Here is a 57,169-nt window from a genome sequence, read left to right as displayed (position 1 = left end):
CCCGGTGGTGGGCCGGATCGCAGCGGGCGGGCCGATCCTGGCCGAGGAGTCGGTGGAGGACGTCTTCCCGCTGCCGAAGGAGATCGTCGGCGAAGGAGCGTTGTTCCTGCTGCAGGTCGTCGGCGACTCCATGGTCGACCTGGCCATAACCGACGGGGACTGGGTAGCGGTCCGGCAGCAGCCGGACGCGGACAACGGTGACGTCGTCGCGGCGATGATCGAAGGCGAGGCGACGGTGAAGACCTTCAAGCGCACCGACGAGCACGTCTGGTTGATGCCGCACAACGAGGCTTACCAGCCCATCCTGGGTGACGACGCGACGGTGTTGGGGAAGGTGGTCGCCGTGCTGCGCCGACTCTGAGAACCGCTTGCGGGCTTGATCCGTGCATCGGCACCGCATGAACCGTGCGCGGCGGGCACGTCCGTTCTCGGTGTGCGGCGGTAGCAACCCGGTCTTGGAAACAGCGGCGATTCATCGGCGGCGAAGCCGGCTCAGGAAGAACAGCAAAAGCGCCGCCAGGCCGAGGGCCACGACCACAGCAGGTGCTATCGGGACTCCGCTGTTCTTCTCGGGCCCGCTCGGCTCTTCCGATGCAGTGGTTCCACCGTTCTCGGAGTCGGTTCCGCCGGCGTCGGGACGCCCCGGCGAGGGCGCGGGCTCGGGGCGCAGCAACGCTGCCGCACCGGACAACGCCCGCACAGGTTGCTGACCTTCGGATGCCGACAGCAATGTGCCATCCGGTTCCCAGGCGATGGCTTCACCCTGCACCTCGTTCGGCAGCGGAATACGGATCGGTGGCCGCCGCAAAGCCGCAACCACGTCGCCGTCCGGGGCCTCGAACAAGTACGCCTCGGTGTAGGTCCGCAACGCGACCATCGTGCCGTCCGGGCTGACCGAACCACCGGTCACCAATCTGGTGCCGACTCCCGCTATCGGGCCGCCGGGTGTGTCGGTGGTGGGCAGCGTGACGGTGCCGACGGGCGCCCATGGAACGGTTTTCCCCTCTTGCAGGGGAGCGGCAGGGCGGTAGATCTGCGCCATGCCGAGCGGCTCTTTGGTAACTACATAGGGAATTCCGGACTTGTCCAGCAGCAGCGCCTCGGCGTCGTGCGGTCCGTCGGGATAGGAGAGCCGGTAGAGCGCCGAGTTGCCGTTCCCCGTCAGCACGTGCAGCGCGACCGTTTCGCGGCGGCGTTGGTTGTCGCCGGTATCTGCGAGCCAGACCGCACCGCCCGGAGCGAGCGCCAAGTCCTCGACGTCGTACGGGTCGGTGGCGGACGTCCACACGTCCCGCACGGAGCAATCGGCGGGGTTGAGCACCGGCACGCGCAGCGAACTGCCGCTGTCGGCGACCGCGTACCAGCTGCGCCCGTCCGAAGCCAGGCCGGAGAGTTCGGCCAGGCCGGGATCGGTGATCCGGCAACGCTCAGCCTGCGAAGACGACTGCGCGTGGTGCTGCGACGCATCGGCGGCAGCGGGCGGCACGGCCAGCATCGCCCCTACCACCAGCGCCGGGTATAGCGGACAGAAGCGGGGCCACCGCAGGAAGAATCCCAGCAGCGACGTTCCGGGGCGCGAATCGCCGGGCGGCCTCCCTGACGTTTCTCCAGCCCTGTGAGGGCCGATCATCGGCCGGTTCGCGATTCGCGGCCCGCACGACGGCTTCGTGGTCACCGTCAGCGGGCCGCCCTACCCGGAACACCGGTCCGGCGGCTCATCCCGCGCCTGCGAAAGGTTGCAGCGCACCGGCGAGGTCGGAACGGACCTTGGCCCGCACCCTGGTGCCTTCGGCGGTGTGCTCCTCGTCGACGAGCTCCCCTTCGGCGTGCACCCGGGAAACGAGCTCGCCCCGGGTGTAGGGCACCAAGGCGTCGACGAACACGCCGGGGCGCGGCAGCCGGTCCGCGATGAGCTCGCGCAGCGCGGCGGTTCCCGCACCGGTGTGCGCGGAGACGAACATCGCGCCGGGCAGCAGCCTGCGCAGCTCGGCGATCCGGGTGGCGTCGACCTGGTCGGTCTTGTTCACCACCAGGAGTTCCTCCGGAACCGGCGCGCCGTGCTCCGCGGCGATGTCGGAGACCACCTGGCGCACCGCGGCGACCTGGTCGTGCGGTTCGGGCTCCGAACCGTCCACCACGTGCACCAGCAGGTCAGCGCCGGTGACCTCCTCCAGCGTGGAGCGGAACGCCTCCACGAGCTGGTGCGGCAGGTGCCGGACGAAGCCGACGGTGTCGGTGAGCGTGTAAGCCCGTCCGTCCGGGGTCTCCGCGCGGCGGGTGGTCGGGTCCAAGGTGGCGAACAACGCGTCCTCCACCAGCACGCCTGCGTCGGTGAGCGCATTGAGCAGGCTGGACTTGCCCGCGTTGGTGTAGCCGGCGATGGCCACTCCGGCGACCTGCCTGGCCTCGCGCCTGCCGCGCTTGGTGTTGCGGACGGTGCGCATCGCGGCCAGTTCCTTGCGGAGCTTGCTGATCCGCTTGTGGATCCGCCTGCGGTCGGTCTCCAGCTTGGTCTCACCGGGACCGCGGGTGCCGACGCCGCCGGTGGCGCCACCGGCCTGCCGGGACATCTTCTCGCCCCAGCCGCGCAGGCGGGTGATGTAGTACTGCAGCTGGGCAAGCTCGATCTGCGCCTTGCCCTCCTTGGAGCTGGCGTGCTGGGCGAAGATGTCCAGGATCAACGCGGTCCGGTCGATGACCTTGACCTTGAGCTTGTCCTCGAGCTGCCGGAGTTGGCCGGGCGCCAGCTCGCCGTCGCAGACGACGGTGTCCGCGCCGGTAGCGACCACGACGTCGCGCAGTTCCTTGACCTTGCCCGCACCGACATAGGTCGCCGGGTCGGGCCGCTGCCTGCGCTGCACGAGTCCCTCGAGCACCTCGGAACCGGCTGTTTCGGCGAGCCGGGCCAGCTCGGCCAGCGAGGCTTCGGCGTGCACCGCGTCACCCTCGGTCCAGACCCCGACGAGCACGACGCGCTCCAGCCGCAACTGCCGGTACTCGACTTCGGTGATGTCGGAGAGCTCGGTGGACAGCCCCGCCACGCGGCGCAGCGAGGCGCGTTCGTCCCGCTGCATCTCACCGCTTGAAGGGGCGGTGTCCGCGGCTCTGGAGGCGGCGAAGTCAAGGGCCGGATCATGAACGGAAAACTCGTCGGCGTCGAGCGGCTGACCGCCGGGCTCGTCCGTGCCGGCTGCTGCGCGGGCGACCTCCGGGTCGAGGCTCGCCTCGGATGACCACAGTGCGGATTTCTTCATATCGGTTCCATTGTCCCACGCTTCGCGACCGGTTTTCACCCTCGAAAATCGGCCCGGGCCGGGCACTCCGCGCGGTCAGCCGATCTCGGCTTGACGCCACCACTCCACGCCGAGCCTGCCCCCGCCGACGAGAACCGCCGGGCCGGTGAGCAGCGTGGTCCGCTCCGTGACCTCGACCTGAACGCTGCCGCCCAGGACCTCGACGAGGCGTTGCCCGGTTCGTGCGCCGTCGGCGTGCAACGCGGCGACCGCGGCCGCGACCGTGCCCGTTCCGCACGAGCGGGTTTCGCCGACGCCGCGCTCGTGCACCCGCATCCGGATGCGATCGGCCCCGCCCACCGCGTCCGGGCCGAGGCGGCGGACGAACTCGACGTTCACGCCGGCCGGGAAGAGTTCGGGGTCGTGCGGCGGGACCTCGGTCAGGTCCAGCCCGGCTATGTCCTGGTCGGTGACGCAGGCGAGATGCGGGTTGCCCAGGTCCACCGCGAGTCCCCGGAATCGCTGCTGCCCGACGGTGGTCCCGGATTCGCCGAAGATGCGTGCCGGTCCCATTTCCACCGTGCTGCTGCCGTCCGGGTGCGTCACGACGGGTTTGGTGCCGCCCCGGGTTCCGACGTCGAAGGCGCCTTCGGCGGCCAGACCGGCCTCGACGAGGTAACGGGCGAAAACGCGGACGCCGTTGCCGCACATCTCCGCGAGGGAGCCGTCGGCATTGCGGTAATCCATGAACCAGACGTCCGGAGAAACCGACGCCGGCGCATCGGGCACCGCGGCGGCGGGCACGACGCGGAGAACACCGTCCGCGCCGAGTCCGCGCTGCCGGTCGCAAAGCGCGCGCACGTGGGCCTCGGTCAGCTTCAGCTCGCCTTCCGGGTCGGGCAGCACGACGAAATCGTTCTGCGTGCCGTGGCCTTTGACGAACTCTGGTCCTTCGGAAAACCGCACCCGGCAAGTCTACGTGCGCAGCAGCGCCCGGAGGCGGTCCGGCGTCGCCTGCTCAGCTGTTGCGTCGAGCCAGTTGACGCGCTTGTCGCGGCGGAACCACGAACGCTGTTTGCGCACGAACCGGCGAGTGAACCGGGCGGTCTCGGCGGCCGCGGCGGCCATGTCGCCCGAACCGTCGAGTTCGTCGAGGACCTGCTGGTAGCCCAGTGCGCGCGAGGCGGTGCGGCCGTGCCGCAGACCGTGGTGCACCAGCTCACGCACCTCGGCGACCAAGCCCGCGTCGAACATGCTGGTGACACGCAGGTCCACCCGGTCGTCGAGTTCCGCGACCGGCCGGTCCAGGCCGAACAGCACCGCGTCGTAACGCGGCGGGCCCGGCTTGGGCAGGTTCGCGGAGAACGGGGCCCCGGTGATCTCGACGACCTCGAGAGCGCGCACGAGCCTGCGACCATTGCTGGGCAGAATCGACTCCGCGGCGGTCGGGTCCACCTCCGAGAGCTGCCGGTGCAGATCGGCGGCGCCGCGCTGCCGGAGCTGCTCGTCCCAGCGGGCGCGCACTTGCGGATCGGTTCCCGGGAACCGCAGATCGTCGAGCACCGCTTGCACGTAGAGCCCGGAGCCGCCGACCAGCAGCGGCGTCCGGCCACGCGCCAGGACATCTTCGACGGCGGCGCGCGCGTCGCGCTGGTAGGCCGCCACCGACGCCGTCTCGGTCACATCCAGCACGTCGAGCAGGTGGTGCGGGACGCCGCGGCGCTGCTCGGTGGTGAGCTTGGCGGTGCCTACGTCCATCCCCCGGTAGAGCTGCATGGCGTCGGCGTTGATCACTTCTCCGCCGAGTTCGTCGGCGAGCTCGACTGCGAGGTCGGACTTGCCGGTCGCGGTCGGGCCGACGATCGCCACGAGTCGTTGCGCAGGTGCAGCGGACACCCGGCCACCCTAAATCCCGCGAACAACCGCACGAGCGTGCGGATCCCCGCAGTGCGGGCACTGAAAGGGCAGGTCAAGCGGCGCGCGACCAGGTTCCGACGTGGTAGGTCACGCCGTGCGGGGTGTCCGAGTACACCAGCCGCCCGGCCCAGTTCCCGGTGCCTGCCGCACCCGCCGCGCACTGCCAGGCGGCACGAGAGGCAACACCGAGTTCGGCGCAGAGCTGCGGATCGAGGTCGAGCAGCTCCCGCCGGTCGACATCACGCACGGCCGACCGCAGTCGCTCGTCCAGCCGGCGCGCCCGGGGGTCCGGCGGGTGCGGCGAGCGCTCGTCTTGCCGGTTGGTGCCCTCGGCGAGCACCAGCAGGCCGAACTCCGCCGCAGCGGACCCGAGCTGCCGGCCCAGCTCGGCCGCCTGCTCGGTCGGAGTGTCGGCGGCCAGCAATCGCACGGTCACGCGCTCGGCTCCCGCCTGCTGCCGCAACCAACCCGCGACCAGGGCGGGCAACGGCAGCTCCGGGTCCCACGCCGGCCGATCGCCGCCCAGGCTCACCGGCACATCAACTCCGTACCCTGCGAAAGTCCCGGCGGTGTCCGGTTCCAGCACGGTCGGCCCGCGACGATCTACGCCGACGGCGACCCATTCGGCGGCCGAGTCCGTCAAACTGGTGGTGGCGCGCAGGCACGCGCCCCGCACCGGCTCGGTCCGCGGACCGGTCCGCACGGTCAGTTCGGGGACGAGCAGCGGCGGGTACGGCACCACAGCGATGCGGATGAGCACACCCGTGCACGGTAGAGGTCACGGTCGGCGGTGAACGGAGCAGGGACCCGATCGCCGCGCGCGGCGGCACCCGCCCGCGCGGCCCGTTCGCATGACCCGCACCGGACCGCCGACGCCTCCGGAGGGCGCGCCGGAATACCGGGGCCGGGGCGGACCTGTTTGAATGCGCCAGCGGAGATCGGACTCGACCTGCGGGTCCGGATCGCCGCGCACCGGCTCCGCCACGGCGGGGCGCCCGTGCCCGGCACGGGCATCGAAGCGGGTACGCGAGGAGGATTCCGGTCATGACGCACCAGGACACGACCCCCGAAACCGCCGCGAGAACAGCACCGGGCACGACTGCGGCGAACGCTGCAACCGGGGCTCACCTTTCCGCGCCCGCGGTGCCTGCCGCCTCCACCGACCCGGATCGCTGGGGCCGGGTGGCCGACGACGGCACGGTTTACGTGCGCACCTCCGGCGGCGAGCGGGCGGTCGGATCGTGGCAGGCGGGCGCCGCGGCCGAGGGGCTGGCGCACTACGCGCGGAAGTTCGACGACGTGCGCACCGAGGTCGAGCTGCTGGAGACCCGGATCAGCGGGCACTCCGGCGATCCGAAGCAAGCGCTGACCAGCGCACGCCATCTGCGCGACGGGCTGGCCGAGGCGGCCGTCGTGGGCGACCTGGATTCGCTGCGCGCTCGTGTCGAGCACCTCGTGGCACGCGCCGAACAGGCCGTGCAGGACGCGAAGGCGCACAAGGACCAGGTCCGGGCGGACGCGGTGGCGCGCAAGGAAGCGCTGGCAGCCGAGGCGGAGCAGATCGCCGCGGAGGCCACGCATTGGAAGTCGGCGGGCGACCGGCTCCGGGCGATCCTGGACGAGTGGAAGACCGTCCGGGGCGTGGACCGCAAGACCGATGAGCAGCTCTGGCGCCGGTTCTCCAAGGCCCGGGACGCGTTCAACCGCAGGCGCGGCTCGCACTTCGCCGAACTGGACCGCCAGCGCGCGACGTCCAAGGCGCACAAGCAGGAGCTGGTGGAGGAGGCCGAGTCGCTGACCGAGTCCACCGACTGGGGCGCCACCGCCACCCGCTACAAGCAGTTGATGGCGGATTGGAAGGCGACCGGGCGCGCCCCGAAGGACAGCGATGAGGCGCTGTGGCGGCGGTTCCGGGCCGCGCAGGACACGTTCTTCGCACGGCGCTCCGCGGCGTTCTCGGAGCGCGACGCGGAATTCGCGCAGAACGCGACGGCGAAGGAGGAGCTGCTGGCCGAGGCCGAGACGATCGACCCGAAGGCGGACCTGCAAGCCGCGCAGCAGCACCTGCACCGCATCCAGCAACGCTGGGACGAGATCGGCAAGGTGCCGCGCGAGCGGATGCGGGAGCTGGAGGGCAGGCTGCGGACGGTTGCCGACCGGGTACGCACGGCTTCGGAGACGCAGTGGCGGCGCACCGACCCGGAGGCGCAGGCGCGCGTCGAGCAGTTCCGGGAGCGCGTCGAGCAGTTCGAGGCGCAGGCGGAGAAGGCGCGGGCCGCCGGGGACGCGAAGCGGGCCAAACAGGCCGATGAGCAGGCCGAGCAGTGGCGGGTCTGGCTGTCGGCGGCGGAGCAGGCACTCGAAGACCGCTGAGCGGGCATCCCAGGCCGCCGCGTTGACGACCGCTTGAGGCGACGCCTCGCCGAGTTCCACGGGGTTTGCGCCTCGATGCGTGCCGCAGTCCGCGACTGCTGTTCAACCAGCCTCAACAGGCTTCGCTGGGCGCTCAGCACCACGTCAGGGCCGCCTGAGCACCACCCGAAGCCACTGCACGGCCAGCACCACGATGCACACCACGGCCAGCACCAGTCCCAGCGACGGCCCGCCTTCGGGCACCGTCTGCCGGGACCAGATCGCGGTGACCCCCTCGAACGACACGATGATGCAGGCCATTCCGGCGACCCACGCCAGCGCCCAGCGCCGGGTGGCCAGCGCGAGCGCGCTGAGCAGGACCCCCGCGATGGTGGAGTTGATCGCGAACAGCCGCGGCAGCAGCGTGATCTTCAGCGCGGGATCGGCCTGGCCGAACAGCACCTGCCACCCGGTGGCGTCGCCGATCCACGGCAGGATCGAGCACAACACCAGCACGAGCATCACCCCGGCGATGGTCAGCGCCGTGGTGCCGGGATCGATGCGGCGCAGCAGGTCGCGCTCGGCCTTGGAGAGTTCTTTGCGACCCTGCTCGTCCGCGGCTGCGGCCGGATTCGCACCTGCCACCGGCTCGTCCCGCTGCCCGCCGTCGTGCTTCGGTTCCTTGGCATCGTCGCTCAACACGCACATCCCTGTTCGGCGGCCGGCTGCGGTTGTGGTGCGCCGAAGGACGGGAGTCCGAGGCTGACCCCGGAGGTCTTGGGCCGTTCGCCCACCTCCCAGTGGTCCCCGGCGCGGGTTCGGCGGTGCGCGGTGATCTCCCCGTCGGCGACCAGGTGGTGCGGCGCGGCGCGGGTGACCGCGGTGTGCACGACGTCGCCGGGGCGGATCTCCCGGTCGATGGCTCCGTCCGGGGCGAAGTGCACCAGCCGTCCGTCGCGGGCGCGGCCGGACAGCCTGCGGGTCTCGCTGTCCTTGCGGCCTTCGCCTTCGGCGACGAGCAGTTCGACCTCCGTGCCGACGAGTTCCTTGTTCAGTTCCCAGGACATCTCGTTCTGCAGCGCGACCAGCCGTTCGTAGCGCTGCTGCACGACCTCCTTCGGCAGCTGGCCCGGCAGGTCGGCGGCGGGCGTGCCGGGCCGCTTGGAGTACTGGAAGGTGAACGCGCTGCTGAACCGGGCTTCGCGCACGACTTCCAGGGTCTGCTCGAAGTCCTCTTCGGTCTCACCGGGGAAACCGACGATGATGTCGGTGGTGATCGCCGCGTCCGGCATCGCTTCCCGGACCTTGCGCAGAATGTTCAGGTACCGCTCGGAGCGGTAGGAGCGGCGCATCGCCTTGAGCACCCGGTCGGAGCCGGATTGCAGCGGCATGTGCAGCTGGTGGCAGACGTTGGGGGTCTCGGCCATCGCCTCGATCACGTCGTCGGTGAAGTCCCTCGGGTGCGGCGAGGTGAACCGCACCCGCTCCAGCCCGTCGATCTCCCCGCAGGAGCGCAGCAACTTGCCGAACGCGAGCCGGTCGCCGAATTCGACGCCGTAGGCGTTGACGTTCTGCCCGAGCAACGTCACTTCGAGCACGCCCTCGTCGACCAGGGCCTGGACTTCGGCCAGCACGTCGCCGGGGCGGCGGTCCTTCTCCTTGCCGCGCAGCGCGGGCACGATGCAGAAGGTGCAGGTGTTGTTGCAGCCCACCGAGACGGACACCCAGCCGGAATAGGCGGATTCGCGGCGCGCGGGCAGCGTGGAGGGGAACACGTCGAGGGATTCGAGGATCTCGACCTCGGCCTCCTCGTTGTGCCGGGCGCGCTCCAGCAGCGTCGGCAGCGAACCGAGGTTGTGCGTGCCGAACACGACGTCCACCCAGGGCGCGCGGCGCACGATCTCGCTGCGGTCCTTCTGCGCCAGGCAGCCGCCGACGGCGATCTGCATACCGGGGTGGTTCTGCTTCACCGGACGCAGGTGGCCGAGGTTGCCGTAGAGCCGGTTGTCGGCGTTCTCGCGGACCGCGCAGGTGTTGAACACGACCACGTCCGCCTCGGTGTCCTTGGGCGCGCGCACGTACCCGGCTTCTTCCAGCATCCCGGAGAGCCGTTCGGAGTCGTGCACGTTCATCTGACATCCGTACGTGCGCACCTCGAAGGATCGCGCGGCGTCCCGCTCAGCCATGCCTCAACGGTATCTCCTGGTCAGAGGCCGAATGGAAGCACCCTGCCCAGCATCGCGGGCAGCGGCCCACAACGATTCGACGAGTTCGGTTCGTGCACGCATGGAATGCGATCCCGGTGGATGCGCGGGAACCGCCGCACCGGAGCCATTCCGTTCGTTTCGCCTTTCGGGCACGAAGCGAGCAGAATTGCTCCATCCGGAGCATCCGCACCATATGGACTAACCGGCCTGGTCGGCCTAGGTTTTCGCCAGCAGAACCGGATTCTTCGGCAAGGAGCGCGCATGACCCCGGAATCGCCGATGATCCGCATGTCCGCGGTCGACAAGCACTTCGGACCGGTGCACGTGCTGCGGGACATCGAGCTGACCGTGCCCCGCGGTCAGGTCGTGGTCGTGCTCGGCCCGTCCGGTTCCGGCAAGTCCACGCTGTGCCGCGCGATCAACCGCCTGGAACCCGTCGACTCCGGGACGATCGAGATCGACGGCACGCCGCTGCCCGCGGAGGGCCGCGCGCTGGCCGGGGTGCGCGCCGACGTCGGCATGGTCTTCCAGCAGTTCAACCTGTTCGCGCACAAGACGATCCTGGACAACGTCACCCTCGGGCCGATCAAGGTGCGGCGCTCGGACAAGGCCACCGCCGAGCAGGAGGCGACCGCGCTGCTGGACCGGGTCGGGATCGCGGATCAGGCGGCCAAGCATCCCGCGCAGCTGTCCGGCGGGCAGCAGCAGCGCGCCGCGATCGCCCGCGCGCTGGCGATGAAGCCGAAAGTGATGATGTTCGACGAGCCGACCTCCGCGCTGGACCCGGAAATGGTCAACGAGGTGCTCGACGTCATGGCGGGGCTGGCCGCCGAGGGCATGACGATGCTGGTGGTCACGCACGAGATGGGTTTCGCGCGCCGCGCCGCGCACCGCGTGTTGTTCATGGACGACGGGCGGATCGTCGAGGATTCCACTCCGGACCGCTTCTTCCAGGGCGCCGAGAGTCCGCGGGCGCAGGACTTCCTGAGCAAGATCCTCACCCACTGACGGCGGCTCCGGCCGCGAAAATCCGGTTCACCGCAGAGAGGGGATTGCCGAGATGAAAGCGCGGAACGTGCGCTGGGGCGTGCTGGTGGCGTCGCTGGCGCTGGCCCTGACCGCCTGTGGCGGCGGAGGGGGCAATCAACTCGCCGGGGGTGGCAACGAGGTCGCCGTGGACCGCGGCGCCAAGTTCGAGCCGGGCAGCACGATGGCGAACCTGCAGCAGGCGGGCAAGATCCGCATCGGCGCCAAGTTCGACCAGCCGCTGTTCGGCCTGCAGGGACTCGACGGCAAACCGCAGGGTTTCGACGTGCAGATCGCCAAGATCGTCGCGGCGAAGATGGGCCTGTCGCCGGAGCAGATCGAGTGGGTGGAGACCCCGAGCAAGACCCGCGAAGAGGTCATCGAGCAGCAGAAGGTCGACATGGTCGTGGCGACCTACACGATCAACGACAACCGCAAGGAGCGGATCAGTTTCGCCGGCCCGTACTACCAGGCCGGTCAGGACCTGATGGTGGCCCGCGACAACACCGGCATCACCGGCCCGGAGTCGCTGCGCCCGACCGGGGCGAAGGTCTGCTCGGTCACCGGTTCCACCCCGGCCGAGGAGATCAAGAAGTACGTCGATCCGCAGAACCTGGTGCTCTTCGACGTCTACTCGAAGTGCTCCGACGCGCTGCGCACCGGGCAGGTGCAGGCGGTGACCACGGACAACGTGATCCTGATGGGCCTGGTGGAGAACGGCGGCGGCCGGTTCAAGCTGGTCGGCAAGCCGTTCACCGCGGAGCCCTACGGCATCGGGATCAAGAAGGGCGACGTGGCGTTCTGCCGGTTCATCGACGACGCGCTGACCGAGGCTCAGGCCGATGGCAGCTACCAGAAGGCGTGGCAGACCACCGCGGGCAAGGTCTCACCGCAGGTGCCGCCGCTTCCGCAGTTCGACGCCTGCGGCTGATCGGAATCCGGGAGGGGCGTGCGTCCCTCCGCCACGCACTCTGCGCCGGAGGGCCTCGTGCACGTCCTCATCGACAACCTGCCCCTCTACCTCAGCGGCCTGCTGCGCACCCTGCAGATCTGCGCGTACGCGGGCGTGCTGGCGCTCGTGCTGGGCACCGTGATCGCCGGTTTCCGGGTCGCACCGCTGCCGCCGCTGCGCGCCGCCGGGACCTCGTGGGTCAACGTGTTCCGCAACTGCCCGCTGACCGTGGTGCTGTTTTTCATGGCGTTCGGGCTGCCCGAGCTGGGGTTGAACGGCTCGTACTTCTGGTTCGGCACCGCCGGGCTGGCGCTGTACACCTCGGCGTTCGTGTGCGAGGCGATCCGCAGCGGCATCAACGCGGTGCCGCCGGGGCAGGCGGAAGCCGCGCGAGCGGTCGGGCTCGGGTTCGGACAGGTGCTGCAGCTGGTGGTGCTGCCGCAGGCGGTGCGCACCGTGGTGCCGCCGCTGGGCAACGTGCTCATCGCGATGATCAAGAACTCGGCGATCGTGGGTGCTTTCGGCGTCGGCGGCGACCTGTTCGCGGTCGGCGACACCCTGACCTCCGCGCGGGGTGAGGCGGCGCTGCCGGTGCTGACCGGTGTCGTCATCGGCTACCTGGTGATCACGATCCCGGCCGGGCTGCTGCTGGGTGCCCTGGAGCGGAAGGTGGCGATCGCGCGATGACGAACTCCGTGCTCTACGAGGCACCGGGCCCGGTGGCGCGGCGGCGGAGCATGCTGGCCAGCGCAGGAGTCGGCGTGCTGCTGCTGGCGGTGCTGGTCTGGGTGCTGGTGGCGCTGGGCACGCGCGGGCAGTTGACCGTGCAGAAGTGGGGTCCGCTGATCGACCCCACGAACGACACGTTCGCGCCGTTGTGGAGCCTGCTCGGCGCGGGACTGGCCAACACCTTGCTGGCCGCGGTGCTGGCCATGCTGTTCGCACTGATCATCGGGACGCTGCTGGCCGTGACGCGGTTGACCGCGGCGGCTTGGTACCGGTGGGCCGTGGTCGGCGTGGTGGAACTGCTGCGCGGCGTTCCGGTGGTCATCGCGATCTACTACGCCAGCCGCGTGCTGCCTTCGCTCGGCGTGGACCTGCCGCTGCTGTGGTACCTGGTGATCGGGTTGACCGCGTACAACTCGGTGATCATCGCCGAGATCGTGCGGGCCGGGATCCTCGCGCTGCCGCGCGGGCAGAGCGAAGCCGCTTATGCGATCGGACTGCGGAGATCGCAGGTGCTCACCACGGTGCTGCTGCCGCAAGCTTTCCGGGCGATGCTTCCGGCGCTGATCAGCCAGCTGGTGGTGATCCTGAAGGACACCTCGCTGGGCTTCATCATCTCCTACGTCGATCTGGTGCGGCAGGGCCAGATCGTGATCCAGAACCTGAACAATCCGATCCAGACCTACTTCGTGATCGGAGTGGTGTTCGTGCTGATCAACTACGCGCTGAGCCGAGTCGCGGTGGCCACCGAGCGACGCGTCGGCCGCGGCCGCAAGGGCGCCCCGGTGGTCGAAGGCGTCGAGTGAGCCGGCTCAGCCCGGAGTCGCCTGCACCCCTTCGGGCGCGAGCGTCGCGTCGTAGGCGCGCTGCCAGCTGCCGTCCGCTACCGCGGTGCGCAGGGCCGCGTCGATCTGGTCGCGCAGCACGTCGTCGCCGGACTTGAGGCCGACGAACTGCTGTCCGCCGTCGGTGACCGCGTACGGACCGACCGCGGAGACGCCCTGCCGGGCCGGGTCGACGCCGCCGATCTGCAGGTCCACGCTGCCGCCTGCGAGCGCCTCGGATTGCAGGGTGGCCGGCAGCATGCGGAAGGAGACCTGGGTGGCGGGGTCCAGTCCGAGCTCTTGTGCGATGCGGCGCGCGATCTCCACGTCGAAGCCGCGGTATCCGCCCGCACCGTCGCGCGCGGCGAACTGCCGAGCGTCCGCGCGCAGGCCCACGAGGAGTTTGCCGCGCGTCCGGATCTGCTCCAGCGTCGGCGAGGTGTCCAGCTGGACGCCGCCGGGCGAAGGGACGGGGGCGGGGGCTTGCGGCGACGGACGCGCCGCCGGGGGCGGTGCACTCGCCTGACCGGTTTCGCCCTGATCGTGCCCAGTTCCCTGATTGACGCCGCCGCCTTGCCCGGAGCATCCGGCGAGCATTCCGATCGCCAACACCAACACCGCCACACCCGTGCGCATGCGCCCCATCCTGCCAGCACGCCCCGGCGGTTCGGTCAGGCGCGGTTCACCGGCCGTCGCGGAATGGGCGAAAAACTGCCTCTCGACGGTTTCCTGTCAGCATCAAGAATTGGCGATGCCGAACGTCTCGCGGAACATGTCCAAGTGGTTCCCGAGACCACTGGGACCGTCTCAGCGCGGTCAGGGTCAACCGGCGGCAACCGTTCGACGTCCGCGGCCGTTGCCGCGCGCCGCGGCCTTCGGCTGCGAACACGAGCAACGGTCTGCCGACTCCGCTGATCCGCACACGACGTCCGGACACTCCCCACCGCCATCCGGTCTTCGCTGGTCAGGCCATTGGCCGCGCACCGTACGGCGGCACGTCATCGGCCGTACATCCGCCGTTAACACTCGCAATCGGGTTCTGTATCGGTTTTGATTTCCGCGTCACAGCCGCTACTGTGGCTGCCGTCACGGAGATCAGAGGCGCCAGCGTCGTCGCCCTCGTGCGCAGCCAGCACCATTTGCGTCAGGAGGCGAGGAATGGCGACGCGAACGCCCATCCATCCCGTCGTGCGGCAGGTGACCGAACGCATCGCGAACCGCAGCGAGACCACCCGCCGCGCCTACCTCGAACGCATCGGCAACGCCGCCGCCGACGGGCCGGTGCGCGCCGGAATGCCGTGCAGCAACCTCGCGCACGGTTTCGCAGGCTGCAGCGGCGCCGACCGCATCGCCGTGCGCGGCGAGCGCAAACCCGGCGTGGCGATCGTGTCCGCCTACAACGACATGCTCTCCGCGCACCAGCCGTACGCGGAGTTCCCGGAGTGGATCAAGGACGCGGTGCGGCAGGCGGGCGGCGTCGCGCAGTTCGCCGGTGGCGTGCCCGCGATGTGCGACGGGATCACCCAGGGCCGCACCGGCATGGAGCTGTCGCTGTTCTCCCGCGACGTGATCGCGATGGCCACCGGCGTCGCGCTCTCGCACGAGATGTTCGACGGCGCGCTGCTGCTCGGGGTGTGCGACAAGATCGTGCCCGGGCTGCTGATCGGAGCGTTGGCCTTCGGCCACCTGCCCACGATCCTGGTGCCCGCGGGCCCGATGCCGTCCGGTCTGCCGAACGCCGAGAAGAGCCGCATCCGCCAGCTGTTCGCCGAGGGCAAGGCCACCCGCGAGGACCTGCTGGAAGCCGAGTCGGCCTCGTACCACTCCCCCGGCACCTGCACCTTCTACGGCACCGCCAACTCGAACCAGCTGGTCGTCGAGGTGATGGGCCTGCACCTGCCGGGTTCCAGCTTCGTCGCACCCGGCACACCGCTGCGGCAGGCCCTAACCGAAAAGGCTTCGCAGCGGGTCGTGGAGATTTCGAGTGGTCCCGAACGCACCGCGATCGGCGAACTGCTCGACGAGAAAGCACTGGTCAACGGAGTCATCGCGCTGCTGGCCACGGGCGGTTCGACGAACCACACGCTGCACCTGGTGGCCATCGCCGCGGCCGCGGGCATCGAACTGACCTGGGACGACTTCGCCGAGCTGTCCGCGGTGGTGCCCTCGCTGTCGAAGGTCTACCCGAACGGTTCGGCGGACATCAACCACTTCGCCGCCGCCGGAGGCGTGCAGACCCTGGTCGGCCAGCTGCTCGACGCGGGCTTGCTGCACCCGGACGTGCGCACCGTCGCCGGGTTCGGCTTGGACCGCTACCGGCAGCAGCCGTTCCTCGAAGACGGTGAACTGGTGTGGCGCGACGCCCCGGTCGAAAGCCTCGACCCCGAGGTGCTGCGCGGCGTGCACGAACCGTTCGCGCCGGACGGCGGGCTGCGGGTGCTGGACGGCAACCTCGGCCGCTCGGTCATCAAGGTCTCCGCGGTGAAGCCCGAGCACCGCGTGGTCACCGCACCCGCGCGGGTCTTCGACGACCAGCACGATTTCACCGCGCTGTTCAAATCCGGCGAGCTGGACCAGGACGTCGTGGTCGTCATCCGCAACCAGGGACCGCAGGCCAACGGGATGCCCGAGCTGCACGGGCTCACCCCCTCGCTTGGCGTGCTGATGGACCGCGGGCACCAGGTCGCGCTGGTCACCGACGGGCGGATGTCGGGAGCCTCCGGCAAGATCCCCGCGGCCATCCAGCTCACCCCGGAAGCCACCGCGGGCGGGCCGCTCGCCCGGGTGCGCGACGGCGACATGGTCCGGCTCGATGCCGAGCACGGAACCTTGGAAGTGCTGGTTCCCGACGCCGAGCTCGCCGCCCGCGAACCCGCGGCCGGGGTGCCTGCGATGCAGCACGGCACGGGTCGCGAGTTGTTCACGGCGTTCCGCGGCTCGGTCGGCCGCGCCGACCAGGGCGCTAGCGTGTTCGGGTCGCACCGCCGCACGGCGCCCAGCGATCTGCACGCCTGAACGGAAGTGATCCCGTTGAACCCGAGCGGAAGTGATCCCGTGAACACCGCCTCCGAGGTGCTCGACCTCAGCCCCGTGGTCCCCGTCGTTGCGCTGGACGACGCCGCGCACGCGGCGCCGCTGGGCCAAGCGTTGCTGCGCGGCGGCATCAAAACCATCGAAATCACCCTGCGCACCCCCGCCGGGTTGCCCGCCATCGAACGGCTCGCGGCGGAAGTCCCGGAGATCGTCATCGGCGCGGGCACCATCACCGAACCCGGGCAGGCCGACAAGGCGCGCCAAGCCGGGGCCCGCTACATCGTCACTCCCGGGGCGACCGACGAACTGCTCGACGACATCGAAGCCACCGGCCTGCCCTACCTCGCCGGGATCAGCACCGTGTCCGAGGCGATGCGGCTGGCCGCACGGGGTGCGACGGCGATGAAGTTCTTCCCCGCAGAACCCAGCGGCGGCGTGCCATACCTGAAGTCCATCGCCGGACCGCTGCCGCACCTGCGGTTCTGCCCCACCGGCGGGATCGACGCCGACAACGCCGCGCGCTACCTCGCACTGCCCAACGTCGGCTGCGTCGGCGGATCGTGGCTCGCCCCGAAATCACTGCTGGCCGCGGGCCAGTGGGGCCAGGTCGAGGCGCTGGCGCGGCAGGCGGCCGCGCTGGGACCGGCCTGACAGGGACAGTGCACAGCGTGGTGCACGGGGCTCAGCGGCGGACGGCGCTCCGCCGCTGAGCCGTTCCGGATTGTGCGAGCACGTACCGGCGATTGCGGGTCGCTGCTCTACGCCGTGACCTGCTCATCCGGCGTCGGCCGAGTGCTCAACCGCAAGATCCGTCAGGTGGTTCGTCTCGGCGGTGATGCGGGCGACGGCTTCGGCGATGTCCGCGGCGACCGGGACTCCGGCCGTCTCGAGGGAACGGCGGCTCATGACGCCGGTCGCGACCAGCACGCAGCCGGTGCCGGCTTCCGCGGCGGCCTGAGCATCGTCGAGCACGTCGCCGACGAGCACCACTTCCGCCGGGTCACGGGCGAGTTCGGCGAGGTGGCGCTTCAGATGAGCGGCCTTGGCGCCGCCGCCGACCTCGTCGCGCAGCCCGTCCACGCGCTCGAACAGCGAGTGCAGGTCGAGTTCGGTGACCAGCGCGACGAGCTCGTCGTGGAACCACATCGACAGCAAGGACTGGGTACGTCCGGCTTCGCCCCACTCCGCGAGGACGTCCGGCACGCCGGAAGCGAGTCGAGCGGTGTGCAGCAGCTCCCGATAGGACCCGTGGTAAAGCTCCTCGAGATGCGTCCATTCGGCATCGGTGAGCGTGCGATCGAGCAGCCGCTCGTAGCAGTGCACCAGCGGGCGGCTGAAGATGGACCGCCAGTGCTCCAGATCGATGCGCTCCCGGCCGAACGCCGTGCACACCTCGTTCACCGCCGCTACCACGGCGTCGTTGTCGTCGAGCAGCGTGCCGTTCCAGTCCCACACGATGTGCGGCGCCGACTGCGCGCGCATAGCTCCCCCGTAAAGATCGACCGGCAACGTTCGTGCACCCTACCGAAGGACCGCGATCCGCCAGCGGTACCGAGACCAGCCACACCGGACAAGCCACGGACCGGGCGAGCCACGGACTGGGCGAGCCACGGACTGGGCGAGCGCGGACAGGAGCCGATCGTTGAGCTACGGACACCGCCTGGCGACCCGTGACGATCTACCGGCGATCGTCGACATCTACAACAGCTCGATCCCGGACAAGACCAGCACGTGCGATTTGGAGCCGGTCACGGTCGCCGACCGGACCCCGTGGTTCGACGCCTCGGACCCGCGAATCCGGCCGATCTGGGTCGGCTACGAATCGGACGCACCGCAGGTGGTGACCGGTTACCTGTCTTTCGACCGGTTCTTGAACGGTCGGCCCGGGTACGACGTGACCGCAGACATCGCGGTGTACCTGCATCCGGAACACCGCAGCGGCGGGCAGGGCAGCCACCTGCTGGGCGAAGCGGTCCAGCACGCGCCCGAGCTCGGCGTGCGGAACCTGGCCGCGAGCATCTTCGCCAGCAACGAGGCCAGCATCCGGCTCTTCCTACGGCACGGCTTTCAGCGATGGGGATTGCTGCCGGAAGTGGCCGATCTGGGCGGCGTGGTGCGGGATCTGGTTTTCATGGGACGGCCGGTGGGTGCGCCTCGGTCGTGACGTCCGGGCGAGGCGGGAGCGCCCGGACGGTCAGGGTGTGTCGAGCTCGCCGGAACCGCCGTTCAACCCGGCATTTTCGAGTTCTTCCTTGCACACCCGGAAAGCCAGGCCCTCCGGGTATCCCTTGCGGGCGAGCATGGCGACCATGCGGCGCAGCAGTTTCGTCGAATCGTCGGCGCGGGAGGTGCGCAGCTTGCGGCGGACCAGCTCACGCGCACGTTCCTCCTCCGCTTCGGAGTCCACACTGGACAGAGCTTCGTTCACCAGCTCCTCGCCGACGCCCTTGCGGCGCAGTTCGTAGCCGAGAGCCTTGCGCCCCAGACCTTGGTTGCGCTGGCGTTCCTGCACCCACGCTGCGGCGAACTCCGCGTCGTCGACCAAGCCGGCGTCGATGAACTTCTGCAGCACCGCATCGGCGATGTCTTCGTCGATCTCCTTGCGCAGCAATGCCTGCCGGAGTTCGGAACGGCTGCGGGCACGCACCGCCAGCAGGCGATAGACGACGTCCCTGGCCTGCGCCTCCGGGGACTGCTCTTCCTCCGCGGGCGCTGCCTTCTTGCCGGTGCGCTCCCGCCGCGAGGATCGTTCCTCCTGCGCGGGCCGGTGCGCACGCTCATTCCGCTTGTTTTTTCGCGAGCTGCCGCTCCCCGTGGACGCACGGTCCGGCGGGTGCTCCGCGGATGCGTCGGGCTCGGGCGATCGGTCGCCGGAATCGGGATCGCCGGAATCGGGGTCGCCGCCGGAGGTGCCGCGACCTCCGCCAGTGCGGCCTCGCCGCGATTCCCGCTGCTCGCGCGGCAACGTTTCCCCTGACGAGGAGACCGAATCGCGACGGGAGCGGGCACCGGCCAGCCGGTCGGCGCCCGCCAGCTCATCGCGTGCGGCGACTCCCGGGTGCCGTTCCGCCGGATCGCTCGCCTCGGTGGAAGTCGACGGCGACGCGTCCGGCTCCGTGCTCCGCCACACGCCACCGGACGGCGTGCCGCGCCGCGGTCGCGGGCCCGGCCTGGTGCGTGGCGGCTCCTCCGACCCGGCCGGGAAGTCCGGCCACGGCGAAGGTTCCGGCCACGACCAGGACTCGGCGCCTTCGCCGTCCGGGGACTCGGGCTCGGGTTGAGCGAAATCCTGCTCGCGCATGATCCGCGCGATCAGAACTCGACGGGAGCGGGGTCGCCTTCTTCCTCGTCCACCTTGGCCCCGATGCCCAGCTTCTCCTTGATCCGCTTCTCGATCTCGTTGGCCACGTCCGGGTTGTCCCGCATGAACTTGCGGGCGTTCTCCTTGCCCTGGCCGAGCTGATCGCCTTCGTAGGTGTACCAGGCACCGGACTTGCGGATGATGCCCTGCTCCACGCCCATGTCGATCAGCGAGCCCTCCCGGCTGATCCCGACGCCGTAAATGATGTCGAACTCGGCCTGCTTGAACGGCGGCGCGGTCTTGTTCTTCACCACCTTCACCCGCGTCCGGTTGCCCACCGCGTCCGAACCGTCCTTCAACGTCTCGATCCGCCGCACGTCCAACCGCACCGACGAGTAGAACTTCAACGCCTTGCCACCGGTCGTGGTCTCCGGCGAGTTGTGCACCATGACGCCGTCGACGAAGTAGTTGTGGTTGCCCTCGACCTCGATGTCGAACCGATGCGTGCTCCGCGTCTGCGGTTTGACGTGGACGTCGAGCACCCGGGACGGGACCAGCCGCTGCTCGGGCTCGCCGAACTGCGGCGTCACCGAGAACTTGCCCTGGTAGCGCGGCAGCAGCTTGTACTGCATGGACGGGTGCACGTACGGCGCGATCAGCTCCTGGAACTCGGCGGTGGCCGCCGTGGAGAACTGCAACACCGCGATCCGGCGCTGGCCGCGGCTGGTCAGCTTCACGTTCAAGCCGTACGTGTCGTGCAGGTACGCGACCAGCCGCTCGCGGCTGCCCGGGCTCATCGCCTCGACGCAGATCTCGGCACGGCCACTGCCACCCTGGGTGCGCTGTTGCACTCCCTTGGAACGGAGCGTGAAGCAGCCGTCGTCCATGTACCAGACCGCCAGGGCCAGCGGGGTCAATGCCTTGAGGTAGTCCCAGGACAGGTGCTTCTTGCCATCGCCGAAGTACACCGCCTCGTGCAGTTCGCGCAGCTCCGGAAGCGGGCGGAAGTCGGCGAACGCGGCGCCCCGGGAATCTTCGGTCCGGCTGTGCCCGACGTTGCCCAGTAGCTCGGCCTTCCAGTCCAGGTAGGCCGCCTGCGCTGCGCCGTGGCCCATGCGGAACCGCACGCCGTTGCGGTCCCTGCGGTTCGGCGAGAGGTTGCCATCACCCATCACCGCACCGAGCACCATCTGCAGCTGCTGATCGCTGAGCAAGTGTTCTTCGGAGGTCAGCACGCGGTCGCCCGCGATCAGTTCGCCCGCCTCGCGCCATCCGCCGGGGGTGCGGATCAGGTGATTCGCGGTCGCGGCGAACTGGGAACGACCGTTGCCGCCGGAGCGCTCCACCGTGAACTGGAGGAATTCGTCCGTCGGCCCGTTGTCGAACCAGTTCACGATCCGGCGCGGCACGACCTGGTTCTTCTCCGGGTCGTAGGAGAGCACCTCGACGTCGAGCCGCTGGTTGACGATCTTGCCGATCTTCTCCTGCGACCCGTCCGCCAGCGTCACGCGCGTCGAATAGTGCATGCAGCCGAACATGACGCCGACTTTTTCGCGGAGCTGGTTGATGAAGATGGCGGTGGTCTTGGCGTTGTAGAGGGCCGAGGTGAGCTTGCGCAGGGCCTGGCTCATCAGGCGGGCCTGCAGGCCGACGTGGCTGTCGCCCATTTCGCCCTCGATCTCGGCGCGCGGCACCAGCGCGGCGACCGAGTCGATGACGATGCAGTCCAGCGCGCCGGAGCGGATCAGCATGTCCGCGATCTCCAGCGCCTGCTCCCCGGTGTCCGGCTGGGCCACCAGCAGCGCGTCGGTGTCCACGCCGATCGCCTTGGCGTACTCGGGATCCAGCGCGTGCTCGGCATCGATGAACGCCGCGGTGCCGCCGAGTTGCTGGGCGCCCGCCACCGCGTGCAGCGCGACCGAGGTCTTACCGCTGCTCTCCGGGCCGTAGACCTCGACGATGCGCCCACGCGGCAGACCGCCGATACCCAGTGCCACGTCTAGCGAGATGGATCCGGTCGGGATGACCTCGACCGGTGCCCGCGACTCCTCGCCGAGCCGCATCACCGATCCCTTGCCGTACTGCTTGTCGATCTGGGCCAGGGCGAGTTCGAGCGCCTTGCCCTTGTCCTGGCCCTTGTCCGGTGTCGATGCCATCGGGGTCCACCTTGGTCACGTCGAACTTCGTCGGATCGGAACCGACGCTACGGGGTGGGACCGACACTCCGGCCGCCTGGCCGACCTACCGCGCGACGAGCACCGGGCGGCCGGGAGGCGGCGAACATCGGGGTTCGATCCGCACTTGCGATCTTAGACGAACGGATGTTCGATCATCGAGCCGACACGCCGGTTCCGCCACCCGGGCGTGTGAAGAATCAGCGCCGGACGAGATCAACGCCGTGCCGGGCACCCGGTCAGCGCCGTGCCGGAGGCACCGATCCAGCGCCGTGCCGGAGGCACCGATCCAACGCCGCGCCGGAGGCACCGGTTCAACGCCGCGCCGCGGGCACCTCGAAGACCTCGCACAACGTCTCCCACACCTGCTTCGGCGACATCCCGGACTCCAGCGCCTCATCGGCCGTGCGCCCGCCGAGCTGGGACATCACGTGGTCCTGGGCGAGCATTTCGGCGCGGATCCGGCCGAACTCCTCGGCCATGCGCCGACGGAAATCGGTGTGTCGCATCGCCGGCCAGCCTACTGGCGCCCGCCGGCGGCGTACGGTCGTGGTGTGCTGCTGCAAGCCGACCCGACCGGCCTGTCCGGCCCGCTCGGGCAGTTGGTGATCGCGGCGATGCTGCTGGTCGCGATCATCGTCGCGCTGCGCTGGTTCTGGGACCGGCGCAACCGCTGAGCCCCGCTCCCGCCCGCCGCACGACGGCGCCTTCGAGACCATCCGGCCCGCGCCCGCCGGGAATCGCCGGACTGTCGGTCCCGTGGTCCAGCATGGAGGGGTGAGCGACGTGCTGGACGGATTCTCCCCCGAAACCCGCGAATGGTTCCGGGGCGCGTTCCACGCGCCGACGCAGGCCCAGGCCGGTGCGTGGCAGGCGATCAACGAGGGCGAGCACGCCCTGGTGGTGGCGCCGACCGGTTCGGGCAAGACGCTGGCGGCGTTCCTGTCCGCGCTGGACGGGTTGGCCGCCGCGGGGCCGCCGCAGGACCCGAAGCAGCGGTGCCGGGTGCTGTACGTCTCGCCGCTGAAAGCGCTGGCGGTGGACGTGGAGCGGAACCTGCGGGCGCCGCTGACCGGCATCCGGCAGGCGACGCAGCGCCGTGGCGGCGCGATGCCCGAGATCCGCGTGGGGATGCGCACCGGCGACACTCCGGCCGATCAGCGGCGCGCGTTCGCGCGGACGCCGCCGGACGTGCTGGTGACCACTCCGGAGTCACTGTTCTTGCTGCTCACCTCGGCCGCGCGGGACTCGCTGCGCGGGGTGGAGACGGTGATCGTGGACGAGGTGCACGCCGTGGCGGGCACCAAGCGCGGGGCGCACCTGGCGTTGTCCCTGGAGCGGCTGGACGAGCTGCTGGCCACCCCGGCGCAGCGCATCGGGCTCTCGGCGACGGTGCGGCCGGTGGACGAGGTGGGCACCTACCTCACCGGTGGGCGCCCGGTGCGCGTGGTGCAGCCAGAGCATCCCAAGCAGGTGCAGGTCAGCGTCGAGGTGCCGGTGCCGGACATGGCCGAACTCGGGCAGCCGACCGGCGAGGTGGAGGGCCCGGCGGCGGGCGCCGAGCAGCACACCTCCATCTGGCCGTCGGTGCAGCAACGGGTGCTGGAGCTGATCGAGGCGCACCGCTCGACGATCGTGTTCGCGAACTCGCGGCGGCTGGCCGAGCGGCTGACCGCGGGGATCAACGAGCTGGCCACCGAGCGCGCGGGCGAGTCGGCCGAGCCCGAGCGGTTCCCCGCGGAGGCGGTCGGCGGTTCGGGGATCACCACCGGTGCGGCGGTGACGGTGGCCCGGGCGCACCACGGCTCGATGTCGAAGGAGCAGCGCTCCTCGGTGGAGGAGGAGCTCAAGTCCGGCGAGCTGCCGTGCGTGGTGGCGACCTCCTCGCTGGAGCTGGGCATCGACATGGGCGCGGTGGACCTGGTGGTGCAGGTCGAGACGCCGCCGAGCGTCGCTTCCGGGTTGCAGCGGGTCGGCCGCGGCGGGCACCAGGTGGGCGCGGTTTCGCGCGGGGTGGTGTTCCCGAAGTTCCGCGGTGACCTGGTGGGCTGCGCGGTGGTCGCGGAGCGGATGGCCGACGGCCTGATCGAGGCGCTGGCGTTTCCGCGCAATCCGCTGGACGTGCTGGCCCAGCACGTGGTGTCGATGGTGGCGATGGACGCCTGGCCGCTGGAGTCGCTGGCGCGGGTGGTGCGTCGGTCCGCGCCGTTCGCGGGATTGCCGGATTCGGCGTTGCACGCGGTGCTGGACATGCTCGCCGGGCGCTACCCGAGCGAGGAGTTCGGGGAGCTGCGGGCGCGCATCGTGTGGGACCGGGTGCAGGACGAACTGCGCGCGCGCCCGGGTGCGCAGCGGCTCGCGGCGACTTCGGGCGGCACGATCCCGGATCGCGGGTTGTTCACCGTGACCACGCCGGGCGACGAGGAGGCTGGCCGCGGCGGCGTGCGGGTCGGTGAGCTGGACGAGGAGATGGTCTACGAGTCGCGGGTGGGCGACACGTTCCTGCTGGGCACCTCGTCGTGGCGGGTCGAGGACATCACGCACGACCGGGTCGTGGTGGTGCCCGCGCCGGGTCAGCCCGCGCGGATGCCGTTCTGGAAGGGCGATTCGCCGGGGCGGCCGCTGGAGCTGGGCCGCGCGCTGGGCGCGTTCGTGCGCGAGGTTTCGGCCGCGGATCGGGAGACGGCGAGCGCCCGGGTCCGGCAGGCCGGGCTGGACGACTGGGCGCGGGACAACCTGCTGGCCTACCTGGCCGAGCAGCGGCAGGCGACGCGGCACGTGCCGGACGACCGGACGATCGTGGTGGAGCGGTTCCGCGACGAGCTGGGCGACTGGCGGATGGTGGTGCACTCGCCGTTCGGCGCGCAGGTGAACGGCCCGTGGGCGCTGGCGGTCGGCGCGCGGTTGCGCGAGCGGCGGGGCATCGATCCGCAGGTTGCGTCCTCGGACGACGGAATCGTGGTGCGGCTGGCGGACGCGCTGGACGAGTCCGGGGCGGACGTGCTGCCGAGCGCGGAGGACGTGCTGCTGTCCCCGGACGAGGTGCAGCAGGTGGTGACCGACGAGGTCGGTGGCTCGGCGTTGTTCGCGGCGCGGTTCCGCGAGTGCGCGGCGCGGGCGTTGTTGTTGCCGCGGCGGGATCCGCGCAAGCGCTCGCCGTTGTGGCAGCAGCGGCAGCGGGCGGCGCAGCTGCTGTCGGTGGCCGCGCAGTACGAGCAATTTCCCATCGTGCTGGAGGCGATGCGGGAGTGCTTGCAGGACGTTTACGACGTGCCGGGGCTCACGGAGCTGATGTCGCAGGTCGCCGCCCGCAAGGTGCGGGTGGTGGAGGTGGAGACGCAGTCGCCGTCGCCGTTCGCGCGCAATCTGCTGTTCGGCTACATCGGCATGTTCCTGTACGAGACGGATGCGCCGTTGGCGGAGCGGCGGTCGGCGGCGTTGAGCCTGGATTCGACGTTGCTGGCGGAGCTGCTGGGTTCGGAGGCGCTGCGGGAGCTGCTGGATCCGGACGTGGTCGTGGAGGTCGAGTCGCAGCTGCAGCGGCTCGATCCGGAGCGCCGCGCCAAGGACGTCGAGTCCGCTGCGGACCTACTGCGGTTCCTGGGTGATCTGTCCACTGCGGAGGCTCAGGAGCGCGGTGTCCAGCCGGAGTGGCTGGAACAGCTGCGGGCGCAGCGCCGGGTGCTGGCGGTGCGGATCGCCGGTGAGCAGCGGTGGATCGCGATCGAGGACGCGGGCAAGGTGCGCGACGCGCTGGGCGTGGCGTTGCCGGTCGGGGTACCGGAGGCGTTCACCGAGCCGGTCGCGGATCCGTTGGGGGAGCTGCTGATCCGGTACGCGCGGTGCCGCGGCCCGTTCACCGCGGAGTCGGCGGCGCGGCGATTCGGCCTCGGTGTCGCGGTGGTGCACGGCGTGCTGGACCGGCTGACCGGTTCCGGACGGTTGGTCAGCGGTGAGCTGCGGCCGTTGGAAGCCGGCGGCGGGCGCGGTGTCGAGTACTGCGACGCGGAGGTCTTGCGGCGGCTGCGGCGGGCATCGCTGGCACGGTTGCGGGCCGAGGTGGAGCCGGTCGAGCCGGCGGCGCTGGGGCGGTTTCTGCCCGCATGGCACGGGGTCGGTGCCCGGCTACGTTCCGCGCCGACGGTGGATGACGTGTACTCGGTGGTGGAGCAGCTCGAGGGTGCGCCGGTTCCGGCCAGTGCGCTGGAGTCGTTGGTGCTGCCTGCTCGGTTGCCGGGTTATTCACCCGCGTTGCTGGATGAACTCACTTCGACCGGTGAGGTCACGTGGGTCGGTTCCGGCGCGTTGGCCGGGGGTGACGGATGGATCGCGCTGGCGCCGACGGATGTCGCGGATCTGTTGTTGCCGGATCTGCCGGAGGACGCGCAGCGCACTCCGCTGCACGAAGCGTTGTTGTCCACTTTGGAGGGTGGCGCGCAGTTCTTCCGCGCGCTGGCCGATCGGGCGGCGGCGCTGCTGGTGGAGCGCGGGGAGGAGGCTCCGGCCGACGACGCTGTGATCACGGCGTTGTGGGACCTGGTGTGGTCGGGTGCGGCCACCAACGACACGTTGGCTCCGTTGCGCGCGGTGGTGTCCGGGAAGGGCGCGGCGCACAAGCCGCGGCGCAACGCGCCGCGCGGACGATATGCGCGGTTGCGTGCGGGTCGGCCGTCGATGCCCAGCCGCAGCGGTCCGCCCACGGTCTCCGGCCGGTGGTCGCTGGCTCCTTCCCCGGCGGCGGAGCCGACGAAGCGGGCGCACGCGCGGGCGGAGTCGTTCTTGGAGCGGCACGGCGTGCTGACCCGGGGCGCGTTGGAGACCGAGCGGGTCAGCGGCGGTTTCTCCGCGGTGTACAAGGTGTTGCGGGCGATGGAGGAGTCCGGGCGTTGCCGCCGCGGCTACGTGGTCGAGGGCCTCGGCGCGGCGCAGTTCGCGGTGCCGGGCGCGATCGACCGGGTGCGGGCGATGTCGCGGCAGGCGGGCGAAGCGGAATCCGGCGAGGCCGTGGTGCTCGCCGCCGCCGATCCGGCGCAGCCTTACGGTGCTGCGTTGCCGTGGCCGGACGCGGTGGGTGACACCCGGCACCGGCCCGGCCGCAAGGCTGGTGCGCTGGTGGTGCTGGTGTCCGGCTCGGCGGCGCTTTACGTGGAACGCGGCGGGAAGTCGCTGCTGTCGTTCACCGCGGACGAGTCGGTGTTGCGCAGCGCGGCCGAGGGGTTGGCCCGTGCCGTGCGGGAAGGCTGGCTGGAGCAGTTGGCGGTGCAGCGCACCGACGGCGAGGGCGCGTTGGGGTCGCGGATGGCCGACATCCTCACCGAGGCGGGTTTCCGCGCCACACCGAAGGGTTTGCGGCTGCGCGCGTGATCACAGCTCGTCGAACGGCGCCGCATAGCGGAATGTTCCGGTGAGGTCCGGGGTGTGCGTCGTGAGCGGGCGGGTCTGGAAGTGCTCGGCCCAGCTCGGGTCGGGTGGTGCGATGCCGTCCTGCTGCGCGGGCCGGAAACCGAAGCGCGGGTAGTAGTCGACGTGGCCGAGCAGCGCGACGAGCGGTTCGCCCCGCGCGTCGGCGGCGGCGAGCACCGCGTGCATCAGCCCGGTGCCGATGCCGCTGCGCTGGACTGCGCGGAGCACGCCGATCGGGCCGAGTCCCAGCGCCGGGCGGTCGCCGACGTATCCCCTGGTCGCAACGACGTGGCCGACGACGGCGGCGCTGTCGTCGACGGCGACGATGGACAGTTCCGGGATCCAGCCCTCGTCCGCGCGCAACGCCTCCACAAGTCCCGGTTCCGCGGGCGTCGCGTCGCCGTCGGCGAAGGCGTCGGTGTGCACGGCGCGGATCGCGTCGACGTCGGAGGGCAGTTCTCGCCTGAGCAGCATCATCGAACCGTGCCAACCCGCCCGGCGGGCGGCAATCGAATTTCGGCGCTGATGCGAGCCTCGGCACGGCTTCACCCGCTGTTGCGCACGGCGTCCACGAGTTCGTCGAGCAACCGTGCCCTGGTGGCGATCTCGTGCTCGTCGCGTGCCGGATACCAGGGGCACGCGATGTCGACGGCGACCACGCGTCCGGTGGCCAGCACTCGGCGAGCGGCGTCGACCACCGTGCTGCGCGAGGGGCCGTTCGGCACCGGGAAGCGCAACCCGGCCAACTCGCCGCAGTCGATCACGTCGACATCGATGTGCAGGACGATCGGCCCGGCAGGCAGCGCCTCCTGCAGTTCCTCGACACCGCACCGGCGCAGGTCGCTCCGGGACAGGTAGTCGACCTCGGGCGGGTCGAGGTCGCGGGCGTCGACCAGCAACGCGCGCCGTTCGGCAGGCGACCGCAGTCCGAGCGGCTCGGCGAGCCGTTCCGGATGTGCGCCCAGCACCAGCCGCAACGCCATGCCGCCGAGGTAGCCGGAGGCCGAGGTGTGCGAGGTGTGCACGTCGCCGTGCGCGTCGAACCAGACGACGGCGGGGTCCGATCCCGCGCGCTGCGCGCCGGTGATCGTGGCGGCAGCGACGAGGCAGTCCCCGGACACGACCGCGGGCACGTCGTCGGCCGCTAGCCGCTCGGCGACGCGGTTCGCCACCCTCTCGTACAGGGCGACCAGGCGAGGCCAGACATCGCCGTCCGGCAACATGGCCTCGACCGTCTCGGCGCCCAGCGGCGCAGCAAGCGGGATCGTCCGCTCCGGCAACCTCTCGTCCTGGTGGTAGGGCACGAGCAAGATCGTCACGGCCGCACGGTAGGCCCGTCATCGTGCCGAGCGCACGTTGATTTCCACAGCCGCACAGCCTTTCAGCGCGCCCCCTTCAACGAGTCGCGAGCCGGAGCAGTCCCCAGAGCTGGGCGATGGCGTCCCGATCACCGGCCGTCCGCACCGCGCGGTCCGGCAGCCGACCCCACAACCAGAGGTACACCGCCGCCGGGTCACCGGTGACCAGCCCGTCGGCGGAGACCGACTTGCCGTCGGTGGTCCGCCGCACGACGGTGCGCCGCTGATCGGCGTACACCAGCCACTCCGCCCCGGCCGTGGACAGGCCGACCGAGCAGGGTCTGGTCGAGGTGATGCCGACGGCGTGCAGGCGATAGCCCAGCCACAACCGCAGCACCTCGTCGATCCCGTCCAGCGCGACATCGGCGTCGATCGGGGTCATCTCCACCGCGGCCGCTGTCTGCACGTCCACCCGGTGCACCGTTGCGGCGTGCAGCAGCCTGCGGACCCAGAACCGCACGGTGTGCTCCTCCGGCCACCACGTCGGGCACGCCTCGTCCGGCGCGCGGGTGCCGAACTCGGCGAGCAGTTCGGCCAGCCGGGCAGTGCATTGCCGGGTCACCGCCCGCAGCGTCGCCGGCTCCGGAACCGCCGCGGAACGCGCCTGCTCGGCGGCGCCCATCCAGGTCAGCGCGTCCTCGCAGACCCCGCTGAGGTAGCGGACGGTTTCGGTGGCGGTGCGGCCGGACGCCCCGCCGACCGGAGCGTCCGGGTGCACGTCGTGCGTGGCGGCGGTGAGCAACTGCCCCTCGACGCCGATCAGGTCGAGCATCCGGCCGTGGTCGATGGACAGCTCCGGAGGCGCCGCGCAGCCCGATTCGGGTTCCTCGGGAACGCTCCGGCTCATCGCACCGACCCCGACAGGCTGCGCTGAACCACCGCGACGAACTCGCCCGCGTGCCGCAACGAGATGTCCGCCTCCCCCGGCGTCACGCCCGGGCTACCGGCCTCGGCCGCGGCGCGCCGGACCGATCGGTCCGCGAAGTGCGCCGACCATTCGCGCAGTTCCGGTGCGACTTCGGTGAGCTGGCTCCACACGCCGCCCGACCGCCCGCGGCAGGGTCTGCCCCGGGTTCGGCGCCAGGAGCGGGAAACCAGCACCGCCGTCGCGGCCCGCAACGCGGCGAGGTGCGCCAACACGTAGCGGTCGGCCGGTTTCGCCGATTGTTCGGCATCGCGCAGGCAAGCCCGCCCCTGCTCCAGCAGGGACGCCGCCCCCGGCGGCGGTGGCGGACCGGCCGGTCCGGACGATCCTGGCGATACGGGCGATCCGTCGCCCGGGCTGCGCGGGACGGGAATGGACACCGGCAGGGACATCAGCTTTCTCCTCTCGGTCACGACGGGCTCCGCGAATCCGCGGAGTTGCCGGTCAGGTGCTCGAACCGGGGGGAAGCCGGTCGTCCGGCGGCGGGGTGCTTCCCCCACCCCACCGCCGGACGTGCGTGCGAACCGAAGTCGACCGCACTGGATCGACAGCCGATCGATGGCAGATCGACAAGCGATGACAAGCCACCGACAGAGCGATCGAAACTCGAGCGATCGAACTCGAGCACTCCACTCGGGCGATCGAACCTCAGTTCGACAAGCTCCAGAGTAGACCGATCGGAGCCCGGACTCAACACTTGAGCAATAGATCACCTGTTCGAGTAATGCCCGCTCCGATGCGATCACCAGCGCCGACACCGGCAGCGGAATTGATCAAGGCCGGGACGCACGGCCCCTTGCCGCACCCTCTAGTGTTCAGCTCGTGACAGCCGCGCCCGCCCCCCGCTTCGACCGCCTCGTCGAGCTCACCACCGACGAGCTCAGAGCCCGCCTGGCCGAAGCCCTGCAGGTGTACGTGGAGGCGATGAACTACCCGCCGCTGACCGCGCAGCAACGCGCTCCCATGTGGTCGGCGCACATGCTGCGCGCGGGATGGCGCTGCATCGGGGCGTTCAACACCGCGGACGAGCTGATCGGCATCGGCTACGGCTATCTCGGCGTGCCCGGCCAGTGGTGGCACGAGCAGGTCTTCCGCGGCATGCTCAGCACCCACTCGCAGGCCGAGGCCGAGCACTGGATGCACGACTACTTCGAGCTCACCGAGCTGCACGTGCGCCCGGACAGCCAGGGCGGCGGCCTCGGCGAAACGATCCTGCGGCGGCTGCTGGACGGCGCGCCCGGCCGGGCGGTGCTGCTGTCCACCCCGGAAGGTCCGACGCGGGCCTGGACCTTGTACCGCCGCGTCGGATTCGCCGACCTGCTGCGGCACTACCGGTTCACCGGCGACCCACGACCGTTCGCGGTCCTCGGCCGCGGCCTTCCGCTGGAGGGCTGAAGATCCTCAGAGACCGTCTTCCAACCTGGCGACCCGAGTGTGCCAGGAGCTCTGTCTTGTCAGCGGCGGAGCCGCTGAGGTTCCGCCGCTGAACCCTCGCAAAACAAGATCAAAGACAAGTGATCAGAGTTCGGCGAGTTGTTCGCGCAGGGTGTCGAGGCCCATCGAACCCAGCTGCAACGCCCGCCGGTGGAAATCCTTGGCGTCGAACGCCGCTCCGTAGCGCGCCCGCGCCTCGTCCCGCGCCGCGCGCCACAACCGCTCCCCGACCTTGTACGACGGCGCCTGCCCCGGCCAGCCCAGGTAGCGGTCGATCTCGTCGTGCACGTGCGCGGGGTCGGCGACGGTGCGGGTGAGCAGGAATTCCGAACCCAGCTCCGGAGTCCAGCGCTCCCCCTCGTGGAACCCGCAGCCCGCGGGCAGCTCCAGCTCCAGGTGCATCCCGATGTCCACCACCACGCGCGCGGCCCGGAACAGCTGGTCGTTGAGCATCCCGAACAGGTCCCCGTCGTCGGTGATGTAGCCGAGTTCGCGCATCAGCCGCTCCGCGTACAGCGCCCAGCCCTCGGCGTGCCCGGAGACGATGCACGCCAGCCGCTGGAACTTGTTCAGCAGGTGCGACTGGTACACCGCCGTGGCGACCTGCAGGTGATGACCGGGCACGCCCTCGTGGTAGACGACGGTGGTTTCCCGCCAGGTCGGGAAATCCTCGCGGTCGGAGGGCACCGACCACCACATCCGGCCGGGCCGGGTGAAGCCGTCGGTCGGGCCGGTGTAGTAGGCGCCGACCCCGCCGCCCGGCGGCGCGATGCGGCATTCCAGCGCCATCAGCTCGTCGGGGATGTCGAAGTGCGTGCCGCGCAGGTCGTGCAGCGCTTGGTCGGACAACCCCTGCGCCCACTGGCGCAGCACTTCCTGGCCGCGCACGCGGTAGCGCGGGTCGTTGTCCAGCTCGGCGGCGGCTTCGGCGAGGGTGGCGCCGGGGTGGATGCGGTGGGCGACCTCCTTCATCTCCGCTTCGATGGCGGCGAATTCGGTCCAGCCCCACTCGTAGGTCTCGCGCAGGTCCAGTTCCGCGCCGGTGAAAAAGCGCGACCACAACCGGTACCGCCGCTCGCCGACCGCGTCGGCTTCCGGGGCCTTCGCCAGCAGCTCGTCGCGCAGGAAAGCGGCGAACTCCGCGTAGGCACCGGCGGCGGCTTCGGCGGCCGCGTCCAGCTCGCCGCGCAACGCGCCGACGCCTTCGGCCCGGCCGACCATCCCGGCGAAGAAGGAGTCACCGCCGCGCGAACCGGCCCAGGTCTCGCACTGCTCGGCGACCCGCCGCACCTGGCGGGCGGCGGAGACGTTGCCCTGCGCGGCGGCTTCGCGCAGGCCCTCGCTGAGGTTCGCCAGCGCCTCCGGCATCTTCTCCAGCCTGCGGGCGATGGTGCGCCACTGCTCCGGCGTCTCCGCCGGCATCAGGTCGAAGATCTGGCGCAGGTTCTGCACCGGGCTGGCGATGACGTTCAGCGCCGCCATGTCCTCACCCGCGTCGTGCAGCTCGACGTCCAGTCCGACCCGCTCCTCGAACACCGCCTTCGCCGCGCGCTCCCCTGCGTCGGCGGGCTCGGCCGCGCGCATCTCGGCCAGCGCCCGGCGGGCCAGTTCGCCGCGAGCGCGGTGGCCGGCGGGCGAGTAGTCGGTCAGCAGCTCATCACCACCCGGAAGGCCGAGCGCGGTGGCCTCGATCGGGTCCAACGCGGCGAGTTCCTCCACGTACCGGTCGCTGATCTGGTGCACGCCACTGCGCTCGGATGCCATGCGGCGCAGGTTATCGCGTCCGCGACGGGCCCAGCACCACCTTTCGTGACCAGCGACGATCACCTCCGCCGCGCGCAATCGGCGAGCCGCGCGAAGCGGTGCCAGCATCGCCGGGGTGAAGCCCTGCCACGGTTCCCGCGCCGCACTCGCCGCCCTGATCGCGCTGGTCGCCGCACTGCTCGGCGGCTGCTTGCACGCCGACACCTCGATCTCGCTGTCCGAGGACGACACCGCCTCCGGCGAACTGCTGCTCACCACCGAAACGGCGGACGGGAAGGTGCCGTTCGACCTGCGCCCGCCGGAACACATGGCCGACCGGGTGCAGGTGGCGCCGTACAACGAGGGGAACCGGGTCGGATCCCGGTTGACGTTCAAGGATCTGGATTTCGACGAGCTCCAGGAGCTCAGCAACGCGCTGAGCCCGTCGGAGTCGCGCTACCGGCTGCACCTGGAGCGGACCGGTTCGCTGGTCGAGCTCAGCGGCTCGCTGGACCTGACCCCGCTGGCCGACACCGACTCGTCGGTGCGCATCGAGCTGACCGCGCCCGGCGAGGTCACCACCACCAACGGCAGGGAGAGTTCCGGGGTCGTCACCTGGTCACCGGAGCCCGGTGAGGTCACCCAGCTCAACGCGACCTTCCAGTACGCGGGCTCGGGCGCCGGCGCGTGGACGGTGTGGGCGCTGGTCATGGGCGCGCTGGCGCTCGGCGCCGTGCTGGTGATCACCCGGCTCGCGCAGCGCGAGCACGAGCACGAGACGGCCGGGACCAGCGCGTAGGTGATCGGCCGGAGCCCGGACCCGTTCGCGGTGCGTGCGCGGCCGTCACGGAAGATGGGGCCGTGCCCATCAAGGAACCCACCACGCAGGAACATCCCGGCAACGTCGAAGAAGTCACCGCCGAGGAGGCGGACCGCTCCCGCAGCGAGGACACGACGATCGAGGACACCGTGGACGCCGACTTCCCCGGACGGGTGCGGGACACCTTGGCCGACTACCTGGCGGGCCGCCAGGAAGAATGCGCCCGGCTCGACCCCGGATTCGCCGAGGCCGCCGGTGAGCTGCGCAGGTTCGTGCTGGGCGGCGGCAAGCGCATTCGGCCGACGTTCGCGTGGTGGGCGTGGCAGGCAGCGGGCGGCGACCCGGACGGGCCGGAAGCCGACGCCGTGCTGCGCGCCGCGAGCGCGCTGGAACTCATCCAGGGTTGCGCGCTGGTGCACGACGACCTGATCGACGAGTCCGACACGCGCCGCGGCAACCCGACGGTGCACCGCCGGTTCTCCGATGCGCACGACGAAAAGGGCTGGCGCGGCGGGTCCGGGCAGTTCGGCATGAGCGCGGCGGTGCTGCTCGGCGACCTCGCGCTGGCGTGGGCCGACGACATGCTGCACGCCTCCGGCCTGCCCACCGACTCGCTGCAGCGGGCGATGCGGCCGTGGCGCGCGATGCGCACCGAGATGCTGGCCGGGCAGTACCTCGACGTGTTCAGCCAGGTCCGCGGCGACGAATCGGCCGAGGCCGCGTTGCAGGTCGCGGAGCTGAAGTCCGCCTCCTACACGGTGGCGCGCCCGTTGCAGCTCGGCGCGGAGATCGCGGGCGCCGACGAGGCGACGCTGGCCGCGCTGGAGAGCTTCGGCCACGACGTCGGGGTGGCGTTCCAGCTGCGCGACGATCTGCTCGGCGTGTTCGGCGACCCGGAGGTCACCGGCAAGCCCGCCGGGGACGACCTGCGCGAGGGCAAGCGCACCCTGCTGATCGCGGAAGCCTTGGAGGCGGCCCGCGCGCAGAACGACGAGCGGGCGATCCGGCGGCTGCGCTCGGTGCTCGGCGACCCGGACGCGGGCGAGGAGGAGATCGACGCGGCGCGGGCGGTGCTGCGGCGGCTCGATGCGGTGACGGCCGTGGAGCACCGGATCTCGAAGCTGACCACCTCGGCGATCTCGACGCTGCGCTCGGTGGAACTGGCCGAACCGGCGGCGACGCGGCTGGGCGATCTCGCCGTGGCCGTGACGGACCGGACGCACTGATGCACCGCGTGCCGGGCGCCACCGACCGCGTCGTCGTGGTCGGTGCGGGCCTGGCCGGGTTGTCCGCCGCGCTGCACCTGGCCGGTGCGGGACGCGCGGTCACCGTCGTGGAACGCGAGCAGGTGCCGGGTGGCCGCGCCGGGCTGCTGGAGTTCGACGGCTACCGCGTCGACACCGGTCCGACGGTGCTGACCATGCCGGAGCTGGCCGACGAGGCGCTCTCCGCGGTCGGCGACTCCCTGCACGAGCGGCTCGAACTGCTCCCGCTGCATCCGGCGTACCGGGCGCTGTTCGCCGACGGTTCGGCCTTGGACGTGCACACCGACGGCGCGGCGATGGAGCAGGAGGTCCGCGACTTCGCCGGTGCGCGGGAAGCTGCCGGATACCGGCGGCTGCGGCGGTGGTTGACCGAGGTGTACGAGGCCGAGATGGGCCGGTTCATCGACGCGAACTTCGACTCCCCGCTGAGCCTGGCCACCCCGGAGCTGGCCAAGCTCGCCGCGCTCGGCGGCTTCGGGCGGCTGGGGCCCGCGATCGGCCGGTTCCTGCGCGACGAGCGGCTGCGCCGGGTGTTCTCCTTCCAGGCGTTGTACGCCGGGCTGGACCCGCGCCGGGCGTTGGCGCTGTACGCGGTGATCTCCTACATGGATACCGTCGGCGGGGTGTGGTTCCCGCGCGGCGGGATGCACGCGCTGCCCTCGGCGCTGGCCGCGGCCGCCGCCGACGCCGGCGTGGAGTTCCGCTACGGCGCCGAGGTGGACGCGCTGGAGCGGCGCGGTGGCCGGGTGGCCGCGGTGCACGCCGGTGGGCAGCGGCTCGACGCGGACGCGGTGGTGCTGACCACGGATCCGCCGGTCGCGCACCGGCTGCTCGGGTCCCGGCCGCGGCGGTTGCGGTGGTCGCCATCGGCGGTCGTGGTGCACGCGGGCACGACGCGGAGCTGGCCGGGAACCGCGCACCACACGATCTCGTTCGGCGGCGCCTGGGAGGGCACCTTCACCGAGATCATCCGGCGCGGCAGGCTGATGAGCGATCCGTCGTTGCTGGTCACGCGCCCGACCGCGAGCGATCCGGGGCTGGCTCCCGAAGGGCGCGAACTGCACTACGTGCTCGCGCCGTGTCCGAACCTGAGCACGTCCGGCTTCGACTGGGAACGGATCGGGCCCGCCTACCGGGACGAGCTGTTCGCGACCTTGCAGGCCCGCGGCTTCACCGGGTTCGCCGACTCGGTCGAGGCGCACCGGGTGGTGACGCCGCTGGATTGGGCGGCCCAGGGGCACGCCGCGGGCACGCCGTTCTCCGCCGCGCACACCTTCGCGCAGACCGGGCCGTTCCGGCCGCGCAACCTGCTGCGGGATCCGGAGAACGTGGTGCTGGCCGGGTCGGGCACGACACCGGGCGTGGGGGTTCCGCCGGTGCTGGTTTCCGGGAAACTGGCCGCGCGGCGCATCACCGGGTGAACTCGGACACCATTCCGCAGTTGGCGCCGCGGCCTATCACAGGACTTTCACGGATTTCCCTGGTTTTCTGCTCCGGCCGCGGCGAATTGCGACCGATGCGTTGAGTGCACGGCGCGCGACGCACCGTGGGGAAAGCGAATGGATGAACTGTCGGGCATCTGTTGAAAACGGCAACGCCGGGAAACCGCGGGAGCGGCGCGGGACGCATTCCGCGAATTCGAGCTCAGCGGGCGTATTGCGGGCGCAGCGCGTGCCGCGGACGACTCCGCATCTCAGGCCGGGCGGCGGCGAGGGCGCGCGGGAGCTCGCCCCACCACGGGCGGGTCAGCACCGCACCGAGCACGGCGCCTGCGGTGTTCAGCAGCACGTCGTCCGCCGAGACGACCCGCCCGGTGAGCACGGTGTACTGCAAGAACTCGATCCCGCAGGTCACCGCCAGCGCACCGGCCAGCACCCGGCCCCAGCCGCCGAACCCGGCGAAGCGGACCGGCGCCAGCGCACCGAACGGCGCCAGCAGCAGCAGATTCCCCAGCAGTTGCAGCCACGGCAGCACATCACCCGGGCTGGCCTGCAGCGCGACGCCGAGGTCGTTGCCCGGCACCACCCGCACCTCGACCCCGGCGGCGGGCTGCGGGGCGGCGACCAGGAATCCCACCAGGAACACCGAGTACAGCAGAACAGCGTCCGCGACCGACACGAACAATGCGGGAACGACGGTGAAACGACGGCTGCGCATTATCACGGCGAACACCGTGCCGACAACAGCGAGAACCAGGTAGAACGACGCTGCCGGGACGAGTGCCTGCCAAACCGTGGCGATCGGGCGCACCGTTTTCAAACCCCCTTGCGGCCGCGCCCGATCACTACGCGACACGCAGAAGCGGGCGCAGCGATGCGGAACCAGTTCGACCCACATTGAAACAGGTCCGAGTGACATCACGTTTCAATCTCGGGGCGCAGCAGGTGAACCGAGCCCGAAATCGGACCGCGCAGCGCCCCGACGCGGCCGCAGGGAGAGCTCCCCGAACACGGCGACTGCCCTGCGAATACGACGGTGCCGGGCCGCCGCTGGGCGACCCGGCACCGGGTTGAACGATTTCCTGCTGTGTCGTTGCTCTCCGGTCGCCGCGCTGCGCCCGAGCCCGTCCCGCGCGGAGACCTGGGCCACTCGGTCGGGCCGCCGACCGGAGGGGTACTAGAAGCCCATCGCCTGCGCCCTCCGCTTGACCTCGCGCCCCCGATCACCGCGCAACGAGTCGATCGGGGTTCCCGGCAACGTGTCGTCGGCGGTGAACAGCCAGCGCAGAATCTCGTCCTCGTTGTAGCCGGCGTCGCGGAGCAGGGTGATCGTTCCACCCAGCCCCTTCACGACCGCGGTTTCGGCGAGGAACGCCTCCGGCACGCCGAGCACGCCCTCGCGGCGCATGGCGAGCAGGTGTCCGTCACGGATCATTTGGTGCACCCGGGTCTCCGGCAGCCCCAGTCGCTCTGCGACATCGGGCAGCGGGGTCATCTCCACATCGGGAGCAAGCACATCCGGGGCAGCAGGGATAGCACTCACCTGGCCCACGATGCCACAGGCGAGGCGGCACAGGCGTGCCCCGGAAGGGTCAATCTGGGTCTTGAGCGCATGGTAGCGGGCCGCCGCGGCCGTACCGCGGGCGGCCCTCGGCACCGGTCGGCGGTGGCGCCGATGCGCCCTGGAACAATCGTCGCGGGAAAGTGCGACACGACCGGCGGTTGGCGGAGGCCATGACTCCTGGAACACGACCCGAGCGCGGCTCCGAGCTGCTCGGGGCCATGCTGGAGCGCCGCTACCGGGTCGACTCGGTCATCGCGCACGGCGGCATGTCGGTGGTCTACCGCGGGCTGGACACCCGGCTGGACCGGCCGGTGGCGCTGAAGGTGATGGACTCGCACTACTCGGCGAACCCGTCGTTCGTGCACCGCTTCGAGCTGGAGGCCCGCTCGGCGGCCAAGCTGCACCACCCCGACGTCGTCGCCGTCTACGACCAGGGCGTGGACCACGAGATCGACGGCGACCACGTCTACCTGGTGATGCAGCTGGTTGAGGGCTGCACGCTGCGGGACCTGCTGCAGGACCGCGGCGCCCTGCCGCTGCCGCTGGCGGTGAGCGTGCTGCGCCCGGCGCTGTCGGCGCTGGCCGCCGCGCACCGCGAGGGCATGGTGCACCGCGACATCAAGCCGGAGAACGTGCTGATCGGGCTGGACGGCTCGGTCAAGGTCGCCGACTTCGGGCTGGTGCGGGCGACCGCTTCGGCGGGCACCACCACGGGCAACGTCATCCTCGGCACCGTGGCCTACCTGTCGCCGGAGGCGGTCACCACCGGCGACGCCGACGCGCGCACCGACGTGTATTCGGCCGGGGTCGTGCTCTACGAGCTGCTCACCGGCCAGCCGCCGTACACCGGCGACACCGCGCTTTCGGTGGCCTACAGCCACGTGAACTCCGACGTCCCGCCGCCCGGTGAGCTGGCGCCGGAGCTGCCGCCGGCGATCGACGACCTGGTGCTGCGCGCGACCCGGCGGGACCCGGCGGGCCGCCCGCCGGACGCCGCTGCGTTCCTGGCCGAGCTGGACCGGATCAGCTCCGAGCTGGGGCTGGCGCAGGTCCCGGTCCCGGTGCCGAGTTCGCAGCAGCGCACGCAGCAGATGGCGGCCGAGGACGGTCCGGGTGACGGCGGCCCGCCGACCGACCGGATCGCGCCGATCACCGAGGCGTCCGTGCCGGACCCGGCGTTCCCGGTTCCGCACGCAGCCGCCCAGGACGCCGGTCCGCGCGGCACGCGCGCGCTGGCGCGCCCGTCCGACGAGGAGCAGACCAGCGAACTCGCCGCGATCGGCCCATCACCCGCCGAACGGCACGAAGCTCGCAGGCGCCGGGGCGGCCGGGCCTTCGCGCTGTGGACGCTGACGATCCTGGTGATCGCCGGGCTGCTCGGCGGCACGGCGTGGTGGCTCGGCAACGGCCGCTACATCCAGGTGCCGCGGGTGACCGGTGAGACCGAGCAGGTCGCGACGCAGGTGCTGCGCGGCGCCGACCTCACCGCCGAAGTCACCAGGCAGCTCGACGACAACGCCCCGGCTGGCACGGTGATCAGCTCCACGCCGGAGCAGGGCGCGCAGATCCTCAGCGGCGACTCGGTGCAGCTGGTGGTCTCGCTCGGGAAGCCGAAGGTGCCGGAGATCGCCGCGGGCACCGGGCTGGAGCAGGCGCAGAGCGCGGTGCGCGAGGCCAAGTTGCGGCCGGTGCACGACACCTCGGCCGACGAGTACCACCCGTCGATCCCCGAGGGCTCGGTGATCCGCGTCGACCCGGCCGCGGGCACCCAGCTGCCCATCAGCTCCGAAGTGCGGCTGGTGGTGAGCAAGGGGCCGCAGCCGGTGCAGGTGCCGGACGTGACCGGCGCGGGCAAGGACGAAGCGTTCGCCGCGCTGCAAGCCGCGGGCTTCGAGCCGTACGAGGCGGGCAAGCAGTTCGACCCGAACGTGGAAGCCGACCACGTGATCACCACCGACCCGTCCGCGGGCACGACCGTGGAACTGTCCGGCAAGCCGCGGATCGGCGTGGTCGTCTCGAACGCGGTGACCGTGCCCGACCTCAACGGCACGCAGGCCGAGCAGGCCCAGCAGCAGCTGGCGTCGATGGGCCTGCAATTGCAGGTGCAGTCGTTCTTCCAACGCCCGAACGCGCTGATCCTGGGCCAGTTCCCGCTGGCGGGCAGCAAGGTCGAACCGGGCTCCACGGTGCGCGCGACCGCGCTGTGAGCCGCTGACCGGCGGTGCGTTTCTGATCACTGCCCGGTCGGCCCGGCGTGGCCGCGGCAGCGGTTCCGGCACCGTGTGCAAACATGGTGCGCACGATGCCCTCGAGCCCTCCGACCCGAGCGGGCACCGCGGACGAGCCCAGCACGGGTGAGCCGGGTGCCGCACCCCGAGATCCCTCCGGTGATCGACGCACCGGCGGTGCCGGGCACGCGGATGCGAGCACTCGACGGTTACCGGTGCGCACGGTGCTGCTGGGCGCGCTCGGTTCGTTGTTGCTGCTGGCAGGCTCGTTCGGCGGTGCCGGGGTGCTGGTGCACGATCCGGTGCTCAGCTCCGGGCCGCTCTCGGCGATGCGCTACGGGCACGGCCGGGACATGGCGCTGGCGGTCCTCTACAGCGGTTTCGGCGTGCTGGTGTGGGCGTGGGTGCGGCTGGGGCGCGGAGTGCTCGCGGGACTGGTCGGTTCGCGCGGAGTGCTGCTGGCGACCGCAGCGTGGATCGCGCCGATGCTCATCGCGCCGCCGCTGTTCACCAGGGACGTCTACAGCTACCTCGGCCAGGGTTTGCTGGCGCTGCACGGCATGGACCCCTACGGCGTGGGGCCTTCGGCGCTGATCGGTCCGATCCCGGACAACGTGCACCCCACCTGGCAGACCACGCCGGCGCCGTACGGACCGCTGTTCATGGGCATCGCCAAGGGCGTCATCCTGCTCGCGGGCGAAGGCATGATCTCCAGCGTCATCGTGATGCGGCTGGTGCTGCTGTGCGGCCTGGCGATGTTGATCTTCGCGTTGCCCGGGTTGGTGGCCGAGCTCGGGGGCAGGCTGCCGGTCGCGCTGTGGCTCGTGGCGGCCAGCCCGATGACGGTGGTGCACCTGGTCGGCGGCCCGCACAACGACATGCTGATGATCGGGCTGCTGGCGCTGGGCGTGCTGCTGGCGCTGCGCGGGCGGCACGCCGCAGGCGTTGCGCTGCTGACGTTGGCGATGTCGATCAAAGCGACGGCCGGTGTGGCGTTGCCGTTCCTGGTGTGGATCTGGGCGGCGCGGCTGCCGGGGAATCGCAGGCAGCGCTTGGTGCGGGCCGGTGCGGCTTCGGTCGCGGTGTTCGTGCCGGTGTTCGCCGCGACGATGGCGCTGGCCAAGGTCGGTTTCGGGTGGCTGCCCGCGCTGTCGGCACCCGGCATGATCGTGAACTACCTGTCCGCACCGACCGGGCTGGGCCAGGCCGTGCACGGCGTCGTCGCGATGTTCGCCGAGGTGGACCGGGGACCGTTCGTCGAGACCGGGCGCACGCTGGGTTCGCTGGTGCTGGCGGCGCTGCTGGCCCGGTTGTGGTGGCGGGCCCGCGACGGCGGCACGAACGCGGTCCGCTGCGCCGCGCTCGCGCTGCTGGCCGCGGCCGCGCTCTCACCCGTGGTGCTTCCGTGGTACTTGACCTGGGGCTTGGCGTTGGGCTGCGCATTGCCGTGGAGCCCGCGTGCGCTGTCGTACGTGGTGGGGGCGTCGGTGGCGCTGGTGCTGGCCTACTACCCGGACGGCGAGCAGGCGATGTACAACTTGCCGTTCGTGGCGGTCGGTGTGGGTGCGGCCTTGCTCGCGGCGCTGTCGCTGCAGCGGTTCGACCCGCTCGGGCTCGGCCGGTGCCGGACTGTGCCGGGCGGGCGCGCCGGGCCGCCCGGCCGCGGGGACCGGGCGGCGGCAGATCACGCCGAGGGCAGCACCTGCGTCTTGAGCCCGGTTCCGGAGCGGAACTCCTCCAACGCGGTCGAGTAGTCCGCCAGCCCGGCGGTCGTGGTGACCAGCGAACCGGCATCGACCGCCCCGGCCACCAGCAGATCCCGCGCGCGGTCGAAGCTGTTGTGCACGGCCATCGACCCGACGATGGTGATCTCCTCGTTGTAGACCCGGAACGGGGAGAACTGCGCGCTCGCCTTCGCATCGGCCACGCCGAACTGCAGGAACGTGCCCGCCTTGCGAACCCGCGTGAGCCCGTCCTCGATCGCGGCGATCACACCGGTGGCGTCCACGACCAGGTCCCAGCCGTCCGGGTTGCCCAGCTGCTCCGCTTCGGTGGCCACCGCGTCGGCGCCCATCGACTCGGCCACGGTCAACCGGTCCTGCCTGCGGTCCACCATGGACAGCGACCGCACCCCGGCCCGCTTGAGCAGCTGCGCCAGCAGCAGCCCCATCGTGCCCGCGCCGTAGACGAGCACCTCGTCGGTGAGGTCGTGCGGGACCTTGTCCAGCCCGTGCACCGCGCAGGACAGCGGCTCGATCAGCGCCGCAGAGGTCGCCGGAGTGCCCTCCGGCAGCGGGTAGCACTTCTTGGCCTGCACCTGCACGTACTCGGCGGCGCCCCCCGGCGAGGTGATGCCCACCGCCCGCCACGGCTCGCAAAGGTTGCCCTTGCCCGCCCGGCAGTACCGGCATTCCCCGCACGGCAGCGACGGCTCGACCGCCACCAGATCGCCCTCGGCGAGCCTGGTGACCTCGCCGCCCGCGGCCACCACGCGCCCGGCCAGCTCATGACCGGGCGTGATCGGGTAGCTCACCACCGGCAGTTCCCCGTCGACCAGGTGCAGATCGGTTCCGCACAGGCCGCAGGCGTCCACCGCCACCACGACATCGTTGGGGCCCGGTGCCGGATCCGGCACCTCGGTCACGGTCGGCTGACCGGGACCTTCCACGACGACCGCACGCATCCCGGCCATCCTTTCCTGTTGCCTCTCCCCGGACGGGCGTCGTGCCGCCCGTCCGCTCACGTCCGCGCCCGAATCGGCGCGCAGGTGAGCGGACCGCCGGGCCGTGCGCGGCCGAGCGGTCCGCTCGGAAATCGATCACCGGGCTGGGGCCGGGACCGAAGTGTCGATGCCTGTCCTGGCAGCTGCGCGTGCCGCGGATGCGGGGCTCTGCGAGCGCCGTCCTGCGAAGCGTCCTCTCGCGCGGACGACTGCGACGCTGCGCAGGGCTTCGATCATTTCAGCGCGCCCATGGACAGGCCGCGCACCAGCTGCCGCTGCGCGATCCAACCGACGATGACCACCGGCAGCACCGCCAGCGTCGCCGCCGCCGACAGCCGCGCCCAGTACAGGCCCTCGCTGGTGATGAACCCGACCAGGAACACCGGCACCGTCGGCGCGTTGATCGCGGTGAGGTTCACCGCGAAGAAGAACTCGTTCCACGCGAAGATCGCGCAGATCAGCGCGGTCGCGGCGATGCCGGGGGCCACCATCGGCAGCAGCACCTTGGTGAGCTCGGTGCGCAGCCCGGCGCCGTCGACCTTCGCGGCCTCCAACACCTCGCCGGGCACTTCCTGGAAGAACGAGCGCATCATCCACACCGCGATGGGCAGGTTCATGCCGGAGTACAGCAGCACCAGCGCCCACACGTTGTCCAGCAGGTGCAGCTGCTGAGCGGCCACGAAGATCGGCACGATCGCCGCGACGACCGGCAGCATCTTGGTGGAGATGAAGAAGAACAACGCGTCCTTGGTGCCCTTCACCGGCCGGATGGACAGCGCGTAGGCCGCGGGCACGGCCAGCGCCACCACCAGCAGGCACGAGATCACCGTGGCGATCAGCGAGTTCACCAGGTACGGCCCGAGCCCGCCGTCGAAGACCAGCTTGTACTGGTCGAGGGTGGGGGCGAACAAGAACTTCGGGTCGTCGGTGTAGGCGTCGCCCTCCTGCTTGAACGAGGTGAGCACCATCCAGAACACCGGGAACACGAACAGGATCCCCAGCGCCCACGCGAGGACCGTCAGCGCGGCCCCACCGGCCGATCGGCGTTTCATTCCGCAGCCTCCTTGCCGGAAATGGCGGTGAAGATCGCGCGCAGCGCGAAGGTCGCGACGATGATCGTCAGCACCACCACGACGACACCGAGCGCAGCGGCCTGACCGACGTCGAAGCCCTGGAAGACCCGCTGGTAGAGGTAGTACGGCAGGTTGGTGGTGGCGATGCCCGGACCGCCCTGGGTCATCATGAAGATCTCGTCGAAGGTGTTCACCACGTAGATCGAACCCAGCAGCCCGGCCAGCTGGATGTAGCGGCGCAGGAACGGCAGCGTCATGAACCGGAACGTCTGCCAGCCGCTGGCGCCGTCCATCCGCGCGGCCTCGAGCACGTCCCGCGGCTGGCTCTGCAGCCCGGCGAGCACGATCAGCATCATGAACGGCGTCCACCGCCACACCAGCGCGGCCAGCACCGAGACCATCGGGTGCTCGCCGACCCAGTCGATGCCGCCGAGCCCGATCGGCCCGAGCACGGCGTCCACCAGCCCGTAGGTCGGGTTCAACATGCTGGTCTTCCACAGCAGCGCGGAAGCCACCGGCATGATCAGGAACGGCGTGATCAGCATGGTGCGCACCACGCCGCGACCGAAGAACGGCCGGTCCAGCAGCAGCGCGAGCCCGACCCCGAGGGCCAGCGAAACCAGCACGCAGCCCACGGTCACGATGATCGTGTTCAGCGCGGCGGTGTAGAACTCGCTGTCGGTGAACACGTCGACGTAGTTGGACAGCCCGATGAAGCCCCACGAGCCGGGGCGCAGCAGGTTCCACGAGTGCAGCGAGTAGAAGATCGTCGCCAGGAACGGGGCCTGCGTGATGATGATGGTGAAGATCAGCGCGGGCAGCAGCGGTCCGCGGCGCGCCCACTTCTCCTTGCGGCCGAGGGTGATCCCCTTCGCCGCGGTCGGTTCAGCAGTGGTCATGGCCGGTAGCTCTCCCCCACGGTCTCGGCGTAGCCCTGGGATTGCTCCAGCGCTTCGTCCACGGACTTGCTCCCGGCGATGGCCGCGGACATCTGCTGGCTCACGCGGGTGCCCAGGTCGACGAACTCGGGGATGCGCACGAACTGCAAGCCCTGGTACGGCGTGGGCTGCGAGCTCGGCCGGGTCTGGTCGGCCTGGCTGATGCCGCGCAGCGTCGGCTGCGCGAAGGCGGCCGCGGCCTGCTGGTACTGCGGCATCTGGTAGGTCGAGCGGCGGCTGCCGGGCGGCAGGTTCTGCCAGCCGAGGCGTTCACCGACGGTCTTGAGGTACTGCTTCGACGTCGCCCAGGAGATGAAGTTCCAGGCGTCGTCGGGTCGTTCGGCCGTCTTCGGGACCGCCAGCGACCAGGTGTAGAGCCAGCTCGCCCGCTTGCCGCCGGGGCCGGTGGGGGCGTTGGCGTAGCCGACCTTGCCGGGCACGTTGCTCTCCTGCGGGTCCTCCAAGGTGCCCGCCGACGACGTCGAGTCGAACATCATCGCCGCGTTGCCCTGGCCGAACTCGGTGAGGCATTCGGAGAAGCCGGTGCTGGACGCGCCGGGCTCGCCGTAGTCGCGCACCAGGTCGGTGTAGAAGTGCGCCGCATCGCGCACCTGCGGCGAGGTCAGCTGGGCGTTGAACTGCGGGTCGAACCAGCGACCGCCGAAGGAGTTGATCATGGTGTTCAGCGGGGCCATCACCTCGCCCCAGCCGGGCAGCCCGCGCAGGCAGATCCCGGCGCGCCCGCCTTCGCCCTGATCGAGCTTGGCCGCCATGTCGCGGACCTGCTGCCAGGTCGGATTCTCCGGCATCCTCAGCCCGGCTTGGGCGAACAGGTCCTTGCGGTAGTTCAGCAGCGCCGTCTCGCCGTAGAACGGGGCCGCGTACATGTGCCCCCGGTAGGACAGCGAGTCCCGGATGGACGGGATGAAGTCGTCCTTGTCGTAGCCCGCAGTCGCGTCCATCCGCGGCTCCAGGTCGTGCAGCCAGCCGTTGGCCGCCCAGATCGGCGTCTCGTAGTTGCTGACCATGACGACGTCGAACTGGCCGCTGCCGGTGGCCACCGACTGGGTGATCTTGTCGCGTGCCTGGTTCTCCGGCAGCGAGATGAACCGCAGCCGCAGCTCCGGGTGCAGGCGCTCGAACTCCCCGGCGAGCTCCTGCATGTCCTCCATCTGCGGGTTGGACACCACGGCCACCCGCAGCACCCGGCGCCCGTCGCCGGAACCGATCGCCCCCGCCCCCGTGCAACCGGCGGTGAGCAGCACTGACGCGAACAGGGCGACCAGCGCCCACCATCTCCGGCCGAGTCGCATCGGCATCCCTTTCTGCTGTGTGCTCACACTCGCACCACCTTGGGGCCCGCGGCCTCGATGTCGGTCGCGATGTCCCCGTCCAGCCCGGTGTCGGTGATCAGCACGTCGACCTCGGCGATCTCGCCGTACCGGTGCAGCGAAACCGGGCCGATCTTGGTGTGGTCGGCGAGCAGGACCCGTCGCCGCGCCCCGCGCAACAGCAACGTCTTGATCTCGGCCGAGTTCTGATCCGGGGTGGTCAGCCCGCGGTGCAGCGAAACCCCGTCGGTGCCCAGGAAAGCCACGTCCGCGAACACTTCGCGCCACCGCTGCGCTGCCCAGGCACCGACGCCGCCGTTGGTGGTCGCGCGCACCCGGCCGCCGGGCGTGAGCACCGACAGGTTCGGCCTGGACGCCAGCGAGACGGCGATGCTGAGGCTGTCGGTAATCACCGTCAGCGGCCGGTCGGTCGGCAGCAGCTCGGCGAACCTGGCGCAGGTCGTGCCGGACTCGATGAGCACGGCGCCCTCCGCGGGCACCTCGTCGAGCGCGGCCCGGCAGATCCGGGTCTTCTCGGCGACCATCACGTTCTCCCGGGCGGACAGCTGCGGGTCGAAGCTCCACCGCTCCACCGGGATCGCACCGCCGTGCACGCGGTGCAGGAATCCGTGCTCCTCCAGCACGGTCAGATCGCGCCGGATCGTCTCGGGGGTCACTTGCAGCTGCCCCGCGAGCCCGGTCACGTCGACTCGGCCCTCCTGCCTGGCACGCTCGACGATGAGCTGCTGGCGTTCACGCGCGTACACCCGGTCGGCCTCCGGTCTGGACCCGATTCCCAGGACCCGGTTCGATGCCCGGATCGGTCCGCTTCAATCTGACCGAGTTTGTTTATCCGGTGAGCGCAGTCACCGTCAAGGGCGCACGGCTAAGGACATGACCAGGATCAGCCGCGGAATTCCCGGGACGATCCCGGAGAGTCACCACGAGCCACGCAAAAAGCGGGTGCACCCGGAAACACCCGGCGCACGAGAACGGGCCGGGGTGATCCCACCCCGGCCCGCGCGTGCGCTCGATCCCGGTCAGCTGCGCAGCATCTCCGCGACCAGGAACGCCAGCTCCAGCGACTGCTGGGTGTTGAGCCGCGGATCGCAGGCCGTCTCGTAGCGGCCCGCCAGGTCGGTGTCCGAGATGTCCTGCGCGCCGCCGAGGCATTCGGTGACGTGCTCGCCGGTCAGCTCGATGTGGATGCCGCCGGGGTGGGTGCCCAGCCGGTGGTGCACCTCGAAGAAGCCCTGCACCTCGTCCACCACGCGGTCGAAGTGGCGGGTCTTGTAGCCGGTGCTGGACTCGTGGGTGTTGCCGTGCATCGGGTCGCACTGCCAGACCACCTGGTGCCCGGCGGCGGTGACCTTCTCCACGATCGGCGGCAGCAGATCCCGGACCTTGCCGTTGCCCATCCGGCTGATCAGCGTCAACCGGCCCGGCTCCCGGTTCGGGTCCAGCCGCTCGACGTACTCCAGCGCCATCTCCGGGGTGGTGCTCGGGCCGATCTTGAGCCCGATCGGGTTGGAGATCAGCTCGGCGAACGCGATGTGCGCGTGGTCGAGCTGCCTGGTGCGGTCCCCGACCCACACGTAGTGCCCGGACAGGTCGTAGAGCCGCGGCGTGCCGTGCGAGGTGTCCAGCCGCAGCATCGCCCGCTCGTAGTCCAGCACCAGCGCTTCGTGGCTGGCGAACAGGTCCACCGCGTGCAGGCTGCTGTCGTCCACGCCGCAGGCGGCCATGAACCGCAGGCCGCGGTCGATCTCGGCGGCCACCGACTCGTACCGCTCCCCGGCCGGGGAGTTGAGCACGAAGTCCTTGTTCCAGTCGTGCACCTGCGCGAGCGCGGCCATCCCGCCGCTGGTCAGCGCGCGGGAGAGGTTCATCGTGGCGCTGGCGTTGGCGTATGCGCGGATCAGCCGGGACGGGTCGTGCCTGCGGGCCTCCTCGCTGGCGGCCAGCGAGTTGACCATGTCCCCGCGGTAGCTGGGCAGCCCCAGCGCGTCGGTGGAGTTGGACCGCGGCTTGGCGTACTGCCCGGCGAGCCTGCCGAGCTTGACCACCGGCATGCTCGCGCCGTAGGTCAGCACCACCGCCATCTGCAGCAGCGTGCGGATGTTGCCGCGGATGTGCGGTTCGGTGTTGTCCGCGAACGTCTCCGCGCAGTCCCCGCCCTGCAGCAGAAAGGCCTCGCCCCGCGCGACCGCCGCGAGCTGCCCGCGCAACCGGTCCACTTCGGAGGGCACGGTCACCGGCGGGACGCTCTCCAGCACCTTGCGCACGCCGGCGACCTCGTCCTCGGGCCACTCGGGCTGCTGGGTGGCGGGCAGCTTCAGCGCCGCATCCAGGCGGGCGCGCATCTCGGGGGGCAGCGGCGGCAGTTCCGGCAGTTCATCGACCGGAACATCGACGGTCCAATTCACGTGACCAGGATAGGGCGTGCTGGCCACCTGTTTTCATGTGGGCGGCGGCGCAGCGCCGCCGATCTTGCCCAGTCGCGTCGATTCAGCTCCACCCGCCGGGGCCCGGAGGTGGCTCGCCGGAGCTCCCGCGGCGGCCGGCGCCCGCGATCTAGGGGCTGTTTCATAAGCGGCGCCGGCCGCTGCGGTGCCCGAGGACTCAGCCGGACCACCGGCGGGTTCTCAGGCCTAGTAGCCGCCGCCGAGTTTGCGGTGGTCCCAGCTGATCGTGCGGGTCGGGGTGAAGCGGAACCCGACGCGCTTGGGCACCTGGGCGCGCACCGCCTCCAGCGCGGCGGGTTCGTCCGCGGGCTCCCAAGTGCCGTAGCGCCTGCCCAGCGCGGTACCGATGCGCTCGATGTCCCCGGGCACCTCCAGCGCCTCGACGTCGCACTCCAGCGAGACCCCGCGCAGCTGGTCGTAGCTGCTGCCGGTCTCGGCCATCAGCGTGGCGCGGGGGTCGCGGCGCAGGTTCAGCGTCTTCTGCGCCTTGGCGAACGTCCACAGCTCGACCACCGTGCCACCGGGCACGACGCTTCCCGGGACGAACCACATCGGCACCAGGTGCGGCCGCCCGTCCGGTTTCACCGTGCCGAGCACGATCGTGCGCCGCTGTTCGAGGAAGTCGGCGACTTCGCCATCGGTCATCGAGATCAGCCCGCGTCGGGACATCCGCGCTCCCCTACCGCCGTCGGTACCGGCCCGACCCTAGGTTCCCGCCGCGATTTCCGGAACCTCCCGGCACCGGAACCGCCGGGGCTGGTCGGCGATCAACCGAACAGCGCTTCGGCCTCGGCGTAGCGGGACAACGGCACCGTCTTGAGCTTCGCGGTCGCCTCGCCCAGCGGCACCCGCACGACGTCGGTGCCGCGCAGCGCGACCATCTTGCCGAAGGCGCCCTCGCTGACCGCATCCACCGCGTGCAGCCCGAACCGGGTCGCCAGCACCCGGTCGTAAGCGGTCGGAGTGCCGCCGCGCTGGGTGTGCCCGAGCACGACCGCGCGGGATTCCTTGCCGGTGCGCTGCGCGATCTCGTCGGCCAGCCAGGTGCCGACCCCGCCGAGCCGGACGTGCCCGAAGGCGTCGGTCTCGCCGGTCTGCAGCACCTCCTCGCCGTCCTGCGGGATCGCGCCCTCGGCGACCACGATGATCGGCGCGTACTGCCGCTCGAACCGCTGCTGCACCCAGTCGCAGACCTGCTCCACGCTGAACCGCTTCTCCGGCCCGAGGATCACGTTCGCGCCGCCGGCCAGCCCGGAGTGCAGCGCGATCCAGCCCGCGTGCCTGCCCATCACCTCCACCACCAGCGCGCGGTGGTGCGACTCGGCGGTGGTCCGCAGCCGGTCGATCGCCTCGGTGGCGATGTGCACGGCGGTGTCGAAGCCGAAGGTGTAGTCGGTGGCGTCGAGGTCGTTGTCGATCGTCTTCGGCACTCCGACCACCGGCACCCCGTCGCGGGTGAGGCGTTCGGCGACCCCGAGGGTGTCCTCGCCGCCGATCGCGATCAGCGCTTCGACCCCGTGCTCGGCCATCGTCGCCTTGATCCGCTGCACCCCGTCGTCGTGCTGGTACGGGTTGGTGCGCGACGAACCGAGGATGGTGCCGCCGCGGCTGAGGATGTCCTCCACCTCGTCCAGCCCGAGCGGCATGGTGGCGCCCTCCAGCGGACCTTTCCAGCCGCTGCGGAAACCGACGACCTCGTGCCCGTGCACCGCGATCCCCTTGCGCGTGATCGCCCGCAGCACGGCGTTCAGACCGGGGCAGTCGCCGCCACCGGTCAACACCCCGATCCGCGTTCCAGCCGGCATCCTCGCCGCCTCCTCTGCTCGCCTGCACTCGCTCGCGCCGCGCTCGCTCGGCACCGAGCGGGGTGATCTGGATCTCCCCGGGCAGCAGCCTGGCACGGCCTGTATCGGTGCAGCAAGTACTCCGGTGGTGGAACGGCGCCCGTGGAACCTGCGTCCGGCTCAGGTGCTGGCCTTCTCCGAGCGGCGCCGGCTGCTTTCGCCACCCGCGCAAGACGAGCGCGAAGCTGGCTCAGAGCGGGTAGCCGCGCTTGCGCTGCACGTCCTCGATCACCTTCCAGCGCTGCAGGTTGTGCCGCGCGTCGGCGAGCGCGTCGTGCGCGTTCGCCGGTGCCGAGGGGAGCTTCGGCTTGCCCACGTCCTCCCAGCGCTGCCGCAGATCCCGGGTGAACTTCGGAATCCGCGAGGGCAGCGCGGGCATCGCGCCCCACAGCTGGGCGAGCGCGACGTGGTCGTAGGCCGCGTACCAGGCCCAGAGTTCGATGTTGTCGTGGCGTGCGGTCAGGAACTCGTACAGCTCTTCGCGGATGCGCGCTCGCGGGCGCCAAGCGCCGTCCGCGGGCGGGGGCAACTGCGGGAGCACGTTGCGGCGCACCCATTGGCCCGCCCGGCCCGCGTCGAAGTCGGTGGAGACCGCGTAGAACTCGCGGCCGGTCTCGTCCACCATGCCGATCGAGACCAGGTCGATCGTCTGCCCGTCCTCGATGAACTCACAGTCGTAGAAGAACCGCACCGAACCAGCGTAAAGAGGGCGGTGCGGGCGAACGCCCGGCCCCGTCGGACCCGCTCAGCTCGCCTTGGAGCGGGGCATCCGGTCGGTCCAGCCCGCGACGTCCTTGCCCTGCGCGGTCAGCTCGTCCTTGGCCTTCGCGGCGTAGATGTCGACGTACTCCTGGCCGGACAGCTCCATCAGCGCGTACATGATCTCGTCGGTGATCGAGCGCTCCACGAACCGGTCCCCGGCCAGCCCCTCGTAGCGGGAGAAGTCCAGCGGCTCGCCGACCTTGACCCGCACCTTGTGCGGGTACCACATCTTGGAGCCGAGCGGATTGACCTTGTCGGTGCCGTACATCGCGATCGGGATCACCGGCACACCTGCCTCCAGCGCCATCCGCGCGACCCCGGTCTTGCCCTTGTAGAGCCGGCCGTCCGGGGAGCGGGTGCCTTCGGGGTAGACGCCGAGCAGCTTGCCTTCGCGCAGCAACCGAACGCCGGTGTCCAGCGCGGCCTGCGCTGCCGCGCCGCTGGAGCGGTCGATCGGGACCTGGCCGACCCCGGAGAAGAAGAACTTCTGGAACTTGCCCTTGATCCCGGTTCCGGTGAAGTACTCGCGCTTGGCCAGGAAGGTCACCCGGCGCGGCATCATCAGCGGCATGAAGAACGAGTCGGCGACCGCGACGTGGTTGCTGACCAGGATCGCCGCACCGGACTGCGGCACGTGCTCGGCACCGTCGATGCTCGGGCGGCAGAACAGCTTCATGAGGGGACCGAGCAAGAAGTGCTTCATCACCCAGTACAGCACGCGCCGCTGCCTTTCTGAACACCCGGAATACCTAGTTCAGGTTACGGAGCGCCCGCACGCCGCACAATGCGGCCCCTGCGGTATCGGATCAGCCCCGGAAGATCGCCCCGCACCGGCCACAGCCATGCGACGATGAACCGGTACCCGGGTCGAGGTGAGCGGTAGGGAGGCTGTGTTGCCCATCCCACGGGGGTTGCCCATCCCACCGGGGTTGCCGGTGCCATCGGAGTCACCCGTGCTCGCCGGCGCCGAGCCGTTCGTGCACGAGGGTGCCGACGACGTCGGCGTGTTGCTGTGCCACGGATTCACCAGCACTCCGCAGAGCATGCGCAGCTGGGGAGAGCACTTGGCCGCCGAGGGGTACACGGTCCGCTGCCCGCGCCTTCCCGGGCACGGCACCACGTGGCGCGAGTTGAACCGCACCGGCTGGGACGAGTGGTATTCGGCGGTGCGGACCGAACTGGAATCGCTGCGCGCCCGGTGCGGTTCGGTGTTCGTGTTCGGCCAGTCGATGGGCGGCACGCTGGCGTTGCGGCTGGCCCAGGAACATCCCGACATCTCCGGGGTCGTGCTGGTGAACCCGTCGGTGCTGACGCTGCGGCGGGAAGCCGCGCTGCTGCCGGTGCTGTGCCGGGTGCTGCCTTCGGTGCGCGGGCTCAGCGGGGACATCGCGAAGGCCGGTAGCACCGAGCTCGCCTACGGGCGGGCGCCGCTGCGCGCCATGGCGAGCCTTCGGCGGTTGTGGCGGATCGTGCGGCGCGACCTCGGCAGGGTGCGCGCGCCGGTGCTGCTGCTGCGCTCGGCGACCGACCACGTCGTCGAACCGCTCAACGCGAAGGTCGTGCTCGACGGCGTGGGCGGCGACGACGTCACCGAGGTCGTGCTGCCGGACAGCTACCACGTCGCAACGCTCGATCACGACGCGCCGACGGTGTTCGCCGGTAGCGTCGAGTTCATCCGCCGGATCCACCGCGAGCGCGTCGGAGAAACCGCATGAGCACCCGCCACGACAATGCCGACGGACCCGAGGACATCGACGCGGCCTTCGCCGAGATCGTCGCGGGCTTGGAACGCGACGAGCCGCTGGCGCGCTGGCCGCAGGAGGACGGGCCGCGCACGACCGCGGACGACGCCGACGGGCAGGGACGGGCACCGGATCCGCCGGGCCGAGCGGACGAGGAGCTGAGCCCGGCCCCGGTGGAGCCTGCGGGGCCGCGGGACTGGACACCGCCCGCTGAAGCGGACGACGAAGGCCACTACGAGCCACCGGAACCACCGCCGATGCCGCGACCGACCGCGGCCACGATCGGCGGGATCTCGACGATCGTGCTGGGCGTGCTGCTGCTGGTGGTGCCGGGGCTCGCGGGGCTCGGCGGCAGCGTGGCGCTGCCCGCCGGGCTGATCGCGATCAGCGGCGGGATCGGCTGGTTGCTGCTGCGGTTGCGGAGCAACCCGCCGGGATCCGGTGACGACGGCGCGCGGCTCTGAGCAGCTGCCCGGATACGGCATCGGCGGCGCGGTGGAGCCGACCGGCCGGTGAACTTCCGGGCCCCGCGGCGTGCTCGCCTCGCCGAGCCGGCGACGGGCTCAGCGCCTGTTCGGGACGAGCGCTGCCATGTCGCCTTCTCCGAGCGGTCCGCTTCGCCCATTCAGCGTTCCGCAGCCAGGAAGCCGCCGCGGTCCGCCACCGGCACCGTTGCGCAAGTCGTTCTGCAGGGACTTCGCAGCCGGGTTCGACGACGAAGGTTCAGCAGGTCCGGGCGTGCGCGGCGACGTGTTCGCGGGCCAGCGTCGCGGCGCCGACGATGCCCGCCTCGTCCGCGTGCTTGGCCACCCGGACCTTTGCCAACGGGCGATGCCCGGCGCCGGTCATCGCATCCGCGTAGTGCTGCCGGGCTTGCCGCAGGAACAGGTGCGCCGAACCGGACACGCCGCCTGCGAGCACCACGACCTCCGGGTCGTAGACGTCGGCGACCAGCGCCAGTCCCTCACCGAGCCAGCGCGCCAGCTCGCCCACCGCGCGGCGCGCGACCGGGTCGCCGTCCTCGGCAGCGTGCGCGACGCGCTCCCCGGTGATCTCGCCGGGGTCGGCGGCGGCCTGCGCGGCCAGCGGCGAGGACGCGTCCTCGGCCAGCAGTTCCAGCGCGGTCCGGGCCAGGGCGGTTCCGCTGCAGTAGCGCTCCCAGCAGCCGCGCTTCCCGCACGGGCATTCCCGCCCGTCCGGAACCAGCCGCAGGTGGCCGAGCTCCGGCGCCACTCCGTGCGCCCCGCGGAACACGTCACCGCCGAGCACCAGCGCCCCGCCGATGCCGGTCCCCAACGCCACCAGCGCCGCGACCCGCGCGCCGACCGCGGCACCGAACCGCTGCTCGGCGATCGCGGCCGCGTTGGCGTCGTGCTCGAGCACCACCGGCAACCCCACTCGGGCGGCGATGTTGTCGGCCACGGCCACGTGCCGCCACGGCAGGTGCGGTGCGAACCGCACGACCCTGCGGTCCTCGCTGACGAAACCCGCCACGGCCAGGCCCACTCCGGCCACCGGGTAGTCGGCGGCGAGGGCCAGCACGGTGCCCGCGATGGCGGAGTCGAGTTCAGGTCCGGTGCCCGCCGACGGCACCCGCAGCGTCTCCAGCACGGTGCCCTGCGGGTCGACCACGCTGGCACGGACGCTGGTGCCGCCCACATCCACGCCGACGGTCAGCAATCGCGCTCTCCCATCGAAGCGCCCTTCCCGGCCGCTGCGGCGGTCTTGCCGCGCACCCGGCGAACCTCGATCCGCTGCACCTTGCTCGCGGGTTCGGCGGCCGGTTCGGCGGTTTCCGCAGCCGGACCGGCCGGATCGGTGTGCCGGTGTTCGGCGAGGGTGCCCCGCAGCAATTCCACGAGCCCGGACAGCTGGTCGGCCAGCTTCGCGGTCAGCTCCGGTTGATCACCGCGCACCAGCGCGGCCACCGCGCAGATCGGGCACCAGCCGCAGGAAGCGCCACCCGAGCCGGTTTCGCCGGACGGCCCAGCGCCGGACGGCCCAGCGCCGCGATCGCGAGTCCGCTCAGCACCGCCTGCGCCGCGCAGGTACTCCTCGGCGCGCTGCGCCGCCGCGTCCAGCAGCAGCCGGAGCTCTTCGGCCATCCGGTCGCGACCGCCCCCGTCCTGCTCGGAACCCGTTCCGCGACCGCTGGAGCCACCGCTGTCCGGCTCTTCGCCCGTTCCCGACGTCACCTCGGGATCGGGGTGTTCAGCACGCATCCGCTCACCACATCCACTGGTCCACATTGGTCACAGCCTCAGCGCATCCACTGCTCGGGATCGGGCCGGAACGACACGGTGATCCCGTCGTCGGCGGCGACCGCGGCGGTCACCGCGCAACGGCGCAGCACCGCGGGCAGCGCGATGAGCCGCCTCCTGCCGTCGATGGTGACGGCCAGCTCGTCACCGATCCGCGCCAGGTCCAGCTCGGCGTCGTCGTGCAGCGGCAGCGCGATCCGCAGCGTGTATTCGGAGTCCAGCGCGCGCCCGCCACCGCCGAGCTCCATCTCCGGCGCGAACGCGGCGCCCTCCAGCGGGTCGTCGCCGTCGTAGAGCTCGTCGGCGAGTTCCAGCAACGCGCCGGGGCCGACCGGTTCGGCGGCTCGATGAGCCACCGTGCGCAGCGGCAGTTCCGTCGCCGAGCGCACCTGCCCGAGCACCGCGTCCTGCTCCCTGCGCCGGGTTCGCATCCAGGCCGCCGCGTTCCCGCGCGCCGAACCGGGATCCGGCACGAGCCGGTTGGCGACCAGCCCGTCGACCCGGATCTGCTGCAACGCCAGTGCGGTCAGCGTCCGGCGCGTCTCGGCCGCCACCACCGCCTCCGGGGTCAGCACCAGCCGGACGCTGGTGTGCTCGGAGGTGAGCGTGCGCCGCAGCCCGAGCAGCCGCTCCGCCAGGCGGCTCACGGCATCGGCCACCGCATCCCAGCGTTCGACGTTGTCGCTGCCCGCCAGGCCCGCCAGCACGCCGCGGACCATCCGCCGGTGCGCCGGGAACAGCCGCTCCAGGTATCCGGCGATCGACTCCGGCAGCGACAGCAGCCGCAGCGTTTCGGCGGTCGGGCCGCAGTCGACGAGCACCGTGTCCCACACCCCGCTCTCGGCGAACCGGAACACTTCGGCCAGCCCGAGCAGGTCCTCCACCCCGGGCAGGTGGGTGAGCTCCTCCGCGTCGAGTTCGCTCACGCCCGCCCCGAGCAGCAGGGTGCGCAAGTGCTCGCGCAGCTCCGACCACGCCTGGTCGAGCAGCCCGCGGGTCTGCACCTCGGCGGCGTGCAGCCGGACGTCGCGCCGCTGTTCGTGCAGTTCCACTTCGCGCGGTTCAGCACCGAGCGCGGCGCCGAAGGCGTCGCCGAGGGAGTGCGCCGGGTCGGTGGAGACCACCAGGACCTTCCGGCCGCGCTCGGCCAGGCGCGCGGCCGTGGCGGCGGCGAGGGTCGTTTTTCCCACGCCGCCCTTTCCGGTGAACAACAGGATGCGCAAGGGCGGTCTCAGTGCGGAGTCGGGACAGGAACGTCGAATGCCGTTGATACTCGATCTTCGTTGCGGCCGCATCGCAGCCGCGCCGCAGGAAGCGCCACGTGATCCGGTCGTGCCACTTCCGCCCGGAAACCGGCGACGCGGGCGGGAAAGCGCGCCGCCCGGAAACACTGTCGATCAACGCGGCCGCATCCGCTACTCGGAGCGCGCGGCGGAAAACGCGCCCGCGCGGCTCAAGTCCCCGATTCGACGCGGCGTTTGAGCTCTTTCAGCGCCGTATTCATGATCATTTTCTCGGCCTTGCGCTTGAACATGCCGATCATCGGGATCGCCAGGTCCACCGCCAGGCTGTAGGTGACCTCGGTGCCGCCTTCCGGCTGCGGCCGCAGCGAATACGTGCCTTGCTGCGCCTTCTGCACCTGCCCCTCGGACAGCGTCCAGCTCACCGACAGCCCGTCGTCGGCCCACTCGTAGACGTTGACGTAGGTGTCCTTGACCACCCCGGCGTCGAGCACGAACCGCACCTTCTCGGCCAGGCCCGAGCTGGTCGTCGAGAGCACCTCGGTCTCCTTGACCGCCTCCGCCCACTCCGGGTAGGCGGCGAAGTCCGAGATCACCGCCATGATCTCGGCGGCGGGAGCCTGGATCACGATGGATTGGGTGGACTGATCGACCATGCCGCGCAGATTACAGGTTCGCGGCCACCTCCCGCGGCACCGGCGGGTGCGCCCGCCCGCGCTGCGCCGCGGCCGAACCGCAGCGCAACGCGCCTGCTCACCAACGCAGCACGTAGGGCTGTTCGGTGCGCTTGAAATGCCCGACGTTGACGCATTCGGTGCGCCCGATCCGGACCCGCTGCGCCAGCGGCTGGTGCACGTGGCCGAACA

The 57,169-nt window shown here is 71.0% G+C and carries 52 protein-coding genes and 3 pseudogenes (2 of these 55 running past the window's edge); 19 read left to right on the top strand and 36 right to left on the bottom strand.

Annotated features, from left to right (window positions below; genetic code table 11):
- A protein-coding gene (lexA, locus tag INP57_RS17190) for a transcriptional repressor LexA (RefSeq protein WP_200071506.1) crosses the window boundary here: on the top strand, positions 1–361 show its 3' portion. It extends 335 nt beyond the left edge of the window; 361 of the gene's 696 nt are visible here — the last part of the coding sequence; the start codon falls outside the window, past its left edge; it ends in the stop codon at positions 359–361.
- A gap of 111 nt (positions 362–472) precedes the next feature.
- Here lexA and INP57_RS17185 read toward each other — a convergent pair whose 3' ends face one another.
- The 5 genes from INP57_RS17185 to INP57_RS17165 all read right to left on the bottom strand — a co-directional run bounded on the left by INP57_RS17185 (position 473) and on the right by INP57_RS17165 (position 5,910).
- Positions 473–1,507: an SdiA-regulated/phytase-like domain-containing protein gene (locus INP57_RS17185; protein WP_307850129.1), complete on the bottom strand. Its 1,035-nt coding sequence runs from the start codon at positions 1,505–1,507 to the stop codon at positions 473–475.
- A 208-nt stretch (positions 1,508–1,715) separates the two neighbouring features.
- On the bottom strand, positions 1,716–3,074 hold the full coding sequence (gene hflX / locus INP57_RS17180) for a GTPase HflX (RefSeq protein WP_200071504.1): 1,359 nt from the start codon (positions 3,072–3,074) through the stop codon (positions 1,716–1,718).
- 255 nt (positions 3,075–3,329) lie between these two features.
- A complete protein-coding gene (gene dapF, locus INP57_RS17175; RefSeq protein WP_200071259.1) occupies positions 3,330–4,199 on the bottom strand; it encodes a diaminopimelate epimerase in 870 nt (289 codons plus the stop codon).
- A gap of 9 nt (positions 4,200–4,208) precedes the next feature.
- The gene (gene miaA / locus INP57_RS17170) at positions 4,209–5,129 is read right to left on the bottom strand and encodes a tRNA (adenosine(37)-N6)-dimethylallyltransferase MiaA (RefSeq protein WP_307850128.1); all 921 of its coding nucleotides are present in this window, start codon (positions 5,127–5,129) and stop codon (positions 4,209–4,211) included.
- Positions 5,130–5,202: 73 nt separating this feature from the next.
- Positions 5,203–5,910, bottom strand: a complete 708-nt coding sequence (locus INP57_RS17165) for a class III extradiol ring-cleavage dioxygenase family protein (protein WP_200071258.1) — start codon at positions 5,908–5,910, stop codon at positions 5,203–5,205.
- Positions 5,911–6,194: 284 nt separating this feature from the next.
- Between INP57_RS17165 and INP57_RS17160 the strand changes: the two genes are divergently transcribed.
- Entirely contained in the window at positions 6,195–7,523 is a 1,329-nt protein-coding gene (locus INP57_RS17160) for a DUF349 domain-containing protein (protein WP_200071257.1), read from the top strand.
- A 144-nt stretch (positions 7,524–7,667) separates the two neighbouring features.
- Here the strand turns inward: INP57_RS17160 and INP57_RS17155 are convergent, their stop codons facing one another.
- Entirely contained in the window at positions 7,668–8,201 is a 534-nt protein-coding gene (locus INP57_RS17155) for an Rv2732c family membrane protein (RefSeq protein ID WP_233627752.1), read from the bottom strand.
- Positions 8,198–9,688 carry a tRNA (N6-isopentenyl adenosine(37)-C2)-methylthiotransferase MiaB gene (miaB, locus tag INP57_RS17150; RefSeq protein WP_200071256.1) on the bottom strand — a complete coding sequence of 497 codons (1,491 nt, stop codon included), beginning with the start codon at positions 9,686–9,688 and terminating at the stop codon, positions 8,198–8,200. Before miaB ends, INP57_RS17155 begins: the two co-directional genes overlap by 4 nt.
- 300 nt (positions 9,689–9,988) lie before the next feature.
- Here miaB and INP57_RS17145 point away from each other — a divergent pair, with 300 nt between their 5' ends.
- From INP57_RS17145 to INP57_RS17130, 4 genes are read left to right on the top strand one after another with little or no spacing between them, the layout of a single operon-like run.
- On the top strand, positions 9,989–10,717 hold the full coding sequence (locus tag INP57_RS17145) for an amino acid ABC transporter ATP-binding protein (RefSeq protein ID WP_200071501.1): 729 nt from the start codon (positions 9,989–9,991) through the stop codon (positions 10,715–10,717).
- A gap of 52 nt (positions 10,718–10,769) precedes the next feature.
- A complete protein-coding gene (locus INP57_RS17140; protein ID WP_200071255.1) occupies positions 10,770–11,666 on the top strand; it encodes a glutamate ABC transporter substrate-binding protein in 897 nt (298 codons plus the stop codon).
- Positions 11,667–11,723: 57 nt separating this feature from the next.
- Entirely contained in the window at positions 11,724–12,374 is a 651-nt protein-coding gene (locus INP57_RS17135; protein ID WP_200071254.1) for an amino acid ABC transporter permease, read from the top strand.
- Complete coding sequence (locus INP57_RS17130) at positions 12,371–13,219, top strand: amino acid ABC transporter permease (RefSeq protein WP_200071253.1); 849 nt, start codon at positions 12,371–12,373, stop codon at positions 13,217–13,219. The genes INP57_RS17135 and INP57_RS17130 overlap by 4 nt, the downstream gene beginning before the upstream one ends.
- A gap of 6 nt (positions 13,220–13,225) precedes the next feature.
- Here INP57_RS17130 and INP57_RS17125 read toward each other — a convergent pair whose 3' ends face one another.
- Positions 13,226–13,873, bottom strand: a complete 648-nt coding sequence (locus INP57_RS17125) for a transporter substrate-binding domain-containing protein (protein ID WP_200071252.1) — start codon at positions 13,871–13,873, stop codon at positions 13,226–13,228.
- 522 nt (positions 13,874–14,395) lie between these two features.
- Between INP57_RS17125 and edd the strand changes: the two genes are divergently transcribed.
- Both edd and eda read left to right on the top strand, forming a co-directional pair.
- Positions 14,396–16,252 carry a phosphogluconate dehydratase gene (gene edd, locus INP57_RS17120; protein WP_200071251.1) on the top strand — a complete coding sequence of 619 codons (1,857 nt, stop codon included), beginning with the start codon at positions 14,396–14,398 and terminating at the stop codon, positions 16,250–16,252.
- A 39-nt stretch (positions 16,253–16,291) separates the two neighbouring features.
- Positions 16,292–16,921, top strand: coding sequence for a bifunctional 4-hydroxy-2-oxoglutarate aldolase/2-dehydro-3-deoxy-phosphogluconate aldolase (eda, locus tag INP57_RS17115; RefSeq protein ID WP_200071250.1), 630 nt, complete (start codon positions 16,292–16,294; stop codon positions 16,919–16,921).
- 123 nt (positions 16,922–17,044) lie between these two features.
- Here eda and INP57_RS17110 read toward each other — a convergent pair whose 3' ends face one another.
- Positions 17,045–17,752, bottom strand: coding sequence for an HAD family hydrolase (locus tag INP57_RS17110; RefSeq protein WP_200071249.1), 708 nt, complete (start codon positions 17,750–17,752; stop codon positions 17,045–17,047).
- A 160-nt stretch (positions 17,753–17,912) separates the two neighbouring features.
- On the opposite strand from INP57_RS17110, the gene INP57_RS17105 reads away from it, so the two are divergent.
- On the top strand, positions 17,913–18,434 hold the full coding sequence (locus tag INP57_RS17105; protein ID WP_200071248.1) for a GNAT family N-acetyltransferase: 522 nt from the start codon (positions 17,913–17,915) through the stop codon (positions 18,432–18,434).
- Between the two features lie 30 nt (positions 18,435–18,464).
- Here INP57_RS17105 and INP57_RS30525 read toward each other — a convergent pair whose 3' ends face one another.
- The 5 genes and pseudogenes from INP57_RS30525 to INP57_RS17090 all read right to left on the bottom strand — a co-directional run bounded on the left by INP57_RS30525 (position 18,465) and on the right by INP57_RS17090 (position 22,254).
- Positions 18,465–19,571: a regulatory protein RecX gene (locus tag INP57_RS30525; RefSeq protein WP_200071247.1), complete on the bottom strand. Its 1,107-nt coding sequence runs from the start codon at positions 19,569–19,571 to the stop codon at positions 18,465–18,467.
- Positions 19,572–19,582: 11 nt separating this feature from the next.
- Positions 19,583–20,026 (bottom strand): annotated as a pseudogene (locus INP57_RS30220) (recombinase RecA family protein); the annotation flags it as partial.
- A 222-nt stretch (positions 20,027–20,248) separates the two neighbouring features.
- Positions 20,249–20,821, bottom strand: a pseudogene (locus INP57_RS30520) (LAGLIDADG endonuclease); the annotation flags it as partial.
- A gap of 42 nt (positions 20,822–20,863) precedes the next feature.
- Positions 20,864–21,727: pseudogene (gene recA, locus INP57_RS30210) on the bottom strand (recombinase RecA); the annotation flags it as partial.
- A 332-nt stretch (positions 21,728–22,059) separates the two neighbouring features.
- A complete protein-coding gene (locus INP57_RS17090; RefSeq protein ID WP_200071245.1) occupies positions 22,060–22,254 on the bottom strand; it encodes a DUF3046 domain-containing protein in 195 nt (64 codons plus the stop codon).
- Positions 22,255–22,299: 45 nt separating this feature from the next.
- Between INP57_RS17090 and INP57_RS30060 the strand changes: the two genes are divergently transcribed.
- Positions 22,300–22,422, top strand: a complete 123-nt coding sequence (locus INP57_RS30060) for a hypothetical protein (RefSeq protein WP_255520903.1) — start codon at positions 22,300–22,302, stop codon at positions 22,420–22,422.
- Positions 22,423–22,522: 100 nt separating this feature from the next.
- Positions 22,523–27,109: an ATP-dependent helicase gene (locus tag INP57_RS17085; RefSeq protein WP_200071244.1), complete on the top strand. Its 4,587-nt coding sequence runs from the start codon at positions 22,523–22,525 to the stop codon at positions 27,107–27,109.
- Here INP57_RS17085 and INP57_RS17080 read toward each other — a convergent pair whose 3' ends face one another.
- The 4 genes from INP57_RS17080 to INP57_RS17065 all read right to left on the bottom strand — a co-directional run bounded on the left by INP57_RS17080 (position 27,110) and on the right by INP57_RS17065 (position 29,844).
- Complete coding sequence (locus tag INP57_RS17080) at positions 27,110–27,622, bottom strand: GNAT family N-acetyltransferase (RefSeq protein WP_200071243.1); 513 nt, start codon at positions 27,620–27,622, stop codon at positions 27,110–27,112.
- A gap of 71 nt (positions 27,623–27,693) precedes the next feature.
- Positions 27,694–28,467 (bottom strand): arginase family protein, encoded by a 774-nt coding sequence (locus tag INP57_RS17075; protein ID WP_200071242.1) that lies wholly within the window; start codon positions 28,465–28,467, stop codon positions 27,694–27,696.
- 76 nt (positions 28,468–28,543) lie between these two features.
- Positions 28,544–29,353, bottom strand: coding sequence for a maleylpyruvate isomerase mycothiol-dependent enzyme family protein (locus INP57_RS17070; RefSeq protein WP_200071241.1), 810 nt, complete (start codon positions 29,351–29,353; stop codon positions 28,544–28,546).
- Positions 29,350–29,844: an SAV_6107 family HEPN domain-containing protein gene (locus INP57_RS17065; protein WP_307850127.1), complete on the bottom strand. Its 495-nt coding sequence runs from the start codon at positions 29,842–29,844 to the stop codon at positions 29,350–29,352. The genes INP57_RS17070 and INP57_RS17065 overlap by 4 nt, the downstream gene beginning before the upstream one ends.
- Positions 29,845–30,253: 409 nt before the next feature.
- Here INP57_RS17065 and INP57_RS17060 point away from each other — a divergent pair, with 409 nt between their 5' ends.
- Positions 30,254–30,826 (top strand): GNAT family N-acetyltransferase, encoded by a 573-nt coding sequence (locus tag INP57_RS17060; RefSeq protein ID WP_200071240.1) that lies wholly within the window; start codon positions 30,254–30,256, stop codon positions 30,824–30,826.
- Positions 30,827–30,949: 123 nt separating this feature from the next.
- On the opposite strand, the gene INP57_RS17055 is transcribed toward INP57_RS17060, so the two are convergent.
- The gene (locus tag INP57_RS17055; RefSeq protein WP_200071239.1) at positions 30,950–32,629 is read right to left on the bottom strand and encodes a DUF885 domain-containing protein; all 1,680 of its coding nucleotides are present in this window, start codon (positions 32,627–32,629) and stop codon (positions 30,950–30,952) included.
- A gap of 115 nt (positions 32,630–32,744) precedes the next feature.
- On the opposite strand from INP57_RS17055, the gene INP57_RS17050 reads away from it, so the two are divergent.
- The 3 genes from INP57_RS17050 (at position 32,745) to crtI (ending at position 36,114) form a co-directional block, all read left to right on the top strand.
- Positions 32,745–33,407: a DUF3153 domain-containing protein gene (locus INP57_RS17050; protein ID WP_200071238.1), complete on the top strand. Its 663-nt coding sequence runs from the start codon at positions 32,745–32,747 to the stop codon at positions 33,405–33,407.
- A gap of 170 nt (positions 33,408–33,577) precedes the next feature.
- A complete protein-coding gene (locus INP57_RS17045) occupies positions 33,578–34,654 on the top strand; it encodes a polyprenyl synthetase family protein (RefSeq protein WP_200071499.1) in 1,077 nt (358 codons plus the stop codon).
- Positions 34,654–36,114 (top strand): phytoene desaturase family protein, encoded by a 1,461-nt coding sequence (gene crtI, locus INP57_RS17040; RefSeq protein WP_200071237.1) that lies wholly within the window; start codon positions 34,654–34,656, stop codon positions 36,112–36,114. Before INP57_RS17045 ends, crtI begins: the two co-directional genes overlap by 1 nt.
- Positions 36,115–36,337: 223 nt before the next feature.
- Here the strand turns inward: crtI and INP57_RS17035 are convergent, their stop codons facing one another.
- A complete protein-coding gene (locus INP57_RS17035; protein ID WP_307850125.1) occupies positions 36,338–36,943 on the bottom strand; it encodes a VanZ family protein in 606 nt (201 codons plus the stop codon).
- 366 nt (positions 36,944–37,309) lie between these two features.
- Positions 37,310–37,675 carry an Rv2175c family DNA-binding protein gene (locus INP57_RS17030; RefSeq protein WP_200071236.1) on the bottom strand — a complete coding sequence of 122 codons (366 nt, stop codon included), beginning with the start codon at positions 37,673–37,675 and terminating at the stop codon, positions 37,310–37,312.
- A 191-nt stretch (positions 37,676–37,866) separates the two neighbouring features.
- Between INP57_RS17030 and pknB the strand changes: the two genes are divergently transcribed.
- Together pknB and mptB are read left to right on the top strand one after the other, a co-directional pair.
- Positions 37,867–39,903, top strand: a complete 2,037-nt coding sequence (gene pknB / locus INP57_RS17025) for a Stk1 family PASTA domain-containing Ser/Thr kinase (RefSeq protein WP_233627750.1) — start codon at positions 37,867–37,869, stop codon at positions 39,901–39,903.
- 95 nt (positions 39,904–39,998) lie between these two features.
- Positions 39,999–41,678, top strand: a complete 1,680-nt coding sequence (gene mptB / locus INP57_RS17020) for a polyprenol phosphomannose-dependent alpha 1,6 mannosyltransferase MptB (RefSeq protein WP_200071235.1) — start codon at positions 39,999–40,001, stop codon at positions 41,676–41,678.
- Here the strand turns inward: mptB and INP57_RS17015 are convergent.
- The 10 genes from INP57_RS17015 to INP57_RS16970 all read right to left on the bottom strand — a co-directional run bounded on the left by INP57_RS17015 (position 41,609) and on the right by INP57_RS16970 (position 51,777).
- Positions 41,609–42,607, bottom strand: a complete 999-nt coding sequence (locus tag INP57_RS17015; RefSeq protein WP_200071234.1) for a zinc-dependent alcohol dehydrogenase family protein — start codon at positions 42,605–42,607, stop codon at positions 41,609–41,611. The genes mptB and INP57_RS17015 overlap by 70 nt on opposite strands.
- A gap of 272 nt (positions 42,608–42,879) precedes the next feature.
- Entirely contained in the window at positions 42,880–43,698 is an 819-nt protein-coding gene (locus INP57_RS17010; protein WP_200071233.1) for a carbohydrate ABC transporter permease, read from the bottom strand.
- Positions 43,695–44,618 carry a carbohydrate ABC transporter permease gene (locus tag INP57_RS17005; protein WP_200071232.1) on the bottom strand — a complete coding sequence of 308 codons (924 nt, stop codon included), beginning with the start codon at positions 44,616–44,618 and terminating at the stop codon, positions 43,695–43,697. The genes INP57_RS17010 and INP57_RS17005 overlap by 4 nt, the downstream gene beginning before the upstream one ends.
- Positions 44,615–45,976: an ABC transporter substrate-binding protein gene (locus tag INP57_RS17000; protein ID WP_200071496.1), complete on the bottom strand. Its 1,362-nt coding sequence runs from the start codon at positions 45,974–45,976 to the stop codon at positions 44,615–44,617. Before INP57_RS17000 ends, INP57_RS17005 begins: the two co-directional genes overlap by 4 nt.
- Positions 45,977–45,993: 17 nt before the next feature.
- Entirely contained in the window at positions 45,994–46,755 is a 762-nt protein-coding gene (locus tag INP57_RS16995) for a DeoR/GlpR family DNA-binding transcription regulator (protein ID WP_200071231.1), read from the bottom strand.
- 273 nt (positions 46,756–47,028) lie between these two features.
- The gene (locus INP57_RS16990; RefSeq protein ID WP_200071230.1) at positions 47,029–48,414 is read right to left on the bottom strand and encodes a class II 3-deoxy-7-phosphoheptulonate synthase; all 1,386 of its coding nucleotides are present in this window, start codon (positions 48,412–48,414) and stop codon (positions 47,029–47,031) included.
- Between the two features lie 225 nt (positions 48,415–48,639).
- Positions 48,640–49,122 carry a pyridoxamine 5'-phosphate oxidase family protein gene (locus INP57_RS16985; protein ID WP_200071229.1) on the bottom strand — a complete coding sequence of 161 codons (483 nt, stop codon included), beginning with the start codon at positions 49,120–49,122 and terminating at the stop codon, positions 48,640–48,642.
- A 98-nt stretch (positions 49,123–49,220) separates the two neighbouring features.
- On the bottom strand, positions 49,221–50,258 hold the full coding sequence (locus INP57_RS16980) for a 6-phosphofructokinase (RefSeq protein ID WP_200071228.1): 1,038 nt from the start codon (positions 50,256–50,258) through the stop codon (positions 49,221–49,223).
- Positions 50,259–50,487: 229 nt separating this feature from the next.
- A complete protein-coding gene (locus INP57_RS16975) occupies positions 50,488–50,988 on the bottom strand; it encodes a polyadenylate-specific 3'-exoribonuclease AS (RefSeq protein ID WP_200071227.1) in 501 nt (166 codons plus the stop codon).
- A gap of 54 nt (positions 50,989–51,042) precedes the next feature.
- Positions 51,043–51,777, bottom strand: a complete 735-nt coding sequence (locus tag INP57_RS16970) for a lysophospholipid acyltransferase family protein (protein WP_200071226.1) — start codon at positions 51,775–51,777, stop codon at positions 51,043–51,045.
- 235 nt (positions 51,778–52,012) lie between these two features.
- Between INP57_RS16970 and INP57_RS16965 the strand changes: the two genes are divergently transcribed.
- Complete coding sequence (locus INP57_RS16965; protein WP_200071225.1) at positions 52,013–52,774, top strand: alpha/beta hydrolase; 762 nt, start codon at positions 52,013–52,015, stop codon at positions 52,772–52,774.
- Complete coding sequence (locus tag INP57_RS16960) at positions 52,771–53,265, top strand: DUF308 domain-containing protein (RefSeq protein WP_200071224.1); 495 nt, start codon at positions 52,771–52,773, stop codon at positions 53,263–53,265. The genes INP57_RS16965 and INP57_RS16960 overlap by 4 nt, the downstream gene beginning before the upstream one ends.
- A gap of 259 nt (positions 53,266–53,524) precedes the next feature.
- Here the strand turns inward: INP57_RS16960 and INP57_RS16955 are convergent, their stop codons facing one another.
- The 5 genes from INP57_RS16955 to INP57_RS16935 form a co-directional block, all read right to left on the bottom strand.
- Positions 53,525–54,481 (bottom strand): ROK family protein, encoded by a 957-nt coding sequence (locus tag INP57_RS16955; protein ID WP_200071223.1) that lies wholly within the window; start codon positions 54,479–54,481, stop codon positions 53,525–53,527.
- A complete protein-coding gene (locus INP57_RS16950) occupies positions 54,475–55,023 on the bottom strand; it encodes a hypothetical protein (protein ID WP_233627749.1) in 549 nt (182 codons plus the stop codon). The genes INP57_RS16955 and INP57_RS16950 overlap by 7 nt, the downstream gene beginning before the upstream one ends.
- Before the next feature lie 38 nt (positions 55,024–55,061).
- Positions 55,062–56,285, bottom strand: coding sequence for an ArsA family ATPase (locus INP57_RS16945; RefSeq protein WP_200071222.1), 1,224 nt, complete (start codon positions 56,283–56,285; stop codon positions 55,062–55,064).
- A 230-nt stretch (positions 56,286–56,515) separates the two neighbouring features.
- Positions 56,516–56,959 (bottom strand): SRPBCC family protein, encoded by a 444-nt coding sequence (locus INP57_RS16940; RefSeq protein ID WP_200071221.1) that lies wholly within the window; start codon positions 56,957–56,959, stop codon positions 56,516–56,518.
- A gap of 97 nt (positions 56,960–57,056) precedes the next feature.
- Positions 57,057–57,169, bottom strand: partial view of a metallophosphoesterase family protein gene (locus INP57_RS16935; RefSeq protein ID WP_200071220.1) — the end only. It continues 676 nt past the right edge of the window; 113 of the gene's 789 nt are visible here — the last part of the coding sequence; its start codon lies beyond the right edge, outside the window; the stop codon is at positions 57,057–57,059.

The sequence above is a fragment of the Saccharopolyspora galaxeae genome (assembly GCF_016526145.1).
Classification (GTDB): Bacteria; Actinomycetota; Actinomycetes; order Mycobacteriales; family Pseudonocardiaceae; genus Saccharopolyspora_C; species Saccharopolyspora_C galaxeae.
The sequence above is the reverse complement of the archived record's forward strand: the minus strand, read 5'-3'. Positions and strand labels throughout refer to the sequence as shown.

What these genes read in the sequence shown, in the direction of transcription:
- INP57_RS17160 (WP_200071257.1), top strand. Translation starts at nt 6,195, where the DNA reads ATGACGCACCAGGACACGACCCCCGAAACCGCCGCGAGAACAGCACCG.
- INP57_RS16960 (WP_200071224.1), top strand. Translation starts at nt 52,771, where the DNA reads ATGAGCACCCGCCACGACAATGCCGACGGACCCGAGGACATCGACGCG.
- INP57_RS30525 (WP_200071247.1), bottom strand. Translation starts at nt 19,571, where the DNA reads ATGCGCGAGCAGGATTTCGCTCAACCCGAGCCCGAGTCCCCGGACGGC.
- INP57_RS17110 (WP_200071249.1), bottom strand. Translation starts at nt 17,752, where the DNA reads ATGCGCGCGCAGTCGGCGCCGCACATCGTGTGGGACTGGAACGGCACG.
- INP57_RS17090 (WP_200071245.1), bottom strand. Translation starts at nt 22,254, where the DNA reads ATGCGACACACCGATTTCCGTCGGCGCATGGCCGAGGAGTTCGGCCGG.
- INP57_RS16940 (WP_200071221.1), bottom strand. Translation starts at nt 56,959, where the DNA reads ATGGTCGATCAGTCCACCCAATCCATCGTGATCCAGGCTCCCGCCGCC.
- miaB (WP_200071256.1), bottom strand. Translation starts at nt 9,688, where the DNA reads ATGGCTGAGCGGGACGCCGCGCGATCCTTCGAGGTGCGCACGTACGGA.
- INP57_RS17080 (WP_200071243.1), bottom strand. Translation starts at nt 27,622, where the DNA reads ATGCTGCTCAGGCGAGAACTGCCCTCCGACGTCGACGCGATCCGCGCC.
- INP57_RS17130 (WP_200071253.1), top strand. Translation starts at nt 12,371, where the DNA reads ATGACGAACTCCGTGCTCTACGAGGCACCGGGCCCGGTGGCGCGGCGG.
- crtI (WP_200071237.1), top strand. Translation starts at nt 34,654, where the DNA reads ATGCACCGCGTGCCGGGCGCCACCGACCGCGTCGTCGTGGTCGGTGCG.
- edd (WP_200071251.1), top strand. Translation starts at nt 14,396, where the DNA reads ATGGCGACGCGAACGCCCATCCATCCCGTCGTGCGGCAGGTGACCGAA.
- INP57_RS16980 (WP_200071228.1), bottom strand. Translation starts at nt 50,258, where the DNA reads ATGCCGGCTGGAACGCGGATCGGGGTGTTGACCGGTGGCGGCGACTGC.
- INP57_RS17140 (WP_200071255.1), top strand. Translation starts at nt 10,770, where the DNA reads ATGAAAGCGCGGAACGTGCGCTGGGGCGTGCTGGTGGCGTCGCTGGCG.
- mptB (WP_200071235.1), top strand. Translation starts at nt 39,999, where the DNA reads ATGCCCTCGAGCCCTCCGACCCGAGCGGGCACCGCGGACGAGCCCAGC.
- hflX (WP_200071504.1), bottom strand. Translation starts at nt 3,074, where the DNA reads ATGCAGCGGGACGAACGCGCCTCGCTGCGCCGCGTGGCGGGGCTGTCC.
- INP57_RS17145 (WP_200071501.1), top strand. Translation starts at nt 9,989, where the DNA reads ATGATCCGCATGTCCGCGGTCGACAAGCACTTCGGACCGGTGCACGTG.
- INP57_RS17015 (WP_200071234.1), bottom strand. Translation starts at nt 42,607, where the DNA reads ATGCGTGCGGTCGTCGTGGAAGGTCCCGGTCAGCCGACCGTGACCGAG.
- INP57_RS17005 (WP_200071232.1), bottom strand. Translation starts at nt 44,618, where the DNA reads ATGACCACTGCTGAACCGACCGCGGCGAAGGGGATCACCCTCGGCCGC.
- INP57_RS17055 (WP_200071239.1), bottom strand. Translation starts at nt 32,629, where the DNA reads ATGGCATCCGAGCGCAGTGGCGTGCACCAGATCAGCGACCGGTACGTG.
- INP57_RS16985 (WP_200071229.1), bottom strand. Translation starts at nt 49,122, where the DNA reads ATGTCCCGACGCGGGCTGATCTCGATGACCGATGGCGAAGTCGCCGAC.
- INP57_RS17010 (WP_200071233.1), bottom strand. Translation starts at nt 43,698, where the DNA reads ATGAAACGCCGATCGGCCGGTGGGGCCGCGCTGACGGTCCTCGCGTGG.
- INP57_RS17125 (WP_200071252.1), bottom strand. Translation starts at nt 13,873, where the DNA reads ATGCGCACGGGTGTGGCGGTGTTGGTGTTGGCGATCGGAATGCTCGCC.
- pknB (WP_233627750.1), top strand. Translation starts at nt 37,867, where the DNA reads ATGACTCCTGGAACACGACCCGAGCGCGGCTCCGAGCTGCTCGGGGCC.
- INP57_RS16950 (WP_233627749.1), bottom strand. Translation starts at nt 55,023, where the DNA reads ATGCGTGCTGAACACCCCGATCCCGAGGTGACGTCGGGAACGGGCGAA.
- INP57_RS17000 (WP_200071496.1), bottom strand. Translation starts at nt 45,976, where the DNA reads ATGCCGATGCGACTCGGCCGGAGATGGTGGGCGCTGGTCGCCCTGTTC.
- INP57_RS17070 (WP_200071241.1), bottom strand. Translation starts at nt 29,353, where the DNA reads ATGAGCCGGAGCGTTCCCGAGGAACCCGAATCGGGCTGCGCGGCGCCT.